The organism is bacterium (assembly GCA_035419245.1).
GTDB lineage: Bacteria > Zhuqueibacterota > Zhuqueibacteria > Residuimicrobiales > Residuimicrobiaceae > JAKPUX01.
Genome location: DAOLSP010000021.1, coordinates 1 through 49195, shown reverse-complemented (window position 1 = coordinate 49195; position 49195 = coordinate 1). Strand labels below are relative to the sequence as shown.

Here is a 49195-nt window from a genome sequence, read left to right as displayed (position 1 = left end):
GGCGACGGTAGTTTTGCCGTAGGACGATCTCCCGTGACTCGGCCGCCCGAACCAGTGCTTCGCGCATCTTGTAGTAGAGCCGGGCATCGGTCGGGAAGGCGATTGCCGTTTCCTGAACCGTGGTATCGACATTCACTTTGTTCAGGTGGCTGCGGGTAAGATGGCCACACCGCTTGTTATAGCCTGCATCGCGGCGCACGGCCGGCAATAGCGCTGACGGCGGGTGTTTTTCAACTCTTTACCAGCCGCAATCCTCTGCATGAGGAGAAGCGGCTGGTGCACCGATCCGCGCACGGCTGACACCGAGGAAAAATCATGACGGGTAAAACCTTCTTCAATCCCGGCTGCGCCTTGAGCCTCTACAAGCCGGATATGGAAATCAGGATTCTCGAACTCCTCAACCGCACTTGGCAGGAAACAAGGCTGCACAACATTTGCTGCCGCCACGAACCGCAGCTCGAAAAGGGATCGGTGATCGTCAACGTCTGCGCCGGCTGCGACCGGCGCTTCAGCACCCTCTATGAGGGCATTTCCACGATCTCGGTGTGGGAAATCATCGACCGGCTCGACGCCTTTGACTTTCCGGATTACTGCGGCCTGCGGCTGTCGGTGCAGGATCCCTGCCCGGTGCGGGAGAAACCCCAGGTTCATCAGGCTGTACGCAACCTGCTTCGAAAAATGAACATCGAGGTGGTTGAAACGCGGTTTCACGGGACGCGCACAGTCTGCTGCGGGGATGATCTCTATCCCCGGTTTCCCATATACAAGATTCGGCAACAGATGATAAAACGTGCGGAGGCCATGCCCTGCGAGGAGGTATGCGTCTATTGTGTCTCCTGCGTCAAAGCCCTGCATATTGGCGGACGCCGGCCCCGTCACCTGCTCGACCTCCTGATGAATGAGTCGACCGATCCGCAGGTTTATGACACCGCTAAATGGCACGAACAGCTGCAGGGCTATATCGATACCCACTGAGAAATGAGTAGCCGGCCCGGCTAAAGCCCATTTTGCAGCGCCCAGGAAGGAAACATGCAATCTCTTGTCGTCCGATGGGCCCTGTTGTTTTTTGCTGCCCGCAGCATGGCGCCCTTCAAGCGCAGCGAAACCAGGCCGGTGCCGCCCGCTCAAGTCCGGGCGTCTGAACTGCATAAAGCGTCATTGGATACGGTCATCCAATTCCTGCTCACCTCAGCCGCCGCAGATTTTTATGCCCATCGCCCGCCGACGCCCGCCCGCTTCTGCAATGTGCGCTTGGGGCCCATGATGGCCTCCGATGACAGGTCTGCTGCCGGCAGTGGGGCAAGTTTCTTCCGGAGCAGGAGGGAGGCAACCAGCAGTGGACTTCCTTTGCCACGATCAAAACCTCGGATTATGAACAATGGATCGGCGTCGCGGGCTATTGCGAGAGTGCCCAGGTCATCTGGGACGAGGTGGGCGATCTGTCACCTTCCTTGCCAAGCCGGTTCGAATCCCTACGGCAAGTTGAGGATACCCTGTGCGTCCCGTATGCTGCAGGATCCCGCCATCCACTGTCAACACGCCGCAAGAATCCGCTGAGGATATCCTGTGCGTCCCATATGCTGCAGGACCCGTATCCCTGCACCGGGATTTGTTGATTATTTTAACAATGCTCTTGCTTTTCAGTCCTATAATAATTATGTTCATTACTAATAGCATCGCCCGGATAAGGTGATCCATACGGAATGGATCTCAAGTACGCTTCTTTTGCCGCCGTCCGGTGAATTCCATCCGCGAAAACACCATGCCCGTCACCATTTCGAATACCTTCCGTATCTTTTTTTGCTCTACTTTCGCTGATTTGCGGGCGGAGCGGTCCGCACTGCATCAGTGGGTTTTCCCCCGCCTGAAAGAACTGTGCACACGGCATGGAGCACGCTTTCAACCCATCGATCTTCGCTGGGGCATCAGCGAAGAGGCCAACTTGTCCCAGGAGACGACGAACATCTGTTTGAACGAGATCCGTCGCTGCCAGGAGGCGAGCCCCCGACTGAATTTCGTCATCCTGCTGGGCGAACGGTACGGCTGGCGCCCGCTGCCCTCGATCATCCCGCTTAAGGAAATGGAGAGCATTGCGGCATCCCTCTCCCCCGCGGAATACGAGCTGTTGCTCTGGCATGAAGATCAGGATCCCCGCGCACCGGGTTGGTACCGTCTGGATGCCAACTCGGTTCCACCGGTTTATTTGCTGCAGCCGCGCCAGGGCCTTTTCGAGGATCAGGCGAACTGGGACCCGCTTGAAAAAAGACTCCACGACCTGTTCACGAAATCCATCGGCAATCTACCCGGCCGCTGCCAGGTCCGCTATACCGCGTCGGTCACCGAGCAGGAAATCCATGCTGGTTTGTTCGATATGCCCGAGGCCACGGATCATGTCACCTGCTATTTCCGCCAGATCGAAGGCATGCCCCATACGGCGCTGGCCCGCGATTACCTCGACCTGGATGACCGAGGTATGCTCGACGAAGAGGCATACCGGCGCCTCACGGCTTTAAAGGAACGCCTGCGTGCGCTGCTGGGCGAGAAATGTGTGGATTTTCATGCCAGCTGGACGGAGGCCGGACCGACACAAGCGCATATCGGCCACTTGCCGGCGTCGCTGAATGACTGTCTGCGCCTGCTGGATACGCCGCCGCACCAGGAGAGCTTGTGTGAAACGGTATGGCGGAGGCTGGCGGCTGCCATTCTAGCCGATCTCAGCCGTGCGACCCGCATCCCTGCCCTGCTCAAAGAAACCAGCATCCATGAAGCGCAGGCCGGTGAGCATATCCGTCATTTCGTCGGCAGAGATTCCCTCCTCGAGCGCCTCGGCGAGTACCTGGCCGATCCCGATGGGCGGATCCTTGTGCTCCACGGCAGACCGGGAACCGGGAAATCCGCTCTGATGGCCATGGCGCGAAAAATCTGTCAAAGCCGCTTCACCTTCATTCGTTTCCTCGGACTGACACCCCGATCGTCACGCAGCAGACAAGTCCTCATTAACGCGTGCGAAACGCTGGCCGATCGGCCGGCAGAGGCCGGCGCCACGGCGGAATGGACACCCGGCGACTATGTAGCCCTGCTGGAAAGATTCCAGGAATGCCTGCGGCAAGCCTCGGAAGAACACCCGCTCGCTATCTTTCTCGATGCGTTGGATCAGTTGAGCGACCCCGAGGGCCGCGACCTAGCCTGGCTGCCCAAATCGCTACCGCCACATGTCGCCATGATCCTTTCGGTCGCTGACGGCGCCATGTTCACCGCGATCCAGGACTACCTGCCGGAAGCCCTCTTTGTGCCGGTTTCGGATTTGTATGAAGCGGAGAGTGTGCAACTGATCGACCGGTTTTTTGCAGAATTGCACCGCACCCTGATGCCGGATCAGCGCGAGGAACTGCTACAGGCGGTAAGGAGGGACGGCTCGCCGCTATTTTTACGTCTTGCCTGCACGGAGACCAGTCAATGGCGGTCCTTTACTCCCGTGAAAAGGCTGGCTGTCACTGTCAGCGAATTGACCCAGGCCATGTTCGCCCGGATTGCAGGGAATGATCAACACGGCCGGCCCATGGTGGACCGCAGCTCGGCCTTTCTGGCCCTGGCACGATACGGCCTAAGTGAAGATGAAATGCTTAACGCGTTGTGGCTGGATGATCAAGTCAGGGAGGATTTCAGACAACGCTACCGGAAATCCCCGCAAAATGTGACGCAATTGCCGGATGTCATCTGGGCGAAGCTCTATTACGATCTAGCGCCTTACCTGGCCGAACGGCCGGGGGATGACGCCAACCGGCTGAGCTTTTATTACACCCAGGTGGCCGATTGTGTGCGCGATGCCTTGAAGGCATCCGGCCAGATTGTATCCTATCATCAAAATCTTGCCCGGTTTTTCAGGGTGCTGAGCCGTTACGATGAGACCGGTGAGTGGAGGGAGGCTTCCGGCAGGGCGTTGAATGAGCTGGCGTTTCATCTGCTGCAGGGCAATGACCTGGCGGGTTTGCAGGCGCTCTATGATGACCCGGTGTATCTTCAGGCCCTGGCGGTTAATTACGGCGGCCCCGGCGAAAAGGAAGTATACCCGGGCATCCAGGAATTGCTGGTGAATTTATCGGAGGCTGTGCGATCCTGTCAGGACCTCTCCCTTGCGCAAAGCTGGAAGACGTTGCACCGCCTGCTTTCCGAGCGCAGCGCCCTGCTGGCGCACTTTCCGTTCGCTCTGGTGCAGGAGGTCGCCAATTACCTGGCGCTGAATCGGCAAGGCACCTACTCCGAAAAATTGCTGCAGGAAGCGAACCGCTATAAAGGCATCGGTTTGACCCTGGAGCAGCCCGTCCGCTTTGGCAGCGGAGATCGGAAGGGGCACTCGGCTCCGATTACGGCCCTGACGGTTTCGCCGGATGAGCACTGTTTTTTAAGCGGTGCGCTGGATGGCGGCATCGGCTACTGGAGTATCGATGACGAAGCGCCCATCTGGCTGATGAATGCCCACGCCTCCTGGGTCAGCGCCGTCGCTTTCTCCAGGGACGGTCGACGCGCTCTGAGCTGCAGCAACGATGCCTCGGTGCTGTTGTGGGATTTGCGGTCCGGCATCCACCGGCTGGTTTGGCGGGTCGATCAGTTCGAGCAGTTTATTGCCTGTTTTTTTCAGGACGAGAACACCGGCATTGTCCTTGGGGCCGCGCATGTGTATAGTATCGATTTGCGCGTCAACAAGACCACTGAAAAACCGTTCAGAAGAGGCAAAATATACCACGCTTTCGAGTTCGGGCGCGATGCCTTTGCGTTCGACGCGCCTGGGCACCGGCTTTATTATGGTGCAGACAGCACCGTGTACTGCTGCAATTATCAGGAAGAGACAGAATCCGCGATCATCCGGCATCAGGGGCAAGTTGACTTTTTGCGCCTGACCCCCGACGGCGGCAGCCTGTTGGTGATCGACGCGCAAAAGTATCTGACGCTGTATGATTTGACGGCGGATCAAACCAGGGCGGCTGCTAGAGTCAGTATCCCGGTTCTCAAGCACCTGTGTCCCGGCCCGGACGGCCGCTGGTTTGCCGCCACCCTGAGCGATCATCTCATTGAGATCAGGGCATCTGAAAATCGTGAGCTTTCGGTGCTGAACAAGCCCGGCGGTACCGCCAAGGCGGACTGGGGATCTCCACACCATGCAACGGTTCTGAGCTGCCTCAGCCAGAGCAACCGGCTGCTGGTGGGTGCAGAGAGCGGGCGCATCCATTTGCAGGAGCCGGTTCCGCAAGCCGGACCGGCGCGGTATTGGGGACCGGGCGGCAATCTGATCGCCGGCGCCGTCGCCCCAGGAGGCCGGCAAGCCCTGGCGATCGCCGGGATGATCGACGAAAGAGGCGACCATTACGGGGGCCGGCTGATGTGGGTGGAGCGGGGCAAGGCACCGATCGAGCTCACCGCCTCACCGCATCGTTATCCGGTCACCGCGATGACCTTTGCCCATGAGCGCGCTTCCGACACGCCTAAGGCTTTTACGGTGGACAAGGGAGGCAAGGCGGTCCGTTGGAAAAACAGCGTGCCGGTATGGACGCGGGATTTTCCCGCAACCTCCTTCTCCGCCTTAAGCTGCAGCAGACCGGAAAACCGGCCCGCCGCCGGGACCAGCCGCGATCAGATTGTGGTGCTGGAGAGCCAGGCCGTCCTGTCACTCGCCGAACTGGATTTCACCAGCGGCGTCCAGGCTATTGCGGCCGGCGATCGGCCTGAGGCCTATTTCGTTTCGCTCCTGGACGGCGAGATCTGCTATATCCAAGGCAAGACCCGCTGGCGAGAGTCCGTTCTCGGACGCCATGGCCATTACGCAACCTGCGTTGCGCTGGATGACACCGGTAAATATGCCGCATGCGGAACCGTGAATGGCGTGCTGGTGGTATGGCATGTCCAAAGCCGGGAACGCATTTTCCAGCGCCTCTCCCATTCAGCTCCCTTGCTCGCCGTTGCGATAGACCATGCAAACCATCTGCTTTGCTCGCTCGGGCAGGACCATCTGCTGCTGATTCACGACCTGCGCACCACCGGAATCGTGATGGGCACAAACATACCCCGCCGTCCAGTGGCGATGCGCATGGAAGAGTATCATCTTTATGTTCTAACGGTCAATGCCGGAATTCTTGCCTATGGTCTTATCGATTCGGCGTCTCTGTCGGCGGAGAAACACGGGTTCGCGGACCGGTTGAGGCTGATTTTCAAAGTGCGTGGCGGAGCGGTTTAATCAACAGGGCTGGTATACGACAAGTTGTTTCACGAAACAGGGTGAGGGAGGTTGCCATGTTCGAACTTTTTGAAAAGAAATTCACCTTGCCGGAAAGACGCACGGCTTCTCTGGAAGACAACCTCCGTTCAGAAACGGCGGAGAACAATTTTGGATCGGCCACCGGGCGCGTTGCGATCATCGCCAGCTGGAATGACAAGTTTGCGACGATTCCTTTGGATATCCTGCATTTTACTGCCTTGAATGGTCGCGGCTGCATTTTGTTGATGCTTTCTGAAGAGCTGGTTCCCGATTCCGGCAGCGTGAAAGAGGTCTTTGCCTCCAAGCGTTCCTGGAATATCCATTTTTCACCCTATCTGCGCGGCAAATATCCCATACTGCGCGCCAACCTGGCCTTTCCGGATAACCTCCAGGACCCTTTATGGCTGGAGGCGCCGCTGGACCTGTGCAACGGCGATATCCAGGATTTTTGCACCGCGGTCATGGCTGATGAGAAGATCGATTTGCTCCTCAAGCATCAAAGCGACGCCGACGGATACTTCGGCGTCTGTTTCGACGCGCCTGGGATTGCCAAATTGCTGAAAAAAGAGATCGCCAACCTGGCCGGTCACTTCAAGGCGGGGCTTTCGCGCCAGGATTTTGACGACGCCTACGATCAGATGCTGCAGGATTATCCCAATTCCTGGGACGGCCTGAACAGTGACCACGTCCTCGTCATTCATTACGAGGGGCGCGCCAAAAATTACTTGCTGGATTTCAAATCAGACGGGCCGGCCAATGCGCAGAATTGAGGGCGGTCACCCCTCCTCAGCTGCCAGACCCACCGGAACCAGACTTTTATCACCACCGGAGTGAGGCTCGATGTAGGGAAGACGGGCGTATTTGCGCCACTTCGCGACATTGTCGACGACGACAATCACCGCCAGGCCTGCCATGACCGCGACCAGGACCGTATCGAGATTCAAGGTGAACCGTTCGATCGGTTTGAGGTTGGGCAGCGTCAGCTGGTGCTGATAATACTTCACCTGCATCACCGAGGTGGTCAGGGTGATCACCAGCATCACGACCATCGGGATCAGCGTGACCCAGATATATCTGAATTTTTTCATCTTGATGAGGATGGTGGTGCAGACGGTCAGTGCCAGTCCGGCCAGCAGCTGGTTGGAGATTCCGAACATCGGCCAGATCGTCGCGATGCTGCCGGTCCAGATCAGATACCCCCAGGCGAAGACCACCAGGGCGCTGGTCAGCAGCATCCCGGGCAACCAGTTGTAGACGCGCAGCGGCTTGTAAAAGGTGCCGAAGAACTCCTGGACGATGAAGCGCGCCACGCGGGTGCCGGCGTCGATCGTCGTGAGAATGAAGAGCGCCTCAAACATCAGCGCAAAATTGTACCAGTAGGCCATCAGCGATTTCATCCCGGGAATGCCGGAGAGGATGTTCGCCATACCGATGGCCAGGGTCACAGCGCCGCCGGTGCGATGGGCCAACTGCACCCCGACCTGCTGTTCGAACCAGTGGATTTTGTCGATGGTGAAGCCCATGGTGGAGAGCACCTGCTCGGGCAGCTGGCTGTTGATGAAAAAGTAGTCACCGGGGGCGAGCGAGGTCGCGGCAATCAGGGCCATCAGCGAGATGAAACCCTCGGTGAGCATCGCCCCATAGCCGATGAAGCGGGTATCCTTTTCACAGCGGATCATCTTGGGGGTTGTGCCTGAAGCGATGAGGGAATGAAATCCCGAGATGGCGCCGCAGGCGATGGTGATAAAGAGGTAGGGGAAGAGGGGCCCCGGGATGACCGGGCCGCCGCCGGCTGCGAAGCGCGAGACTGCCGGAAAGACGATGGTGGGGGCGACGTAGACAATGCCGAGGACCAGCAGCGCGATGGTGCCGATTTTCATATAGGTGGAGAGATAGTCGCGCGGTGCCAGCAGCATCCAGACCGGCAGGATGCTGGCTAAAAAGCCGTAAGCGGCCAGCAGAAGGATGAGGTTCTTTTCACTCAAAGTGAAGATCTGCGCCAGGGCCGGCGTATCGTGCACCATCTTGCCCAGAACCACCGCCAGCAGGAGCAGGATGACGCCGATGGCCGAAACCTCGCCGACCTTTCCGGGGCGCAGCTTGCGCAGGTAAAAGCCCATCAGCAGGGCGATGGGGATCGTGGCGGCGATAGTGAAGGCACCCCAGGCGGAGTCGGCCAGGGCTTTGACCACCACCATGCCCAATCCGGCGAGGGCGACGACGATGATGAAGAGGGTGGCGAGCATGCCGGTGAATCCGGCGACCGGGCCGACCTCAGCCTGGGCTATCTCCGCCAGGGATTTGCCGTTACGCCGCGTCGAGAAGACCAGCATGATGAAGTCATGCACGCCGCCGGCCATGACCGAGCCGATGAGGATCCATAGCATCCCCGGGAGGTATCCGAACTGGGCCGCGAGCACCGGACCGATTAGCGGCCCAGCTCCGGCGATGGCGGCGAAATGGTGGCCGAAGAGCACCCAGCGGTTGGTGGGATCATAGTCGTGGCCGTCATTGAAGAGCGTCGCCGGCGTTTTGTGGCGGTCGTTGAGATCGAGCACTCTGGCGGCGATGAAGGCCGAATAAAAGCGGTAGGCCAGCACATAGATGCAGACCGCCGCGATGAGGATCCAGACGGCATTGACCTGCTCCTGCACCCGCACCAGCTTGGTCGCCACTGCAAACGCAAAAGCCCCCAGCAACGAAACGACTCCCCAGGCGATTTTTTTGCTCAGACTCATATCCTCTCCAGGCTAGATTTTAATCCGCCAATTTATAAAACCGGAAAGAAAATAGCAATCAAAAGCTGCGCAGGATACACCCGCGATTCTGCGTCCCGGCGCTGCTGTTTCCACTTGACTCGCCGTGCGCGAATCTCTATCTTATACAAAAAGGGAGGTCTTCTATGGCAGGTATCGCCGTCTTCGGCGGAATCACGCTGCTCATCCTCGCGTCCATGGCCGGATTGGCCTTTCTGGTCATCAAACTGGCCCGGATGATGGGCGGGATGTTCCGTACGGCCAGCGGCTGGGAAGCCCTGGCCAATCAGTACCCCGGGACGGAGGAGGCGCCGGTCGAAACCCGCACCGGCGCCGTCAAGGTCGGCAGCGTCTATTTACGTTATGGCTCCCGCTTTGGCTCGACGCCGGAGGGTTTGTATCTGGTTTATAAAAGCGTCTACAGCTATCCGCCGCTGCTGATCCCCTGGCATGCCTTGCACAACCCGAAAAAGACGCTGTTGTTCTGGCGTAGCGCCCGGTCCTATGATATCGGCAACCCGGCCGTCACAACCCTCACGCTCTGGGAGGAAGCCTGGAGAGGTTTGAAAAGCGATCTGCCCGCTCCGTCCGCTTGACACTCCGGTCTGCCGACCGGTCTTTCAGCTCAAATGCCGGTCCGATCCCGCGCAGAGCGGTCAGGGGAGCAGTGCGGCTGCCAGCGTGATTTCCGGACCCGCCAGAGCTTTGGAGACCGGGCAGTTGTTTTTGGCATCCCCGGCCAGCTGCGCAAAACGCTCCGTAGTGATCCCGGGCACCTGCGCTTCGCAGCTCAATTCGATGAGGGTGATCGAGGGACCTTCCCCGAGATGCACTTTGGCGGTGGTGCGGATGGAGTCGGGGACAAAGCCCTCCTTGGTCAACAGGGCCGAGAGAAACATCGAAAAACAGCCCGCCTGGGCGGCGCCGATCAACTCCTCGGGATTGGTGCCCGGTCCGCTCTCAAAACGTGACGCAAAGGTGAAGGGGCCCTCCCAGGCGCCGCTTCCAAGACGCAGGATTCCTTCCCCCTCCTTCAGGGTTCCCTTCCATTCCGCAGATGATGAACGAACAGCCATACCATTCCTCCTGGTCACATACAACCGCTTCTTAATTGCCTCAAAGTTACGGTTTTTCAACGCAAATGCAAGGAGAATCTGCGGCTTCCGGATTGTTCTGCAGTTGTAACATTATCATACGCTTTGCAGTATATGATAGAAAGAGAAGCATCCGTGCCGATGGAAACGCCCGCCCGTTTCCGGGCTCAGGTGGCTCTCATTGGGATAAGATGTAGAGCGAGCAGAGGGCAATCATGTCTGCGGTTGCGTTTATACGGGATTTTTCCCTGGCCGGTCTCCTCTCCTGCAGAGTGGGAGCCATGCAGCTTCGGGTTGATGACCTGACCCGGTACTATGCGCAGCTCTGGCGCGAGACGCCGGCGGACGAGCCCGATTGGGGGACCGGCTACAGCGAGGAGCAGAAGCGGGAATTGGCCCGGGAGGCGGAGGTGCAGCTCGATCGCATCGAAAAGAGCCGGCAGCAGGGCGCTCCGGACCCGGAGACCCTGCAGGAAACCATGCAGGCGTCCCGCCCGGGACTAGAAGAGCTGTGCGTTCGCGCCGGACTCTATTTCGACCGCTCCTTCACCGACGGTTTTGCCCAGTCCACCCGGGAATTCCTCGGCCGGATCAGGGCCTTTGACCCCGGGCTCCCGCGGGAGAATGTCTATCAGGCCCTGCGCAACGTCTGGATCGTCAATTCGCTCCAGGTCCTGATGGGGCGGCCGATGGCCTGCCCGGCGCCGGTCTTCGCCTACAGCATGCTCTATCCCTACTCCGACAATGTCATCGACGATCCGGAACGCTCCTTTGCGGATAAATGGGCCACCAATGACCGCTTCCGGAGATGGCTCGAGGGGGAAGAGGCCGTTCCCCGCACCGCCACAGAAGAGAAAATCCGGGCTCTGGTGCGGATGATCGAAGAGGCGTTCTCCCGGGAAACCTGCCCCGGGGTCTTTCAAAGCCTGCTGGGTATTTTCAACGCCCAGATTAAAAGCCTGCAGCAGCACAAGCAGCATCACGCCGGCCGGGAGGTGGACCTCCTCACCATCAGCGTCGAAAAAGGGGGGACCTCGGTGCTCGCGGACGGCTATCTGACCCTGGGCGCCCTGGATCGACCGTGGGCGGACTTTTGCTTTGGCTATGGCGTCTTTCTCCAGTTCGCCGACGACCTGCAGGATCTAGACGAGGATCTGAAAAACGGCCACCAGACCCTCTTCACGCAAGCCGCCGCCAGTGGTCCCCTCGATGCGCTGGCCAACCGGCTCTTTCACTTTATGACCAGGGTCATTGACCTCCATCTGACCGCTCCGGCCGAAGAGCGCTGCCGCGCGCTGATCCTGAAAAACTGCACCTTTATGGTGCAGGAGGCGATCTGCAAGACAGCCTCGCATTACTCGCACGCCTATATCCGCGCGATCGAACGCCATTTCCCCTTGTCTCTGCCCTTCTACCGCCAGGTCAAGATGCGGCTGAAAAAGATGCTGCTGCAGCCCGAGGTTCGCACCGTTGCTCCGGGAATGGCATGACCCGTTGCCGGTTTGCTCCGTTTTTCCCGTTGCTATTTTCCCTGACATTCGGTATATTTTGACCTAATTTGACAGAGCAAGAGCCGAATTGACAGATCAGGATGAAGCATGCAGCTGCAAATCCGGGATATTTGCAAACTCCTCAACGTCTCAGAGCGCACGGTCTACCGTTGGATCAAGAGCGGGGCGATCCCCCATTACAAGCTCAACGAGCAATACCGCTTCAATCGCGTCGAGATTCTCGAGTGGGCGACGGCGCAAAAGATGACGGTATCGCCGGAGATCTTTGCGGAGCCCGAAAGCGGGGACCTGCCTGCGCTTTCCGCCGCCATCGAGGCGGGGGGGATTCATTACCGCGTCAGCGGCAGGGACAAGGAGAGCGTGCTGCGCTCGATCGTCCAACAGATGCGCCTGCCTGAGGGGGTGGATGTCGATTTTCTCCTCCAGGTGCTGCTGGCGCGCGAGTCGCTGGGTTCGACGGCGATCGGTGACGGCATCGCCATCCCCCATCCACGCAGTCCCATCGTCCTGCACGTCTCCCGGCCGATCATCTCGCTCTCTTTCCTCGAAACCCCGATCGATTTTGAGGCCCCCGACGGCAAGCCGGTCGGCATCATCTTCACCATTGTCAGTCCGACCATCCGCGCCCACCTGCATCTGCTTTCGCGCCTCTCCTACGCCCTCAAGGATGAATCGTGGCGGCGGATCCTGGCCGCGCCCGGCGTGCGCGAGGAGATTCTCGACGTTCTCAAGCGGATCGAACCGGGCTTTGGCAGGGCCGCCGGATGAATCCCTTGCTGATCTGTTTTTTCATCGCCCTGCTGCTTCTGTTCTGCGGCGGCGCGGCCGCCTGGCTGATGCGTCACCGGGAGGTTCTGGCGCGTCGGCTCGCGGCGGCTGGCGTGATCGCCGCAGGGGCATTCGGCCTGGTCCCGGCCGTGGGCGTGCTCGCCTCCGGGGAGAGCCTCTTCTTTGCGCGGTCGACTACGATCCCGGCGCTCTCCTTTTCTTTGATGATCGATCCCCTGGCGGCCTTTTTCCTGCTTATCATCTTTTTCATCTCCGCCCTGGCCGCCCTCTATGGCGCCGGCTATCTCTGCGGTGAGGGCCGCGCCGCCGCGTGCGGTCGCTCCTTTTTCTTTTTCAACCTTCTTGTACTTGGCATGGCCCTGGTCGCGGCCGCGGCCAACGGCATGCTCTTCATCATCGTCTGGGAGATCATGTCGATGGCCGCCTTTTTCCTCGTCACCTTTGAGGATGAGCGGCCGCAGACGCGGAGCGCCGGTCTGATCTACCTGATCGCCGCCCACATCGGCGTTGTTCTGCTCTTCTTCATGTTCTGGCTGCTGGCCGGTGCCGGCGCGGGTTCGCTCGATTTCAGCCAATTCGCCAGGGCCGCACTGGCCGGGCCCGGGCTCAAGAGCCTGATCTTTCTGCTCGGCCTGGCCGGATTTGGCGCCAAGGCGGGATTTTTCCCCCTGCACGTCTGGCTGCCCGAGGCCCATCCGGCCGCCCCCAGCCACGTCTCGGCCCTGATGTCCGGGGTGATGATCAAGATGGGCCTGTACGGCATCCTGCGCACCCTCACGTGGCTTGGCGCGCCGCCGTTGTGGTGGGGCGCCCTGCTGGTGGTCATCGGCCTGGTTAGCGGCCTCCTGGGGGTGCTCTACGCCCTGGCCCAGCACGACCTCAAGCGGCTGCTCGCCTACCACAGCGTCGAGAACATCGGTATCATGGCCATCGGCCTGGGACTGGGGCTGCTCGGCCTCCATCTGGGGGAGCAGACCCTCGCCGTATTCGGCTTCGCCGGCTGCCTGCTGCACATCCTCAACCACGCCCTCTTCAAGAGCCTGCTCTTCATGGGGGCCGGAGCGGTGAAGCAGCAATATCACACCTTGGAGATCGACCGCCTCGGCGGAGTCCAGAAGCGCATGCCGGTTACCGCCGCCGCCTTTGTCGTCGGCGCCGCCGCCATCTGCGGGCTGCCTCTCCTCAACGGCTTTGTCAGCGAGTTCATGATCTATTTCGGGGCTTTTGACGCCGTCACATCCATGGTCAAGGGAGTGACCGCCCTGCCCCTGCTCAGCTTGCTCGGGCTGGCTGCGATCGGCGCCCTGGCCGTGGCCTGCTTCACCAAGGCCGCGGGCGTAGTCTTTCTCGGCGAGGCGCGCACGCCGGCCGGGGAGAGTGCCCGGGAGGTCTCCGTGATTATGCTGCTGCCGATGCTCCTGCTTGCCGGCCTCTGTATTGTGGCGGGCGTGGCGCCCCTGCTGCTCCTCCCCCTGCTCCAGCCCGTGATCGCGGCGACGTCCCAGCTGCCGGCGGCCCTCATCGCGGATGAGCTGGCCGGAATGGTCAAGCCCTTCATTGCGGTGACCGGGATCGCCGCCGGGAGCGCTCTGCTCTTCGCCCTGCTCGCTTACGGGCGGCGCCGGATCCTCGCCCGCAGGGGCATCCACCGTGCCGTCACCTGGGACTGCGGTTACAGCGGCCCCACAGCGCGAATGCAGTACACCGCCTCCTCGTTTGTCCAGCCGCTGACCGACCAGAACCGCTGGATCCTCGGCAGCGGGGTGGAGGAGGAGCCGCCGCAGGGCTATTTCCCGGACAGGGCCTCCCTGCATACGCACACCCCGGATCTCTTTCTCGAAAAGCTGTGGCGGCCGCTGCTGGCGGCGATCGCCTGGCTCTTCCATCAGCTGCAGTGGATGCAGCGCGGCCGCATCTCGCTTTATATCCTTTACATCGCCGTGGTCCTGCTCGCCCTGCTTTTCTGGTTCGGAGGTCTGCGATGACGCTGCCTGCCCTGATTTTTGTGCTGGTCTCACTGCTGGCCGCGCCGCTGCTGACCGGATGGATCGTCCGCGTCAAGGCCTTCTTTGGAGGCCGGTGCGGCGCGCCGCTGCTCCAGCCCTACCGCGATCTCTTCCGGCTGCTGCGCAAGGGAGCGGTCTACAGCCGCAGCACCAGCCCGCTCTTCTGGCTGGGGCCGATGGCGACTCTGGCCGCAACGGCCGTGGCGCTCTGCCTGCTGCCCCTGCCCGGTTATACCGCCCTGATCGCTTTTCCCGGCGACCTGGTGCTTTTCGCCTATCTCTTCGCCTTCGGGCGCTTTTTCACCATCCTGGCAGCCCTCGATACCGCCTCGGCCTTTGAGGGGATGGGGGCCAGCCGCGAGGCCTGGTATGCCATCTTCGCCGAGTTGATCCTCTTTCTCGCCCTGGCGAATCTGGCCCGCTTCACCAATTCGCTCAGCCTCTCACAGATCTTCGAGAGCCATGCGGTCTCGATCAACTATGCCGACAGTCCGGCTCTGGCCCTGCTGGTGGTCAGCCTCTTTGTCGCCCTGCTCACCGAGAACTGCCGCATTCCCGTCGACGATCCCACCACCCACCTCGAGCTCACCATGATTCACGAGGTGATGGTGCTGGATCACAGCGGCCCTGATTTTGCCTTTATCCTCTACGGCGCGGCGCTCAAACTGTGGATCTGGGGGATGTTCATCACCCTAGTGATCATCTCCGCCTTCCCATCGCCCAATGCCTTGCGGCCGCTGATCGCAGCGGGTGTCCTTTTTGTCATCGCCACTGCCGTCGGCATAGTCGAATCGGTGATGGCACGCCTGCGTTTGGGGCAGGTGCCGCAAATGCTGATGGGGGCCGGCGCTCTCGGCCTGCTCAGTTACATCATCCTGGGATAACGCATGCAAACCGTGATCGATATATTCCTGCTGCTGGTACTCCTGAGTGATCTCTACCTGCTTAGCCTGACCCGTCTGGGGGCCGCCATCCGGGTGATGGCCTTTCAGGGGGTACTGCTCGCCCTGTTGCCTTTGCTCCCGGCCGGGGGGATCCTCTCCCTACACGGGCTGATTATCGCCGTGAGCAGCCTGGCGATCAAAGCGATCCTCATCCCCCGCTTTCTCTCCCACGCCGCCCGCGAGGTGCACACCGGTCTGGCGATCGACTCCCACATCCCCTACGGGGCGGCCCTGCTCACCGGCATGGGCATGGTGCTGGTCTCCTTCTGGGTGGCGCGCAAGTTCGCTCTGCCGGTGACGGTCACCTCGCGGCTGTGGATTCCGGTTTCCCTTGCCGCGGTGATGATCGGCCTGCTCATGCTCATCATCCGTAAAAAGGCGATCTCGCAGGTGATCGGATATCTGGTGCTGGAGAACGGCATCTATATCCTCGGCCTCTCCCTGGCAGCCCAGATGCCCTTCCTGGTCGAGCTCGGGGTGCTGCTCGACGTCTTCGCCGGGGTTTTCATCATGGGCATCATCATGAATCACATCAAAAACTATTTTGATGACCTCGATGTGGACAATCTGACCATTCTGAAGGATTAGCAGTGATCGCGGCGGTAATCGTCCTACCCATTCTCTTCAGCGCGGCGGCCTGGCTGGTCCGGAATGTTCGCCTGCGCCGGCGCTTGTGGCTGGCCTGTTCCCTCCTTCACGTAGGGATGGTAATCAGCCTGGCGTTTCAGCCGGCGCAGCCGATCCTTGGCGGCTGGCTCGCGGTCGATGCCCTCGGCCTGCTCTTTCTCGGCATCGTCTCGCTGCTTTTTCTCGTCAGCGCCGCGTACGGGCAGGGCTGGCTCGCGCAGGCGCACGCGGGCGCGTCGCAGGGCGGCCGGGACCCGGAGCGGATCTTCATCGCCTGCATGCTGATTTTCCTCAGCACCATGTCCCTGGTCGTGCTCTCGCACCATCTCGGTCTGCTCTGGGTGGCGGTCGAGGCGACCACCCTGGCGAGCGCGCCTCTGATCTTTTTCCACCGCACCGTCCATTCCCTCGAGGCCACCTGGAAATACCTGCTCATCTGCTCGGTCGGTATCGCCCTTGCCCTCTTCGGCACCTTTTTCCTCGGGGCCGCCGCCTCAGCCGGCGGGCGCGAGGGCTCGCTGCTGCTCGACCGGCTGCTGCGCTTGGGGCCGCAGTTGGATGTGCGCCTGACGCGCATCGCCTTCATCTTTTTGCTCGTCGGCTACGGCACCAAGATGGGCCTCGCCCCGATGCACACCTGGCTGCCCGATGCCCACAGCGAGGCCCCTTCGGTGGTCTCCTCGCTGCTTTCCGGCGTCCTGCTCAACTGCGCATTCCTTGCCATCCTGCGCGCCTATCAGATCTGCCAGGCTGCCGGCGACGCCGCCTTCGCCCGTGCTATCCTGCTCATCTTCGGACTGGTCTCGATGCTGCTGGCTGCGGTCTTTATTCTCAACCAGCCCGACTACAAGCGGCTGCTCGCCTACTCGAGTGTCGAGCATATGGGCATCCTCGCCTTCGGCATCGGTCTCGGATCGGCGGGTTATTATTTCGTATTGTTTCACGCCCTTAACCATTCCCTCACTAAGAGCGGGCTTTTTCTGACAGCTGGCAACATCCTCTCCGTCTTCCGGACCAAGGCGATCGGCGAGGTGCACGGGCTGGCCAGAAGCCATCCCGGGATCGGCTGGGCCTGGGTGATCGGTTTTCTCGCCATCACCGGGACGCCCTTTTTCGGCCTCTTCATCAGCGAGTTCAATCTGCTCGGGGTTGCGGTCCTCGGGGACCGCCTCATCGTCGCCGCGATCTATCTTTTCCTGCTGACGGCCGTTTTTATCGGAATGGCCGCGGCCTTTTTCCCGATGGTGCAGGGCGCCGCTGTGAATGAGCCGCAGGAGAAACTCCCGGCCCTTCTCAGGTTGCTGCCGCTGCTGCTTTTCCTGCTCACTTTTAGTCTCGGCGTGCACATCCCGGCCGGGCTGGACGGGCTGCTCAGGCTGGGCGCCGCAGCCCTGGGAGGCGGTCAATGAACCGGCGCGGTTTGGTCCCTTTTCACAATGGTGAGCCGCTTGACTGGTCGGCCTTTGCTGCGCTGCCCATCGGCCGTTTTCGTGATACTGTTGTCGAGGAGGTCGCCGCCGGCCGGCGATTGGCGACCTTTTTCGGTCTCCGGGAGAACCGCCGCCGCGTCCGCCTCATCGCCACGCTTGCCGACGATCAGAACGGGATGCTCTACGCACTACGCGCCGCGGTGGAGGAGTCTTACCCCGCGCTGACGCCCGATTGTCCCCAGGCCCATCTCTTCGAGCGCGAGATCCATGAACAGCTGGGAGTGCGGCCGGAGGGACATCCCTGGCTCAAGCCGCTCCGCTTTACGCCGGCCGATTACCCCGGCGCTGAGCCGCCTGCGCCTCCCCTGATCGGCGAGGCCGATTTCTTCGCCATGAGCGGAGAGGAACTCCACGAGGTGGCGGTCGGACCGGTCCATGCCGGGGTGATCGAGCCGGGCCATTTCCGTTTCCAGTGCCACGGCGAGAAGGTCTATCATCTCGAGATCTCTTTAGGGTATCAGCACCGCGGTATCGAAAAGGCGCTGGCCAAAGGGCCGCATCCGCACATCCCCTATCTGATGGAGACGGTCGCCGGCGACACCGCCATCGGACATGCCCTGGCTTATGCGGCAGCCCTGGAATCTCTCACCGGCACGCGGGTGCCGGCCCGGGCGCAGGTCATCCGCGGCATCGCCCTCGAGCTGGAACGCCTGGCCAACCACATCGGCGACCTCGGCGCCCTGGCCGGGGATGTCGGCTTTCTGCCGACCTCGGCCCAGTGCGGCGCTATCCGCGGCGATTTTCTCAACATGACCGCTTTGCTCTGTGGCAGCCGCCTCGGCCGCGGCCTGGTGAAGAACGGCGGCGTGGCTTTCGACCTCGAACCGGAGCGGATCGCCGAGCTGAAGCGCCGCCTCGAAAAGGGCGCGGCCGAGGCGGCCCGCGCCGTGCAGCTGCTCTGGAATTCCTCCTCGGTGCTGGCGCGCTTCGAGTCCACCGGCATTCTCACCCGCCAGCAGGCCGTCGACCTGGGGTTGGTCGGCCCGGCGGCGCGCGCCGCCGGCCTCTTCCGCGACGTCCGCCACGATTTCCCCGGCGGGATCTATGCCCTGTTTCACATCCCGGTCTCGACCATGGAGGCCGGCGATGTTTACAGCCGCGCCTTTGTGCGCTGGCTGGAGATCGAGCGCTCGATCGATTTTGTTCAGGAGTTGCTCGCCGCCTTGCCGGGGGGCGAGATCCGCAGCGAGCCGGCCCGGCTGCTGGCGGCCAACCGCTTCGTCGTCACCCTCAGTGAGGGCTGGCGCGGCGAGATCTGTCACGCCGCCCTGACCGACGCCCGCGGATGCCTGGCTCGCTACAAGATCGTCGATCCCTCGTTCCACAACTGGCCGGGGCTGGCCCTTTGCTTGCGGGGCCAGGCGATCTCGGATTTCCCCTTGTGCAACAAGAGCTTCAACCTCTCCTACTGCGGTTTTGATTTGTAACGAGGAGCACCATGTCCGGCATTCTCACCGCGCGTTTCAAACAGGACCGGCGGACCATCGCCTTCCCGCCGCCGCAGCGCATCGTCTCCGATCGTTTCCGCGGCGCTCCGCGCCTCTCCCCGGAGCCCTGCCCCGTCGGCTGCCGCGCCTGCATGGAGGCCTGTCCGGTGCAGGCCCTTTCCCATGACCCACAGGGCATTCTGCAGCTCGATCTGGGGCGCTGTATCTTTTGCGGAGCATGCCGTGAGGACTGTCCTAACGGCGCGATCGAATTTACGGAGGATTACCGGCTGGCCGTGTCGCGGAGTGAGGATCTGATGATGCGGGGAGGGGAGATCAGGCTGGCAGCTGCCCTTTCGGATGAGATTCGCAGGATTTTCGAGCGTTCGCTCAAGCTGCGCCAAGTCAGCGCCGGCGGCTGCAATGGTTGCGAGGTGGATATCAATGTGCTGGGCACCACGGTCTACGACCTGGGCCGTTTCGGCATCCAGATCGTCGCCTCGCCGCGCCACGCGGATGCCCTTCTGGTCACCGGACCGGTGAGCGAGAACATGCGCCTTGCCCTGCTCAAAACCTGGGAGGCGACCCCGCCGCCTAAACTGGCTGTGGCGGTGGGGGCCTGCGCCATCAGCGGCGGCCTCTTTCGCGGCCACGCCGCCGTGCATGACGGCGCCGGCGCCTTTCTGCCGCTCGACCTATACATTCCCGGCTGCCCGCCTCATCCCCTGACGATCCTGGACGGGTTGCTGCGGCTGTTGAAAAGGTTATAAATAAATCGCTTAACGAATAGTATCATTCAGCAGTTTTTCAACATAGCCGAGTTCCGGCTCGATTGGTGGGGGAAGCTGGAGCCGGCCGAGGGCCGCGCCGGGATCCTTCAGGCCGTGCCCGGTGACCAGCAAAACGATCTGCGACCCGGGATCGAGACGCGTATCCCCCTTCAGCTTGAGTAATCCCGCCGCCGCTGCGGCCGCCGCCGGCTCGGCGAATATCCCCGTGGTTTCCGCCAGCTTTTTTTGCCCCGACAGAATCTCCTCATCGGAAACCGTCAGTGAAAAGCCCTCCGACTCCAGCACCGCCTGGCGCGCCATGACGGCATTGCTCGGGGCCGCGACCGAGATCGAATCGGCAAAAGTCTGCGGTTTTTCGGCATTACGGTAGTGCCCGGTCGCGATGAAACGATGAAGGGCATCCGACGATTCCGCCTGCACCGCAATCAGCCGCGGTATTTTCTCGATCAGCCCGGATGCCTTGAGATCGTAAAAGGCCTTGTGCACGCCGCTGAGGATGACCCCGTCGCCCACCGGCACGAGGATGACCTCCGGCGCGCGGCCGCCGTTCTGCCGGAAAATCTCCAGGCCCGCCGTTTTTTTGCCCTCGATGGTGAGGGGGTGGTAGGCGGTGTTGCGGTTCAATCCCCCGTACTTTGCCGTGTATTCGAGCGAGAGGCGGAAGGCGTCGTCGTAGGTGCCGTTAATGGGGAGGACCCTGGCCCCGTGGATCAGCATCTGGACCAGCTTGGCCCTGGGGGCAGTGGCCGGGACGAAGATGATGCACGCCAGGCCCGCCGCAGCGCAAACGGCGGCCAGGGAGGAAGCGGCGTTGCCGGTCGAGGCGGCGACCAGGGTGGGGGCGCCGGTGCGCCGGGCCTCGGCCGCGACCAGAACGGAGGCGCGGTCCTTGAGCGAACCGCTGGGGTTGAGACCGTCGTTCTTGGCCCAGACGTTGGCGAACCCGGCAAGAGCGCCGAAGCGGTCGATGCGGGTGAAGGGGGTGTTTCCGACCGCACAGGGGGGAAAATAGTCAGCCTCGACGGCGTTCCAGAGGGCATAATCGACCCGATGCGGATTAAGCGTGCGGCGGATCGCTGCGTAATCGAACTCGGCGCGCAGCACCCCTTTGAGCGGCATCCCAGGCCGGTACGTCGCGGAACAAACCGGGCAGAGATAGGTGACCTGATCACGGGTATAGCGGCGGCCGCATTCGCAGCACTGGTATTCAAAGGTGACGTTCATTTCACCCGGCTTTTTCGTTCAGTTTGGCCACCAGGGCGGCGTAAAAGGCCGCAGCGCCGCTGAGGTGCTCGACCGGGCAGGCCTCGTTGGCCGCATGGGCATAGACCTCGTTCCCCGGCCCGAGCCCAAGACAGGGGATGTTGTTCATCCCGGCAATGGCGACCGCGTTGGTGCTGAAGGTCCATTTGTCGATCAGCGGAGCACGGCCGAAAAGCCCCTCGTAGGCTGCAACCGCCTGCTGCAGCCATGGCGAATTCTCCGCGAGCACCCAGGTGGGGTAATATTTTTCGCTGGGATAGATTTTTCCGGTATAGGCCGGCTCGGCGTATTGCAGCACGGTGGCCTGGGCATCGGGTACCCCGGCTCGCTGCGCGGCGTCGCGGACCTCCGCAAGCGCGCTCTCTTTGCTCTCGCCAAGGGTGAGCCGACGGTCGAGGTGCAGAGCCGCGCCGTCGGGCACGGCGCAAAGGGAGGGGGAGGAGGAGCGCGCCTCCGTGACGGTGACGCTGCCCTTGCCGAGGAAGGGATCGCTGCGCAGACGTTCATTGAGCTTTTCGATCTCGAGGGCGATGCGGGCGGCTTTGTAGATGGCGTTGTCGCCTCGCTCCGGGGCGGAGCCGTGGCAGCTCACACCGCTGACCTCCACCTGCATCTCCATGCGGCCGCGATGGCCGCGGTAAATGTTCATGTTGGTCGGCTCGGTGATCACCACCAGTTCGGGCCGGATCTTCTCCTCGTTGATCAGATATTGCCAGCAGAGGCCGTCGCAGTCCTCTTCCATCACCGTGCCGGTGAAGAGGAGGGTGAATTGGTCATTCAGCCCCAGCTCCCGGATCATCCTGCCGGCGTGTACCATCGCCGCCATCCCGCCTTTCTGGTCGGCGCTGCCGCGGCCCCAGACTTTGCCCTCCCGGACGAAGGGGGCGAAGGGATCGAACTCCCATTGCGCCAAATCCCCGGGATAAACGGTGTCGATATGGGCGTCGAAGGCGATGAGCCGCGGCCCGCTGCCGATGCGGCCGATGATGCTGCCGAGGCCGTCGATGCGCACCTCGTCGAATCCCGCTTTTTCCATTTGATGCTGGATGACCTGGATGACCTTTTCCTCTTTGCCTGAATGGGAGGGGGTGGCCACCAGGGCCAGCAGAGATTCCACAATTTCATTTTCCAGCTCTTTCGCCCTGGAGCCGATTCTCTGATATACCGCATTCATATTCTTGATCTCCTGCTGCCTTTTCGATGGGACCGTACGACCTGCCTTTGACAACCCTATCCTGGCGTCAATTCAGCCCTGAACGGACGTCGCGGAGATTCAATATAGCCTTTTGCAAATTGTCGAGCAAGAGTTTTGTCCTGGAAACTCCGGTGATCGTGATGGCTGAATGGCATTCCTCTGCGTGGATTGCATAGATTACCCTTGTAAATCCAAAAGTGGAATAGTAAATTAACCTTGTATTATTATAGATTTTATTAAATGTTCAACAATATATATTAGTTAGATCGTTATGACTCCATTTCGGGAGAGTGCCATGCTCAACCTGCTACTGCTTGCTGCTGCCCTGATCCTCGCGGGCGACGCGGAGCTGCCGGTCGACCGCCACGCCACACCGGAGACTCGGGCCCTCTATCATAATCTGATCAAGCTCTCCGGCAAAGGTGTCCTTTTCGGCCAGCAGGATGCCCTGGCCTACGGCGTCGGCCGCGCTCACCCCGACAGCGATTTCTGCGACGTCAAGGATGTCTGCGGCTCCTATCCCGCCGTCTACGGCTGGGATATCGGCAACATCTCCGGCTCGGTCAATGTCGACAAGGTCCGCTTTGACAAGATCAAACGGCTGATCAGGGAGGGCCATGCCCGCGGCGGGATCATCACCGTCAGCTGGCACGAGGGCAATCCGGCCACAGGCGGGGGGGTCAACGATACCCGGCCCTGCGGGGCGCAGCTGCTCCCGGGCGGGAAGGCCCACGCCGAGCTCGTCCGCCGGCTTACCCTGGTGGGCACCTTTTTCAGGGAGCTCAAGGACAAGGCCGGCCGGCCGATCCCGGTCATCTTCCGCCCCTATCACGAGCATAACGGCGACTGGTTCTGGTGGGGCACCAAAGGCTGCACCGAAGAGGAGTACCGGGCCCTCTTCCGCTTTACGGTCTCCTTCCTGCGCGATTCCCTCCAGATCCATCAGCTGCTCTACGCCATCTCGCCGGACAAGAGCCGGATGAATCCTGCCGACCTGGAGCGCGGCATGCTCTACGCCTGGCCGGGCGATGACTGCGTCGATATCTTCGGCCTGGACAATTACTGGGATGTGGGCCATGTCGCCGACTATGATCCCTCGGTCTCCCGCGCGCGCCAGGACACCCTCTTTGTCGAGAGCCTGAGAACGCTGATCGAACTCGCCGCCCGCAGAAACAAGATCCCGGCCCTGACCGAGACCGGATGCAACGCCCTCACCGAGGTGAATTGGTATACCGACCGCATCCTCAAGCCGCTTCGCCGCCATCCTGAGCTGCGCCGGATCGCATGGATCCTGGTCTGGCGCAATGCCAATCCCGGTCATTTTTATGCACCCTATCCCGGCCATCCCTCGAGTCAGGATTTCATCAACTTTAAAAATGATGCGCTGATTCTCTTCGAGGATGAGATGCCGTCGATGTACCAATGACGGCAGGATGGGGGTCCCCGGCGGAGTGAGTGCGGAGAATCTGCTTGAATTTCGCCGCCGGGTTGGCTATATTGCCGTTCGAATCCGTCGAATAACGTTAATCCGGAAGAACCACCATGTCGCATCAGGACGCCTCCGTCAAATCCATTTTCTTCGCCTTGCTGGCTAACCTCGGCATCGCCGTTACCAAAACCGCGGCCGCGGTGATCACCGGTTCCGGCGCCATGCTCGCCGAGGCGGTCCACTCCTATGCCGACTGCGGCAACCAGGGGCTCCTGTTCTGGGGGCTCAAGGCCGCGAAAAAGAAGCGCGATTCCGAACATCCCCTCGGCTACGGCAAGGAGATCTATTTCTGGTCCTTCATCGTCGCCCTGATCCTCTTCAGCATGGGCGGACTCTTTTCGATCTATGAGGGGATGCACAAGCTGCATGTGCACGAAGGGTTGACCAGCCCGATCATCGCCATCGTGGTGCTTTGCGTCTCCATCCTCTTCGAAGCCGCCTCGCTCTATGGATGCGTCACCCAGATCAACAAGCAACGGCATCAGGTCAGCCTGTGGACCTGGGCCAGGAAGAGCCGCCAGAGTGAGCTGGTGGTGATCCTGGGTGAGGATACCGCTGCCCTGGCGGGTCTCTCCTTTGCCCTGCTCTCCATTATCCTCGCCGTCGTCACCGGCAATCCCGTCTTCGACGCCATCGGCAGCATCGGCATCGGCGTTTTGCTGATCATCATCTCCTTTTCATTGGGAGCGAAGGTCAAGAGCCTGCTCATCGGTCAGAGCACCGATGAAGAGACGCACGCCCGCATTGAGGGCATACTCGCCGCCATGCCGGAGATCGAGCGCGTCTTCAATCTGATCACCCTGCAGCTCGGTCCCCAGATCATGGTCGCGGTCAAGGCCAGGATGAAAGCAGTCGATTCCGTGGATCAATTGATCGAAAACATCAACCGGTGTGAGGCGCGGTTACGCCAGGAGAATGCGGAGATTCAATGGGTCTTCTTTGAGCCGGATATCCGCGAATAACCCTGGAGCCTTTCAACACGTAAATGCAAGGGCCCGGATCGCGGGCTTCGCGCTGCAGACGGGACACTCCTGATTTCAAAACTCATACTCCAGTCCGATGATCGGCAGCGCGGTATATTGATAGATGACATCGGTCTTCCGTTTGGCCTCGTTCCAGAAATAGGCGGCGACGTTCTTGCGGTTATAGGCATTCCAGACGCTCAGATAGGCCACAAGGTTGGAGCGTGAAAAGGTGAAACGGCGGTCGATGCGCAAATTCAGGGAATGATAGGCCGGGTAGCGGGCGCCGTTGAACCGTCCCGCATCCAATACCGTCTCTCCGGCCGCCGCAGAGGCGGCTGCATCCACCGGGGTGTAGGGTGCCCCTCCAGCGTAAATCCAGCGTGCGCTCATCTCCAGCGCATGCGCCGGTTTATAGCCTCCCTCCACAGTAAAAATAAAACGATTATCGAAAACACGATCCCGCCACAGTCCGGTCGCATCACGGTAACGCGTGCGGAAGCATGTCGCGCTGGCCAGACCATAGATGTTTTGCGCGAGTTTTTTCTGGATCATCGCTTCCACACCGCGGCTGCGGGCCTGGCCCGTGGCGGTGAGGCGCTGGTGCGCGGTAAAAAAGCCGTTGCCGTAATACAGTTCATCGACGACAAAGAGGCCTGGCTGGCCAGGATCGAGCGGGAATCCGTCGTACTCCTTTTGATAGAATTCGAGCGTGGCGCGGGTGGTTGCGGTGAGCAGCCGCTCCAGACCTACAACATAATGCACCGCGCGCGGATCCTGCAAAGCGCGGTTCTCCGGTCTCTGCGCCAGCAGCAGCATCGGCAGGTTCTGCCTGTACATACCCGCGGATGCGCTGATGCTGGTCAGCGCATCGATCTGCCAGGACAACGCCGCACGCGGCGACCAGCTCCGCTTGTGGTTGATGGAAAAATCGTCGCTGCGCAGTCCCAGGATAGCGCGCCAACGCGGCACTGGCGCGATCACAAGATTTGCAAAGGCCCCGATTTTGCAGCCTGCCAGGTCATTGGTTACGGTCAGGCTGGTGGTGGTCTTGCCGAAAAGATCCAAAGCCGCGGCATACCGATTGGCGTAGCGGCTGTCCAGACGATGGGCCTGGATACCGAACTGCAGGGAATGATGCCCGTTCAAGCGCAGATAGGTGCTGTGATCAAAGGTAAAATCGTATTCGTCCGAGCGGTTGTGAAACAAGGGTTGGCCGCTGTTGGTGTTGAACATGTTCTCTCTGAAGCGGGAACGCGAGCCGGAGAGCACGGTGCGCGAATAGCCGCGTTTTCCCCACAGGGCGCGCCAGCTCAATCCCGCCGTCCCCTGATAGAGATCCTGTTTGCCATAATAGGTCATTTTATTGTCGACGGCGGCCTGATGATCGGGATCGTTATGATCGTCGGCGAGGAGAAACAGGCCGCTGAGGCGGTGGTTCGGAGAAAGATCCCAGACGATTTTGCCTTGATAATCGCCCCACCACGGCGTTGCCGAGGTACCTACATCAAAGCTCTTCACCACCAGATCGAGGTAGCTGCGCCGGGCCGCAAACAACCACGAGCCCTTCCCTTCAGCCAGGGGTCCTTCGATAGCGCTGCCGAATCCGACAAAGCTTAAATCCAATTGCGCATCCATTTCCTGGCGGTTCCCTTCGCGAAAGCTGATATCGAGGACGGAAGAGAGGCGATCGCCATACTCGGCAGAGAAACCGCCGGCGTGGAACCGGGCCTCCTCGATGAAGTCCACCTGCACCATGCCGATAGGGCCGCTCGAGGCACCCTGTACCGGAAAGTGGTTGATGTTGGGCACCTGGATATGATCGATGTAGAAGGCATTTTCCAGCGGACTACCGCCGCGGACGATGAGGCCGTTGGACTGGTCATTGACCTTTGCCAGGCTCGGCAGGCTCTGGAGAATGCGGCTGATATCGCCGCCGGCACCAGGCGCGCGGCGGATTTCCTCGAACGAGAACGAGGCCAGACTGAGCGGGTGCTCTTCTTCCGTGGGAAAACTGCCGGCCTGGACCGTCACCGCGCCACCGGTGAGCGCAGCGACTTTCAGTGCGAGGGTGATTTCGGTTTGGCGCTGCGGCCGCACGATGACGTCGGTCACGATCTGGCTTTCGTAGCCGAGGTAGCGGCACTCCAGGACATAGGTGCCGACTGGGACCTGGGGAATGCTGAACCGCCCGGCGGTGTCGCTGATCCCGCCCAGGGGGGTGCTCTTGATGATGATGTTGGCGCCGATCAACGGCGTCTGGGTCTCCTGGTCGATGACCAGACCCTGGATAGTACCGGGCTTGATGCGGTCTTGCCCCGCTGCCGGTATCACAAGCATCATCCATAAAAGCAGTGTAACCCTTCTCATTTTTCCTCCTCCAATATCTCACGCCTGCAAGTCTACGGTGTCCACGGATCCACACCGCTTCGACAGGGGTATTTTACGGAAAATTTTCCTGTGAATCGTTCATGCCCGTTGGGATGAACCGGTATGGAGGTGTGTGCCAGCGGGATGGGACCTCATTTCAGATGGCTTGAGGGAGAAACCGGGCGCGGTACTCGGATGGCGTCATGTGGGTGGATTGCTTGAACAGGGTATTGAAGGCGGTCTTTGAGTTGAAGCCCGCATCATAAGCAAGGGCAAGAATCTTGAGATGACGCTTGGCGGGATCCGCCAGATCCCGTTTGGCTTTTTCGATGCGATACTGGTTGATGAAATCGTAAAAATTTTTCTGCAGATGGGTGTTGAGGATCTCGGACAGGTTATGGGGGGTAATTTGAACTACCTCCGCGAGATCAGCGAGGGTGAGTTCGTTGTTGGTGTAGGGCTCTTTTTCGTCCATCACTGCGAGCAGGATGCGCGTCAAGTCCTGAGCCCGTTCCGGACTCAGGCCGGATTTTTCATAGCGATTGGACTTGGCCAGAGCTTCTTCGGCGTCCATGGATTCAAGCAAATGCATGGGTTCTGTCAGGGCGGGCTGGCTGAAGATTTCCGATTTGAGCAGCGCCATATATCCCATGAGATAGATGTACACGCCGATCAGGAGGCTGGAGAGGTCGAAACTGGTCAGATTGATCCCCAGCATCAGCAGGAACTCCTCCAGCGCAAAGATCATCCAGGCGGAGATCAGCAAAAAGGTGATTTGCTGCAGCCAGGTCAATTTCAGCCTTTCGAGTGAAGCGAACATGAGCCGTAATCGCTGGTGAAATCTCCGAATCAGGGCCATCGTCAATCCCAGATAAACCATGGCTTGCAGGACGAGGACCAGATTGAAGATCAGGAAACGCGGCGACATGGTCTCGGCGGCGATGCTGAGCCGGGCATTTAATTCCTGCGTCGATTCGGCGAAATCGGGCAAAATAGCGAGCCAATAGAGGAGAGCCGGGATGGCGTGCAAGGCATCCCGGCGGCGAAAGCGGGCTTCGGGATGAGTCAGCATTCTGGCGTAAAAATAGTGCAGCGGTGCGACCAGCAGAGTGAATCCGAGCGGCACCAGAAGCAGATGCGGAAACCGGCTGAAATAGCCCAGCTCCACCGCCAGATTGTGACCCACGATGACGGCATAAAGCAGCATCATGATGCCGAGGATGCGATTTGCCGGCAGGCCGGGATATTTATGCAGGATAAGGATACCGAGAAAAGCGGCTTGTGAGGCCGCCAGGAACAGGACCAGGTCGAGGGTGTTCAAGGTCATTGCTGCGTCCTTTTTCAGGGTAAATGCTGGCAAAGCCTGCCGCCACGGACTTATGGAGGGGCCGGCAACGGCATCCGGCCAAAGCCCCGGTCGGGCCGGCAGTTGGTCTTTGCTGCAAATGCGAAGCGGGCTGCCCGGTACTCCAGCGGATCTTCTGATCCATCATGGTCTCCGCCAGACGATCGCAGCGACCGTGCCATCGAGCGCGGTCACCACGATACGCCGCTTCCCGGCCGGGCAGATTCCGGTGATCAGGGCTTCGGACAGTTGGTGGACCCAGGCCACCTTCCCTGTTTTATTATCGATGGCATAAACCCTTCCCGATGTCGTCGGCATCAGCACCATGCCGTCCTGTTCCACGATCGGGGTCGGCGCGATCTCATAACCGGCGCCGGTAACCGCACGCCAGGCCAGCTGCTGCGTCAGCGCGCGGCTCGGAAAAGCGCAAAGATCCCCCTCTTGCATCGTTTTAATATAAACGAGTTCGCCGTCCGCGGAGATTCCGATCGATTCGCGGCAGCTATACGCCCCGGAATCCCAAATCTCCGCGCCGGTCATCGCATCGAGCGCGGTCATGCGGCGGTCCGGTGCGACGATAAAGATTCTGCCATGGGCGGCCACGGGCTGGACGGCCGCGGGCGAAAGCATGCGATTGACGTATTTCTGCCGCTTCCAGGCCAGCCTGCCGGAGGAGGCCTCCAGGGCATAAAAGGTGTTGCCCCAGGAGCCGAAATAGAGTCGCTGCTGATACCAGAGCGGCCGGGTTTCGACAAAACCGTCGATCCCGTCATACTGCCATATCAGGCGGCCGGCGGCCAGGTCGATGCAGCGCAAGATCCCCTCGGACGAGCCGATATAAATCCGGCCGGCCCACACCAGCGGCGAGGCCACGATCGCTTTGCCTGTGTGCATGCGCCATTTGACCCGGCCGGATTTGAGATCGAGGGCGTAAATGGCGCTGTCCGTGCTGGCACAGACCACGGTGCGTCCACTTATGGCCGGCGTAGCCCAGCACTTGCCGCGTGTGGCCAGGCGCCAGCGCACACTGCCGTCCCCGGGATCGATGCAGACGATTTCACCACGGGCATTGGCGTAAACCGCGCGATCACCGGCACAGACGATGCCCGAGCCGATATCGCTGTTATCGATGAAGTGCCAGCGTTCCTGCGCATTCCTGTAAACCTGGTTCACCGGATACGCCTCACCGGCGGCCCCCAGGGTGTCCGGTTCGAACCGGCGATGGAAGACCGGCACGCGCGCCCAGGGCGGCCCGGTCGCTCCACCGGGTGTCCGTTCCGCAAAAAGCAGCTGCAGCGAATCGGCGGTGATGAGCGTATAGCCGGCCGGCTGATCGCCGGTGCGCAGATTGGCGCGCCCCATCACGCCGGGGATGCCGGAGAAATCGAACAGGCGGTTGGTGTGACCGTGCCCGAGCAGGGAGAGCTGGATATTGCTCTGTTTTAGCCGGCGGATGACCGCGGCGTGGTTGGCCAGCTCGTCGTTGAGCGGATAGTGGTTGACAAAGAGGACGGGGCGATCGCCGGCGGCGGTCAACGCAGAATCGAGAAAGGCCAGATGTTCACGCGGGACAAGCCCGGGCGCCATGCGCATGTTGGGCCCGGAGGCGGTGCCGATGAAGCAAAAGCCGTTTATAACGAACGCAAAGCATTCGCCGCCCAGAATGCACGCAAAGCTGGTGCAGCCGCTCTCCGACCATTTCGAGTCGTGGTTACCCGGAACGAGATAGAGGGGTTTGTTGAGCCGGCCGAGGATTTTCTTCGCCAGCGTCAGCTCCGCATCGGACCCGAATTCGCTGACATCGCCCGCCAGGATGACAAAACAGATCCCGGCTTGCTGGTTGATGTCCGCTACCGTGAGCGCCAGATCCTCCGCGCCGGTAGCACCACCGACATGGGGGTCGGTAATGAGGGCGAACTGAAAGGTCTGGGCCGGACCACCGGCCGCGAGGAACAGCAGTATTAAAGCGGCCGCGATATACTTTATCATAGTCTACTCAATTTCCCGCCGATTACTCCAAGATACTCAGCCCGTCCCGATCGGTCCCGGATCGATACCCATCTGCACAGGGGAATCCGCGTGTCCGCGCCTGTTAAAGAGACGCTGTAGAGTATTTCGATTGCATTCTGATAATCCTGAGACGTATCCGGATCTTCTTTACAGATGATCATTAAAAAATTCATTTGGGGGACATCACCGATTTCCGGTTTATCGTGCGACGGCTAGTACAAATAAACAATCTCTTTTTTAAATCAATCTTTATCATGGTTTGGCTTGCCGACGTTTATCTCTGATGCGTATGGCCGACCGGCGAAAAGCGGGCGCGGGCGGGACCAGCCGGCCTGGCGAATCTTTCACGGGAGCAACGGCTTTTACGCACCAGGTCGAGCCCGATCTCCAGTGCGGGCGAGGGTCAACTCGCCGCTGCTGCTTTCTTGATCAGCACGGCCGACCAGCTCAGCAGCAGGCTGGGCCCCAGCGTGCTGACAAATCCCGCCGCTTCGGCACGATGAAGGGTTTCGCGAAACTGCTTCCGCGACACATGGTACATTCTAGGCTCGACCAGGAGAATTTTCCCTGTTTCGCGCAGCCAGGGGTACAGCTGGCGGAAGAAGGCCGCCTGATCCGGCACTTCATGCACCATGTAGAAGGTCAGGATGAAATCAACCGGTTCCGAAAGGTTGAGGTTGGAGGTATCACACTTGAGCAGATGGATGCGCGTCGCCAGGTCCGTTCCCCTGATTTTGGCAGCCAGCTTGTCGAGCATACCCTGTTGCAGATCAGCCGCTATAACTCTCCCGCCAGGGCCCACCAGCCGCGCAAGCTCGATCGAGAAGAACCCAGGGCCGCAGCCGACATCCAATGCGCACATGCCCTCGGATAGATAGGGTGCAAGTATCTTGTGTGGATTTTGCAGCCACCGCCTCAGTTTGTTGTCCAGAGAATCAGCAAGCTCGACTGGACACACTCTTGGATGGACTGTTGTCATGGGATTACCTTTAATGGAATGACTTGATTTGCCATTTGGAGATTATCCTCTATATCATACCCGGCCTGGCGACGCGATTTCGGCCTGTACGACAGGGCGCTGCAGGATTGTTACCGTCTGGTCACGCGCCACCCCGTTCAGCCAAAATAGCATGAAGCCGCTTGATGTGATGGAAAACGTGGTCCGCTTGCATTTGCACCACAAATCCAACAGGAACCCGCTCCATTCACCCTTCGGTGTACGCAATGTGACCGAACGCTCCCATACCTCCGGCGCACTCTCGAGCAGTTGCACCACATGCGCCCTTTCCGCCCTGAAGAGAGCGAGGGAAACATCCGGTGAGCGTTTGGCGTAGGCCCATCGCTCCGCCCATGTCTGCTGAGGCAGCGCCCAGTACCATTCCAGGGCAAACTCCCCGTCTTCATTTCCCATCGCCATCTTTATGCACAGCTTCCAGATGTCGTCTCCATCGACGATGAGGTGGACGATCTGGCGGATGGTCCAGCCGCCCTGGGAAGGCCTGGCGTCCAGGTCAGCCTCCGCCAGGAACACAGCTGCGATGAGCAGCCGGCCGGCGATCAGCCAGGGGGATCGGATCGGTTGCAGGCTGTGGTGTGGTCTACTTGTCGTCATTCTGTCTTTCGCTGTAAAAGATGCCCATGGGTGGATCATGCCGCCGGCAAAAACTCCAAAAAGCTGCCTTGCCGGCAGCATGGAAAACGGTTATCGGCTTTGCCCTACATGGTGCTCCGCCCGCTCTTTTATCCCTAACATACACTTCCGCATCATGATGATATCGCCAAAATCATAGAGCAGATAGTAGATGATCCAGGGAAAGGAAAAATCATATCGCGTCCTTAACCTGGTGAACAATCGTGTTTGACCCTCTTCCGGTTGCCGTAAATACCATCCCCACGTTCCATGGTCTTTTCTGTCCCACCTCGTCTTTCGTTGCGCCCCAGGTCAGAATTCCTGGCCGGTTGCCCTAAAAGTGTAGTGGAAAATTCGCAAGGCGTTTGCCAGGAATGGGATATGGCGGATCCATCGAACACGGGCTAGCCGCGGCTCGGGGTGGCTGAAGAGAGACCACTCGTCCAGCAGGATGATGCCCTCAGCCCAGTGTTCGAGCTCCTGGCCGCGTTTTACCGACCAGTGAGAACGGGCGCCGATCCTGGTGCGGCTGATACGCCGGTTGTCTCTGCGCACTACGCTCTGTTCGACGCCTAGACCAGGATCTATTTCTTGCCGTAGAGGAGGCCTACTTTGCCAAATATTTTTGGATGCCGTAACAGGAATGGCATCTCGATCAACTCTTTGATCGGTTTATACTCCAGCTGCGATAAATTGAAATGTTTTTTAAAGTCATCCGGACTCCCGTAGCGTTTCGTATCGTAAAAGTAATCAACAAAGGCGAACCTTCCGGCAGGCTTCAAAACCCGCAGCGCTTCCAGAACTACTTCACGTTTATCCTTAACGGATCGCACTTCATGAAAGGTCAGGTTGCTGACTACGGCATCGAACATGTCATCATCAAACTCCAGCTTTGCCGCGTCTCCCTTTTGAAAGCGGACGCGGTTTTTGACCTTGCCGATCAGCGCATTCCTTTCACATGCATTCTTGGAATACTCCCAATCCTTTCCCCAATAATCAATACCGGTAACCCGAGCTTCCGGATAGATCTGGGCAAGCTTTACGGCCAACACGCCGTTGCCAGCGCCAATATCGAGAATTTGGCCCGTAACTCCATCGCCAAGACTTTGAGTGATCAGCTGATAGACTTTGTCCTGGTATTTCCCGCCACGTTGCGAGAACATAATATAAGCATACAACGGGAACAGAAAGCTGACGGCGGCGAATATGAAGCCGCCAGTCATGAAGATACGATAGAGAAATCCAAAGGGCAGAAAGATGAGAGCGAAAAAAACAAGCGTGCATACGCCCAGGATAAAGAGAATCTTTTTGCGGATCCAGTTCCCATACTCTAATTGGTTTCTCATGATTTTCTCTCGAGTGAAAAGCCGCGTCTATCGACAGCGCCGAGAGCGCTCAGCGCGAGCCGGGTGCATGCCGTGATGAGACACGTCGATGAAACCCGGATGCCCCAGATTCCCCGGCTGTCGCTCCCAGCTCCGATGCCCATACGGCGAAAAGCTCATCGGAATCGCGATACAATAGCCCAATGTGATACAGCAGCGTCCAGCGTTCAGGTCCGATTCAGGTTCCATGCTCAAGCTTTGGCACCAGCGATGTTATGCCAGTCCTTTCAGAATTCTTCTGAACAGCACCGCCAAAGAAATCTTCGCGCCTGGCAGCGTCACCGGCCACAACGCGGCACCCCAAATCAAAGGATGATAGAAGGTTTGCAGAGCGATAAAGGGCATGATAAGGCCATTGGCGATGAGAAACCACCGAACCGTCTTGTGCAGCCCCGGCCCCGGGAATACGAATGCAGCAAAAAGTGTCGACATACTCATAAAGCTATATCCCAGTAGGTCGACTGAATAGGTGAAGGAGTTGAAAACATTGAACAGAAAAGGCCGGACGCTTTCGCTGACCGTGCCACGATAGAGGGCCGGGGCGACAAGGGTGAGTTGAACGAAATAGTTCATGCAAATCAGGGTGCCGTACATCGTCGCAAACATGAATCCCATCTGACTCCATATCTTCCTATCTGCAGGTGCCAGACGGTGGACACATCCCATCATGACGACGAAGGAGATCCCCAGAAACAGGGAGGGTACAAGGAGCACCACAAGGCCGTACCATGTACTGTCGTTTTCGGGGCCGCCGCCGCAAGGCATGTGCATGAGGGACCGCCGCCACTTTCGGTCCGCGGTCTCTGAGCGCAGGGGGGAGGATGGCGAAATAGCTCTTATCCAAGTAGCCCTGGTAGAGACCGGAGACCACATGATCTCCATACTTGTTCGCGAAATGCGTGCGCAACCGCATGATGTAGAAGAGAAGGGCTCCGTATGCCCGCTGGATGGATCCCTTCCCGAGCTGCCTCTGCAATTCTTTCAGATCTTCCGTCATCAAGCTCATACCTGATTCCATTCACATTGATTACGTATCCTAAGCAGGCTGTGTCTCATGCCCCCTGAGCGTGTTCATGCTTGACAGCGTGGCCGCAGTATTGTGGGGATTGACCGCTTCTACCGTTTTCAGATAAAGCTGATCCGCCAGTTTCGTCATTTCATAGCGCATCGCCAGGCGATCCAGCCAATGTTCGGGAATCCCGCTTTCGCCGTAGTAGGCGCCGGCAACCTGGCCGCATACGGCCGCTGTGGTATCCGCGTCGTCTCCAAGATTCGCCGCCGCCAAAATTGCATCTTTAAAAGTATCGGTATGCGCGAAAGCCCACAGCGCCGCTTCCAGACTCTCGCCGACATAGCCGGATCCTCGTATCTGTTCGTCCGGCTTTGTTCGATAAGACGCAAGAGCAATCGCCGAAATGCGCTCGCTCGAGAAGACCAGGCCGGCATCGCCTGAGAGCACTTCCTCCTTGGACTCTCCCAGGAGGGCGCGGCAAATGATCCTGGAGAAGAGCCGGCATGCGTCGATACACTCCCCGGCGCCATGCGTTGTGCGTGAACTCAGGATCGCAAATCGTTCGACCATATCAAGATGGGGAAAGAAACGCATCGCAACGGGGGCGAGCCTCATGATGCAGCCGTTGCCTGCGGTATGGGGATCGATGGATCCGGCATACGGATTACCATCGCGCTGATACCTTCGCAGTGCCGACGCGACGGTGTTGCCGATGTCGAAGCAATGCCCGGTACTGCTCAGGTAGCCTGTATCGGCCCAGCGGCAGTAACGGTCCATTTGATCCCGGGCATCGAACGCATCTTGCTCGATGAGACTGGTAGCCAGACAAAGCGCCATTGACGTGTCGTCCGTCCATTGACCAGGCGCAAGCCGGAACGGGCCTCCTCCGACCATATCGGTCAGAGGCTCGAAGGTTCCCCGGCTTTGAAACTCTACCGTTGTCCCAACGGCGTCACCCACCGCGAGTCCAAGCAGGCTTCCGTGAAATCTCTCCATCGTGTTCATCTCGTGCTCCACGATCTGACAGCTCAAAGGTGAATTTACGAACGTGCTCCTTGATAAAAGTCGACCTCGACAAAGGATGGGCGTTAAGGCCTTGTCATCCTATCCAATCGAAGGGTGTTGATGAGAATTCCTGTTTGAGCACTCCTTTTCTGGATGAATAGCCTTGCGCCATCGGCGGTATTTCGGGCTGATCTTGTTTCATTGTTCAGCTGATAATCCGATTCACCAGCGAATACCGCCTGAGAGGATCGTGACTTCCAGCATCATTCCCTGGTCTGGAGCTATGCCGTAGCCCAATTCCAGGGCAGAAGCATATCCGTAAGAGCCATTGAATCGTAATGGAGTCGCGCGCATTCCAATTGCCCATACCGGCGTCGCCGGACGGCGACCTGCTGCTGTGAGCACTTCTGTTCGCTGACCCCAAAGCAGATCAAAGGTTCCGAAAACGGCTGGCTGCCAGCAACCCTCGCGGTGTACACCCAACGCGAACCGGGTGGAAAATGCATTTCCGTTTGCCCAGAGGATATTGGCATCTGTTTGAGCCACAAGGTTTTTTCCATAGACCATTTGAACTCCGCCGCCAAAGCCCATCCCTGCCACGGTAACACAGCTTGAAGAATAATAGGCAGCTGTTTGATGCATGACCGGCGTTACTCTCAGTTGCGGTCCGGCATTGACCATCGCGCAAGAGAGGACAAGTGCGAGGGTTGATATTCTTATCATTTCTGCACCTCTGCGAAAATGGCGACAGCTGCTGCCAATGCTCGTGTATTGCTGGCGAGGAAGTCGGGATCAAGAGTTGCTGGTATATCGGTCGTTTTGTGATAATTCGGATTTCTAAAGTTTGCGGTGTCAGTGAGAAAAAGCGCCGGAATGCCGTTGTACCAGAGCAAACCGTGATCGCTGCGCATGAAGGCCATTGAAAGAAAATAACCGCCATCTCCGGGAGCAATGATGCCGACAAGTTTAGCCAGATCGAACGTATTGCCCATAGCGACCATACGCTGCGTCATGGTTGCTGAAGCTTCATTTCCGATAACGAGCAAAAAATCTCCTTTATCCGGAAGCTTGATGCCCATGATACTTTTCTGGCTGTTGGATTTATACGAGGCATAACCTATCATATCCATTACGATCGCTGCAACGACATCATGTCCATGGCCTGCTTCAAAATAACGCGTACTGCCTAAACAGCCGAATTCCTCCAAATCAAAAGCCATGAAGCGGATGGTTCGTGCGAAACTATGTTTGCGCACCGCTCGGGCTGTTTCAAGCGTGGCCGCTACGGCAGACGAATTGTCGTCCGCTCCGGTATAATAGGCATCCAGGTGACTGGCTACCAGGAGGACCTCATCGGGACGTGTTGTCCCAGGGTATTCAGCTGTGATATTATACGCGGTCTGGGGACCTTCGCCCAGAGCTATGGTGTCCGCCTTAAAGCCCATCGAAGTGAATGCCTCAGTGACCAGTTTGACAGCCGCATCCCGGTTCAAATCACAGGCGGGAAACAACTCCTCCTCTTTAAAGCCTTCACAATTCACATGTGTATCCATCATTCGCACTGCCGCCAGCTTCTCGATCCAGGGCATCAGGTTGGCAGTGACAACATCGTCGGCGACCTCGACCGCAACGCCGGCCCCGTTGATATCAGGCGCACTGGGTGAACAGCAGAGTATGAAAAATGGGACGATTGCTCCAATGTGTAAAAGTTTCATTTTATGTTCCTTGACAACCGATCCGAGTACTATTTCATCCACTTCGATAATACGGTCATAAAAAGAGTGGAGATTACCATGTTCTTCCCAGCGAGATCACTCCCAACTGAACCCGCGTCGTGCGCCCGGTATGCCCGAGATGGCTGCCGAACTGTATTCCCAATACATTCAACCGCCACCGCGCACTGATTTCAAAAGAGAGGGGCGCAGCGTATCCGGCACAATAAATATGGGAAATATTTCGTTCCATAGCCTGGCGCGTTTCGCGTAACAGTTTGGCGCCTTCATCAAAACGGGCGCTGCTGGTCAGGCCCACTTCACCACCGACCATGGGCCGCCAGGCGCCGAATTTTTGCACTGTCAGAATGCGCAGGAATCCTTCAGGATGAACGGGGCTCGAACCAAAACGCATGCCAGCTTGCCAGCTCAGTGCCTTGACGATTTGTCTCCTTACAGCGACTTCTAACCCATAACCCCCTTGCATGGAAAAAATGGATTGGTAAATCAGAAACGAGTAACCCGCTGACAACTCGATTTTTTTCTGATTTTCCAGATCACCTGAGGACACGGGGCTTGAAACAGCGAGAAGGAGGATTACAGATACCGGCAATTTCATGAGAACCTTCCTTCAGAGCAGGGCTTCCTGTTTATAACTTTTCCTTACATCCATCCTCAGCCAGGTTGCTCGAATGAATGGTCAATGCAAATTTTTAAGCAGGATAATTGAAGCCGCCAAAAAGCTGACACCCATGAGCGCCCACAAGGGAACCATCATCCAGGCGTTGGGGACGCCTGCTGCTGCCTGGAATGGCGCCGCAACGACCAGTACTGTGGTTATCAAGGTGCTCTGAATGAGCATGATGGCTGATACCACATATCCCCACGGACGTGATCGCCACAGCCAGATTCCTCCCAAAATATAAAGCGGGACGATCATCGAAAGATCATAGACCGCTACCATATTGGTGACGCCACCCGTGTCGCCGATGAGCTGGGGAAGTTCTCCGCTTGTGATATAGTGAAGGCTCTGCCCGATCCACATTACGCCGAGTACCGCAGCGTTCAGGAATAATACGGTTGCGATCGATTTGCGAGGCATATGGGCACAAAAGGACTCGCCTATTCGCCGGGCATCGATATTGAGCAAAACCGCCACGATCGCAAATGAAGAGAGGACAAAAAGTGCCACATAAACCAGAAAAAACCGATTAAAAGCCGATCCCAGAAAATACATATTGTTATAGAATGCATAATACATGGTTCCGGTCCAGATTAATTGCGCTCTGGCTGAACCTCGTTTGCCTAACATCAGCGCCGCTATCAGGACCGGTACGACGAGTACCAGGGTAATGAGGTCGGTGCCATAGTATATCGACACAACCCAGTTATTATCCCGATACAGCCCTTTAATGAACAATCCTCCCGCTGACTGTACGATCAGGGTCACGATGAGCAGGATAGAAAAGATAACCGCTGGATGAGAATTGGCAATCGATTCAAGGTTTTTGCTTTCGTTGTTTTTTGCCATGTTATTCTCCGCATGCCTTCCGGAAAAGGTGTTAAGCAGCGAATCACCATGCTTCAGCAGACACGGCCGGCACAGCCCCCTGGATGCCCTGAAACAGAAAAAGCGCCATCCAGCCCGGCTCGTGACTCGACTGCGCTTCTACTGCCATGCGATCCCTCCCCGGGAATTCTGTTTTATTGATGATACAAAATAAAACCATTCAAGGCAAGGGAAATGCAGGCACAGGAAGAGTTTTCTTTTTGGCAGGAGTCCTCTCCTGAAAGCTTATCCTTTCCTCCCCGGATGGATGGCACTGACAAAGTTCTGCTGCCGGCCGGCATGAGCGCCGGCACATTTTACAGCCTCTGCCACAACGCCTCCGCCTGTTCCCGCGCCCGGGCCTGGACCTCCCTTTCGTCGATGTCCAGCCGCAGCTGCCGGTGTTCCATGAGCACCTTGCCCGCGACTATAGTGGTATCCACCGGCGCCTCCGCGATGCCATAGATAAAATGGCCCAGTCCATTTTCCTCTCTCAGGGGGGTGGGCGGATCGTAGTCGATGAGGATGAGGTCAGCCGGGGCGCCTGCCGATAGCTCGCCCAATCGCAGGCCGAAGAGGTTGCCGGCGATTTTCGGATTGTTGACGAGCAGGGCGGAGGAGGCTGCCTGAAAGCCCACCGCGGCATCCCGGTGTAGGAGGTGCTGGCACCAGAGGGCGGTGCGCACCTCCGCCCCCATGCGGGTGGTCATGGCGTCGGTACCCAATCCCGTCAACACCCCTTTCTCGTGGAGGGTGGTGAGATCGGCGATGCCCACCGCATTGTTGAGATTGGACTGGGGATTGTGGACCAGCGCGGCGCCGGTATCGGCCAGTAACTCCATCTCCCGCTCATCGAGGTGGACGCCATGCGCGGCGATCGATCCGGGTCCGAGGAGGCCATGGCTGTGCAGCCGCTCGACCACGCGCTGTCCGTACTGGCGCAGGGTATATTCCTGATCCAAAGCGGCCTCTGCGGCGTGGATATGAAAGCCGCAGTCGAGATCATGGCCGAGGGCAGCCGCAGCCGCCAAAGTCTTGTCGCTGAGGGTGAAGGAGGCGTGCAGCCCGAACATCGCCACGATGCGCGGATCGCGGCGCTCCCGGCAGGCGCGGATGAAGGCGGCGTTTTCCTCCAGCCCTGCTCGAGCCGCTGCGGCGCCGTCGCGGTCGGAGACTTCATAACAGAGGCAGCCGCGCAGGCCGCACTCCGCAAAGGCGCGGGCAACGGCCTCGAGCGAACCACGGATCGCGCAGGGGCTGGCGTGATGATCGATCAGGGTTGTGGTGCCGCTGCGGATCGACTCCATCAGGGCGGAGAGGGCGCTCCAGTAGCAGTCCTCGAGGGTGAGGGCCTTGTCGAGCCGCCACCAGAGATTCTTCAGGACCGCCTCGAACGACTCCGCCGACACGGTCTTGGTCAACCCGCGCGCGAAGGTGCTGTAGCAGTGGGTATGGGCGTTAATAAAGCCGGGCATGAGGATCCGGCCGGCCGCGTCAATGATCCGAACGCCGGGCGGGCTGCCGGGAGCGACAGCCCGCTCCGGGCCATTGGAACTTGCGGCGTGGAGGTCAGCGGAGGGTGCGACGGCCTTGATCGCTCCCGCTTCGATGAGGAGGGCGTGATTGTGCAGTACCCTGAAGGGGGCACCGGGAACGATGATTGTAGCGTGGTCGATGAGCAGGGGGGGTTCCACTCTGCCTCCTTATTTTTCCTGGAATGCGGCCGCCTCCGCCGCGGTGCGCTCCCGCATGGAGATGGCCCCGGCGAAGCACTTTTGCGCGCAGAGCGAGCAGCCGATGCAACGCGCGGCATCGAAGCGCGGCACCCGTTTACGGTCCAGAACGATCGCCTGATAGGGGCAGCGCGTACAGTTGCCGCAGTGCTCGCAGAGAACGGCATCAACCTGTGGGATCATCTTGTGGCTGCTCAGGGCCTCGAAGGGGGTGATGGGATCGGGCAGGGCGGAACCAATCAACTCCGCCACCGAGCGGAATCCGCGCGCCTGCAGGAGGAAGCTGAGCCCGGAATGGAGTTCGTCGACGATGCCATAGCCGTACTTCATCACGATGGTGCAGAATTGCACGCTGCGGGCGCCGAGGGCGAGAAAGTCGGCCGCTGCCTTGTAGTTCATCGGACCGCCGTTGCCCGAGACCGCTAGGCCCATGCCGGCGACACGGGCGAGGGTGTAATTGCTGATCGGCAGCACGCCCTCCCCGGAGAGGCCGATGACGACGCCTTCCTCCCAGCACCGGCCGGGGGCTTTGCGGAAGGCCATAGCCGGAAAACTGTTGGCCAGGGTGATCCCCGCCTTTTTGCCGGGATGGCGGCTGAACACCGCCGCGATGGCGGCTGCGATCGGGCCGATGGCGGTGACAGCGGCGGTGAGTTTGAAGAGCTTGGGGATCTCCGCCGAGCCTCTTTCCAGAACCCAGTCGATGATCCTGGCGGTCAGCTCTGCGTCCTGCGAGACCACGTCGCCTTTGGTGCCGTCGCCGCCCTGGGGGCAGGATAGGCTGTATTCGATGCCCATCGCCCCGGCCGCCTCGAGCTTGCGGGTGTTGGACTGCCAAACCGCCCGGTCGGCGTCGTCTTCGCCGGTAACCGGTCCCCCGGTCGAGGCCAGGGTGAGGCGGTCGGGGAATTCCCGGACGAGAGCTTCGACCTCTCGGCAAACCTGGTCGAGGGGATGGCCGGAGACGTTGTCGCAGTTGCCATAGGTCGAAGGCCCGAGCACGAACATGTAGCTGCCGGGGATGTGGACGGGAACGTTGTCGAAGGCGGTCTTGACCACCGCGCCAGACCAGCCCTTTTCATAGGCGGTGCGCAACTGCAGCAGGCCGTCGGTGTGCGGGGCCGCGGAGAGGAGGAAAGGGGAGAGGAGAGGGCGGCCGAAAAAGTCGTAGTCGAGCGCCACCGGACGCAGGTTCCGGCCGGTCAGGATGGCATGCGACTTGGCTGGAGATGGTACCAGGCTCCGGCCGGTCTGGATGGCATGGCTCTTGGCCAGCTTTTTGAGCGCGCCAGGCTTTCCGCTGCGGATAAAGGCGTCGGCGGCGAGGGCGGCGTTCTTGCCCGAGGCCACCGACTCGACCACGGTCGAGGAGCCCAGGACGAGATCACCGGCGTAAAAGAGGCCGGGGATTTCGCGCGCCGGCGCCGCGCTGCGGCTGCCGATCGCAGCGATGACCCGATCGAAGCGGCGGAAGTGTGGGGGCTCCTGCGGATCGGGGACGAAATGGCGCGGCTCAGGAGAAGCACCGGCGGGGAGCATCAGTTTTTCAATGCGCAGGCCGGCAATCCGGGATTCCTGCCGCATTCCAGCTTTACCGGCTTGCGGCCCGGCGCCATTGCCGGCGGCGGGTACCACCTCCACGACGCGCGCGCAGGTGGTGAGTTCGATCCCCTCGCGCAGGATCAGCTCCCGCTCATAGGCGGTGAGAGGCATGTTCTCGGCCTTGCGTCGGTAGATGAGCTCGACGTGGCCGGCGCCGCGGCGGCGGGCGGTGACGGCGGCATCGACGGCCACGGCCCCCCCGCCGATCACCGCCACCCGCTCGCCCTGCAGGCGGGTACGGCTCTCGAGAAAGGACGGCCAGCTGAGGGCGGCCTCTCCACCCGGGACCTCGAGCGGGACCGGGCGCTCGAGCCCGGTGCAGACGATCACGACGGCGCAGGGGCCGAGGAGCGCGGCCGGATCGTCGATCCGTTTGCGGCGCAACGTGATCCTGCCCAGCGAGAGCATAAAATCGATATCCGCCTGCAGGACCTTATGGTCGAGGCGGAAGCCAGGTATCAGCCGCGCCATCCCTCCGGGTTTTCGCCCCTGTTCGTAGAGATCGACGGCATAGCCCAACTGCGCCAGCACCGCCGCCGCCCCGATCCCCGCCGGTCCGGCGCCGATGATCGCGACGGTTTTGCCGGCGGCCGGGGCCTGGGAAAAGGGCGGCAGGCCGGCCTGATGGGCCTTGTGGATCAAGGTCGCCTGCACGGCCGGGATCTCGATCGGAGTCGAAAAACCGGCGTGCACACAGGCCGCCATGCAAAAGCTGTCCGGGCAGACCAGGCCACAGACCCCGCCGAGGGGATTGGCCCCGAGGATCAGGGCGGCGGCGCGACGGTAATCGGCGGGTTCGCCGCTGCGCGCCGCCATGATGAAATCGGCCGGCGAGCAGTGCGCTGGGCAGGCCTCCCGGCAGGGTTTCTCCTCGCAGTATTCGCAGCGGTTCAACTCAGCCCTGAGTTGGGCATCGCTCAGTAGTCCTTCGTGTCTCACGCTATCGCTCCCGTGCGTCGCCCGGACGCAGAATTCGTCTCTATGGCGCGGGCACCCCGGTTCAGGACGCCCAGGCCCCGGGCATCCTACCTCCGAGCATTCCGGTTCCAGCCGTTCCGGCTCCGGGCATCTCACCTCCGGGCGTCCCGCCTCCGGCCGTCACGAACCCCTACCCCTGCCTCTAGACCTGGCTGCCTGCGCTGTTCCGTGATGATCAACCGAATCGGATCAAATATAGCTTTTTATGGCGTGGCGAGCAAGCCCTTTATCGCTCCACAGGGCTGCGGTTTGTACCGGACCGGCTCCCGGCTGCCCCGCAAGAATCGCTTGATTTTGGAGCGCCGAATGGGTATTTTTAAACTTATGATGCATAGGCTAATCACTGATGGCAGGCAGGCAGGGAAGAGGAGAAAAGCCATTCCTGGCCGGCTGCACTGCGGACCGCTTTGGATATTCCCCGACCGGGAGGCAGCATGGTAACTTCCCTTCCCCTTCGCCCCTTCGGAAGCACCGGTATCATGGTCACTCCGCTTGGACTCTCGGCTTCTTACCGGCCGGGCAAGCATGCGGTGCACACCGCCGCCGAGGAGGGCATCAATCTCTTTTTCGCTTTCGGCATCGATACCCAGATGACCGCCGGGCTGCGCGAGATCCTGCCCGCGCAGCGCGAGCAGCTGGTCCTCGCCACCGGGGCCTACAACTATATCTGGTGGGCCCAGGATGTGCGCAAAACCTTCGAGAAGCGGCTGCGTCAGTTCGACACCGATTATATCGACATCTTTCTGTTTCTGGGCGTGATGAAGCCGGCTGAATTTTCGCAAAAGGTGCGTGATGAGCTGCTCAAGTTGAAGGAGGAGGGCAAGGTGCGCGCGATCGGCCTCTCCTGCCACAACCGCCGCTTTTTGGGCGAGCTGGCGGAGAGCGGCGAGATGAATGCCCTGATGCTGCGCTACAACGCCGCCCATCGCGGCGCTGAGCAGGATATCTTTCCGCACCTTGCGGCCCATGATCCCGGTGTGATCTGCTACACCGCCACCCGCTGGAGCTACCTGGTGCGCCGCCCCAAATCGCTGCCTAAAGACGCGCGCGTGCCAACCGCCGGCGAATGCTACCGTTTTGTGCTCACCAATCCCCACGTTCACACTGTGCTGACGGCCCCGCGCAACGAGCGCGAGCTGCGCGAGAACATCGCCGCTGTGCGCCAGGGCCCACTGGGCGAGGAGGATATGGCCTTCATGCGCGGTTTCGGCGATGTCGTCCACAGCCGTAAAAAGTGGTTCATGTAAGCGGATAGGACCTCCACCGCAGATCCGTTGTTCTGTTCCCTTTTTCCCGGAGGCAAGATGCGAGGAACCGTTTTTCTCGTGACCGGCATGATCGCAATTCTTGGCGCCGCCGCACAGGAATCCCAGGGCCTTCGTCCGGTGCGGGATGAGATCGGTTTTTGCTGGGATGCCGCCCAGATGGCGCGGCTCGACGCCTTTCTGGCTATGGAGGCGGGAGGGACTCTGGACGGGAGCGCCCGATCCCCACAGCCCCTTTACGCCGCCATCTCGCCGCACGACGACTATCTTTACGCCGGCCGGACCTATTACCCCCTCTTCAGCAGGCTGCGCTGCCGCGAGGCGCTGATCATCGGTCTCACCCACGGCACGGTACGCAAGGAGATCGGCGACCCCGAGGGGGTGCTGATCCTGGAGAACCACCGCGCCTGGCGCGGCCTGAGCGGCAGCGAAGTGGCGATTTCGTCGCTGCGCGAGCATCTCAAAAGCGCCCTGGCGGAATCGGCGCTGCTGGTCAGCGACCGGGCGCATCAGCTCGAACACTCCATCGAAGCCCTGGTGCCGTGGCTGCAGCATTATAATCCGGGTGTCCAAATCACCCCGGTCATGGTCACCGCTATGCCGGAGGCGCGGATGGACTCGGTGGCAGCGGTGCTGGCCGGTGCGGTCGCCGCCTACCTGAGGCAGGAAAACTTGCAATGGGGCCGCGACTTTATCGTGTTGATCTCCTCGGACGCCAACCACTACGGCGTTGATTTCAACAACACCCCCTTCGGGATCGACTCGAGCGCCCATGCGCGTGCTATCGCCCAGGATCAGCGCCTGGTCGATACCTGGCTGACCGGCACTCTGCAGCCTGAAAAGATCGGCGGCCTCATCGGTGAGATCACCGCCAGCGACTATCATCAATCCAGAAATGTTCTCTGGTGCGGCCGCTACTCGATCCCCTTCGGCTTGAAGGTCGTCGCGCAGCTGGCGATGCAGACGGGACGACCGCCGCTGCAGGGCCGGCTGCTGCGCTATGACGATACCTGGAGCGGCGGCGTGCTGCCCCTGACGCAGACCGGCATGGGGCTGACCGCCCCCTTTTCCCTGCAGCACTGGGTGGGCTTCTTTTCGGTGGGGTATTACTAGACCATGACGGTTCCCGGGTATGCGGACGAGATCCGCTGGGGCATCGTCGGCTGCGGGGATGTGACCGAGGTCAAGAGCGGCCCGGCGTTACAGCAGGTTCCCCACTCGCAGTTGGTGGCGGTGATGCGCCGTGATGCCGCGCGCGCCGCCGACTATGCCCGGCGCCATCAGGTGCCGCGCTGGTATGCCGATGCGGACCAGCTGATCGGCGATCCCGAGGTCAACGCGGTCTATGTCGCCACGCCACCGGCCGGCCACGCGGAGTACGCCATCCGCGCCCTGCGTGCCGGCAAGGCGGTCTATGTCGAAAAGCCCATGGCCCGCACCTATGCCGAATGTTGCGAGATGCTGCGCGTGCAGCAAAAGACCGGAGTGCCGCTCTTTGTCGCCTATTACCGCCGCGCCCTGCCGGGATTCCGGCAGGTAAAGGAACTGGTTGAAACGGGCGCCATCGGATTGGTGCGGTTGGTGCAAGTGCGCTTTCTCCGGCCGCTCGACGATGTCAGCGGCGGCCTCCCCTGGCGGCTGCGGCCGGAGATCAGCGGCGGCGGCCTCTTTTTCGACCTTGCCAGTCACACCCTCGATTATCTCGATTTTCTTCTCGGCCCGATCGGCTCGATCCGGACCAACGCCTGCAATCTGGGCGGCGCCTATGCGGCTGAGGATACGGTCCTAGCGAGCTGGCGCCATGCTGGCGGGACTGCGGGCTGCGGCAGCTGGTGCTATGCCGCACCGCAGGGCCACGCCCGCGACGAGATCGAGATCATCGGCAGCGAGGGTCTCATCCGCCTCTCCACCTTCGAATTCGTACCGGTCATTCTGGAGAACCACTATGGCCGGCAGGAGTATCCTCACCCCAAGCCGCAGCACGTCCAGTACCCTCTGATCGCAAATCTCGTCGCCGCCCTGCGCGGCGAAACAGAGCCCCTCTCCACCGGCGTGAGCGCGGCGCGCACCAGCTGGGTGATGGAGCAAATGGTTGCACGATAATATTCATCAGCGAAGGAACAGACCGATTCATGGCCAAAACGCTTGTCATCGTCGAATCGCCGGCCAAGGCGAAAACCATCAACAAATATATCGGGAGCGACTATATCGTCAAATCCTCGGTCGGCCATATCCGCGACCTGCCGACCAGCGCCGCCCAGGCCGGCGCAGCGGCCAAAGAGGAGGGCGGGGCGAAGCTCTCGGCCGAGGTGCGCAAGCAGCGCAACCTGGTGCGGGTGATGGGCATCGATCCCGAGAACGGCTGGAAAGCCCATTATGTCATCCTGCCGGGCAAGACCAAAGTGCTGCGCGAACTCAGGCAGGCCGCCGCGGCCGCCGATGCCATATTTCTGGCCACCGACCTCGACCGCGAGGGCGAGGCGATCGCCTGGCACCTGCGGGAATCCATCGGCGGCGATCCCGCCCGCTACCGCCGTGTCACCTTCAGCGAGATCACCAAATCGGCCCTGCAAAAGGCCTTCAGCACGCCCGGCGAGATCAACATGGATCGCGTCAACGCCCAGCAGGCGCGTCGCTTTCTCGACCGCGTGGTCGGCTATATGGTCTCGCCGCTGTTGTGGCAAAAGATCGCCCGCGGTCTCTCGGCCGGACGGGTGCAGTCGGTGGCGGTACGCCTTATCGTCGAGCGCGAGCGCGAGATCCGCGCCTTTGTGCCGGAGGAATACTGGGAACTCTGGGCTGACCTCCTCGGCAAGAACCCGGTGCGCGCCCAGGTGGTCAAGCACCAGGGCAGGACTTTCAAACCGGTGAACAAAATCCAGACTGATGCCGCCATGGCCGAACTGGAGAAGGCGGTCTATACCATCACCGAGCGCAAGGATGCCCCGACGGTCTCACGGCCCTATCCCCCCTTCATCACCACGACCCTGCAGCAGGCGGCGAGCGTCCGCCTCGGCTTCGGGGTGAAAAAGACCATGCTCCTCGCGCAGCGCCTCTATGAGGCCGGACACATCACCTACATGCGCACCGACTCCTTCCATCTGGCGCCCGAGGCGATCGGCGCGGTCCGCCATTTCATCGCAAAGGAGTTCGGCGCCGCCTATCTGCCCGAAAAGCCCAACTACTTCGCCAGCAAGGCGGGCGCCCAGGAGGCCCATGAGGCGATCCGCCCTACGCGCACCGAGGCCGAGCCGGGCGCCATCCCCGGACTCGAGCGCGATGCCGAGCGACTCTATGACCTGATCTGGCGCCAGTTCATCGCCTGCCAGATGAAACCGGCCGAGTTTGACACCACCGCTATCACCATCCAGGCGGGCGACTATGAGTTGCGCGCCCGCGGCCGGGTGATGCGCTTCGACGGCTGGATGCGGGTGCTGCCTCCGGCCAAAAAGGAGGACGAGACCGAAATGCCCGACCTGCGGGTGGGCGATGTGCTCATGCTGAAAAAACTCGATCCGACCCAGCACTTCACCAAACCACCCGCCCGCTACAGCGAGGCCAGCCTGGTGCGCGAACTCGAGAAGCGCGGCATCGGCCGCCCCTCCACCTACGCCTCGATCATCACCACCATCCAGGAGCGCGGCTACGTCAAGCTCGTCAGCCGGCGTTTCTATGCCCTGAAGATCGGCGATATCGTCACCGACCGCCTCGTCGAGAGCTTTGATGACCTGATGGATTATGGCTTTACAGCGGCGATGGAGGAAAAACTCGACGCCATCGCCACCGGCGAGGCGGAGTGGAAGCAGACCCTCGACGCCTTCTATGCCGGATTCAAACAGCAGCTCGGCGCCGCCGGCGAGAAGATGCGCCGCAACGAGCCGGTGCCGACCGATATCCCCTGCGCTGCGTGCGGCCGGCCGATGGTGATCCGGACCGCCGGGACCGGCGTCTTCCTCAGCTGCTCCGGTTACGAGCTGCCGCCTAAGGAGCGCTGCAAGAGTACGATCAACCTCGTTCCAGGCGACGAAGCCGCTGCGGTCAAGCCGGCCCGGGAGTCCCTGGAAGGGGAGGAGGAGGGCAACGCGGAGGAACTGCTCGCACGGCGCCGCTGCGACCAGTGCGGCGCGGCGATGGACAGCTATTTCATCGACGCCCGTCGCAAGTTGCACGTCTGCGGCAACAGTCCCGACTGCAGCGGCTGGGTGATCGAGGAGGGGGTCTTCAAGCTCAAGGGGTACGACGGCCCGACCCTGGTCTGCGACAAGTGTGGGGCGGAGATGCAACTCAAGACCGGACGCTTCGGCAAATACTTCGGCTGCAGCCGCTATCCCGAGTGCAAGAACACCCGCAAGCTGCTGCGCGGGGGGCAGGCGGCCCCGCCCAAGTCCGATCCCGTGCCCATGCCCGAACTGAAGTGCAAAAAATCCGATGCCTATTTCCTGCTTCGCGACGGCGCTGCCGGGCTGTTTCTCGCCGCCCATACCTTTCCGCGCTCGCGCGAGACCGCCTCGCCTCGGGTGGCCGATCTGGCGCGCCACCGCGCCGAACTCGATCCCAAATTCCACTACCTTGCCGACGCGCCGCAGAGCGACCCGGGCGGCAATACCTTTGAGATTCGTTGGAAGCGCAAGGAGGCCAGGCAGTATCTGGTCGGCGTCGATGCGGCGGGCGAGCCTTCGGGGTGGGTAGCCTACTATGAGGAGGGGCAGTGGCAGAGCAAGCGGGAAAAGATCAGCGCGCCGCGGCGACGCTGAGGGAACAGGTCAGACCGCCCATGGGTGCGGATTCGGGCCCACTCTCAACGCCAGTGCTGAAACTTGCATGACGCTGGTAAGGCCCGGCAACACCATTGCTGAAATTGTTGCATGTATCCTTCAAATGTGTGCCTGCATTCACTGTGAATTCCCATCGGATCCTTGCAACCCTCCGAGCTCTTTCCGTCATGCCTTGTTAATTGGTTCTAGTCAGTATCGTGCGAGTGAAGCAAGCTTGCCCGCCACCAAAC

At 60.3% G+C, this 49195-nt stretch carries 36 protein-coding genes and 1 pseudogene; 18 read left to right on the top strand and 19 right to left on the bottom strand.

What is annotated here, in order from left to right; translation table 11 throughout:
• Window positions 1-145 (bottom strand): annotated as a pseudogene (locus PLH32_16265) (IS5/IS1182 family transposase).
• Window positions 146-315: 170 nt separating this feature from the next.
• Here PLH32_16265 and PLH32_16260 point away from each other — a divergent pair.
• The 3 genes from PLH32_16260 (at window position 316) to PLH32_16250 (ending at window position 7020) form a co-directional block, all read left to right on the top strand.
• The gene (locus PLH32_16260; protein HQJ66162.1) at window positions 316-975 is read left to right on the top strand and encodes a (Fe-S)-binding protein; all 660 of its coding nucleotides are present in this window, start codon (window positions 316-318) and stop codon (window positions 973-975) included.
• Between the two features lie 787 nt (window positions 976-1762).
• On the top strand, window positions 1763-6229 hold the full coding sequence (locus PLH32_16255) for an AAA family ATPase (protein HQJ66161.1): 4467 nt from the start codon (window positions 1763-1765) through the stop codon (window positions 6227-6229).
• A gap of 56 nt (window positions 6230-6285) precedes the next feature.
• Window positions 6286-7020 (top strand): hypothetical protein, encoded by a 735-nt coding sequence (locus tag PLH32_16250; GenBank protein ID HQJ66160.1) that lies wholly within the window; start codon window positions 6286-6288, stop codon window positions 7018-7020.
• Window positions 7021-7026: 6 nt separating this feature from the next.
• Here the strand turns inward: PLH32_16250 and PLH32_16245 are convergent, their stop codons facing one another.
• Window positions 7027-8988: a carbon starvation CstA family protein gene (locus tag PLH32_16245; GenBank protein HQJ66159.1), complete on the bottom strand. Its 1962-nt coding sequence runs from the start codon at window positions 8986-8988 to the stop codon at window positions 7027-7029.
• A 164-nt stretch (window positions 8989-9152) separates the two neighbouring features.
• On the opposite strand from PLH32_16245, the gene PLH32_16240 reads away from it, so the two are divergent.
• Complete coding sequence (locus PLH32_16240; protein HQJ66158.1) at window positions 9153-9602, top strand: hypothetical protein; 450 nt, start codon at window positions 9153-9155, stop codon at window positions 9600-9602.
• A gap of 60 nt (window positions 9603-9662) precedes the next feature.
• Here the strand turns inward: PLH32_16240 and PLH32_16235 are convergent, their stop codons facing one another.
• Entirely contained in the window at window positions 9663-10082 is a 420-nt protein-coding gene (locus PLH32_16235; GenBank protein ID HQJ66157.1) for an OsmC family protein, read from the bottom strand.
• Between the two features lie 299 nt (window positions 10083-10381).
• Here PLH32_16235 and PLH32_16230 point away from each other — a divergent pair, with 299 nt between their 5' ends.
• The 8 genes from PLH32_16230 to PLH32_16195 all read left to right on the top strand — a co-directional run bounded on the left by PLH32_16230 (window position 10382) and on the right by PLH32_16195 (window position 19664).
• Window positions 10382-11590: a hypothetical protein gene (locus tag PLH32_16230; protein ID HQJ66156.1), complete on the top strand. Its 1209-nt coding sequence runs from the start codon at window positions 10382-10384 to the stop codon at window positions 11588-11590.
• Window positions 11591-11698: 108 nt separating this feature from the next.
• The gene (locus PLH32_16225) at window positions 11699-12379 is read left to right on the top strand and encodes a PTS sugar transporter subunit IIA (GenBank protein HQJ66155.1); all 681 of its coding nucleotides are present in this window, start codon (window positions 11699-11701) and stop codon (window positions 12377-12379) included.
• On the top strand, window positions 12376-14385 hold the full coding sequence (locus PLH32_16220; protein HQJ66154.1) for a proton-conducting transporter membrane subunit: 2010 nt from the start codon (window positions 12376-12378) through the stop codon (window positions 14383-14385). The genes PLH32_16225 and PLH32_16220 overlap by 4 nt, the downstream gene beginning before the upstream one ends.
• Window positions 14382-15290, top strand: a complete 909-nt coding sequence (locus PLH32_16215) for an NADH-quinone oxidoreductase subunit H (GenBank protein ID HQJ66153.1) — start codon at window positions 14382-14384, stop codon at window positions 15288-15290. Before PLH32_16220 ends, PLH32_16215 begins: the two co-directional genes overlap by 4 nt.
• A gap of 3 nt (window positions 15291-15293) precedes the next feature.
• Complete coding sequence (locus tag PLH32_16210; GenBank protein ID HQJ66152.1) at window positions 15294-15938, top strand: hydrogenase; 645 nt, start codon at window positions 15294-15296, stop codon at window positions 15936-15938.
• Window positions 15939-15940: 2 nt separating this feature from the next.
• Window positions 15941-17386, top strand: a complete 1446-nt coding sequence (locus PLH32_16205) for a proton-conducting transporter membrane subunit (protein HQJ66151.1) — start codon at window positions 15941-15943, stop codon at window positions 17384-17386.
• Window positions 17383-18894 carry an NADH-quinone oxidoreductase subunit C gene (locus PLH32_16200; GenBank protein HQJ66150.1) on the top strand — a complete coding sequence of 504 codons (1512 nt, stop codon included), beginning with the start codon at window positions 17383-17385 and terminating at the stop codon, window positions 18892-18894. Before PLH32_16205 ends, PLH32_16200 begins: the two co-directional genes overlap by 4 nt.
• 11 nt (window positions 18895-18905) lie before the next feature.
• Window positions 18906-19664: a 4Fe-4S binding protein gene (locus PLH32_16195; protein HQJ66149.1), complete on the top strand. Its 759-nt coding sequence runs from the start codon at window positions 18906-18908 to the stop codon at window positions 19662-19664.
• A 9-nt stretch (window positions 19665-19673) separates the two neighbouring features.
• Here PLH32_16195 and thrC read toward each other — a convergent pair whose 3' ends face one another.
• A complete protein-coding gene (thrC, locus tag PLH32_16190) occupies window positions 19674-20909 on the bottom strand; it encodes a threonine synthase (GenBank protein ID HQJ66148.1) in 1236 nt (411 codons plus the stop codon).
• Between the two features lies 1 nt (window position 20910).
• A complete protein-coding gene (locus tag PLH32_16185) occupies window positions 20911-22122 on the bottom strand; it encodes a YgeY family selenium metabolism-linked hydrolase (protein HQJ66147.1) in 1212 nt (403 codons plus the stop codon).
• A gap of 316 nt (window positions 22123-22438) precedes the next feature.
• Here PLH32_16185 and PLH32_16180 point away from each other — a divergent pair, with 316 nt between their 5' ends.
• Entirely contained in the window at window positions 22439-23569 is a 1131-nt protein-coding gene (locus PLH32_16180; protein ID HQJ66146.1) for a glycosyl hydrolase, read from the top strand.
• 116 nt (window positions 23570-23685) lie between these two features.
• Entirely contained in the window at window positions 23686-24594 is a 909-nt protein-coding gene (locus PLH32_16175) for a cation diffusion facilitator family transporter (GenBank protein HQJ66145.1), read from the top strand.
• Between the two features lie 75 nt (window positions 24595-24669).
• Here PLH32_16175 and PLH32_16170 read toward each other — a convergent pair whose 3' ends face one another.
• The 14 genes from PLH32_16170 to PLH32_16105 form a co-directional block, all read right to left on the bottom strand.
• Window positions 24670-26964 (bottom strand): TonB-dependent receptor, encoded by a 2295-nt coding sequence (locus tag PLH32_16170; GenBank protein HQJ66144.1) that lies wholly within the window; start codon window positions 26962-26964, stop codon window positions 24670-24672.
• A gap of 157 nt (window positions 26965-27121) precedes the next feature.
• Window positions 27122-28291, bottom strand: a complete 1170-nt coding sequence (locus PLH32_16165; protein ID HQJ66143.1) for a helix-turn-helix transcriptional regulator — start codon at window positions 28289-28291, stop codon at window positions 27122-27124.
• 162 nt (window positions 28292-28453) lie between these two features.
• The gene (locus PLH32_16160) at window positions 28454-30298 is read right to left on the bottom strand and encodes a PQQ-binding-like beta-propeller repeat protein (GenBank protein HQJ66142.1); all 1845 of its coding nucleotides are present in this window, start codon (window positions 30296-30298) and stop codon (window positions 28454-28456) included.
• Between the two features lie 424 nt (window positions 30299-30722).
• Window positions 30723-31298 carry a class I SAM-dependent methyltransferase gene (locus PLH32_16155; GenBank protein HQJ66141.1) on the bottom strand — a complete coding sequence of 192 codons (576 nt, stop codon included), beginning with the start codon at window positions 31296-31298 and terminating at the stop codon, window positions 30723-30725.
• Window positions 31299-31352: 54 nt separating this feature from the next.
• Window positions 31353-31931 carry a DinB family protein gene (locus PLH32_16150; GenBank protein HQJ66140.1) on the bottom strand — a complete coding sequence of 193 codons (579 nt, stop codon included), beginning with the start codon at window positions 31929-31931 and terminating at the stop codon, window positions 31353-31355.
• 602 nt (window positions 31932-32533) lie between these two features.
• Window positions 32534-33295: a class I SAM-dependent methyltransferase gene (locus PLH32_16145; protein ID HQJ66139.1), complete on the bottom strand. Its 762-nt coding sequence runs from the start codon at window positions 33293-33295 to the stop codon at window positions 32534-32536.
• A 252-nt stretch (window positions 33296-33547) separates the two neighbouring features.
• Window positions 33548-34105: a hypothetical protein gene (locus PLH32_16140; protein HQJ66138.1), complete on the bottom strand. Its 558-nt coding sequence runs from the start codon at window positions 34103-34105 to the stop codon at window positions 33548-33550.
• 265 nt (window positions 34106-34370) lie between these two features.
• Window positions 34371-35351, bottom strand: coding sequence for an ADP-ribosylglycohydrolase family protein (locus PLH32_16135; GenBank protein HQJ66137.1), 981 nt, complete (start codon window positions 35349-35351; stop codon window positions 34371-34373).
• Between the two features lie 222 nt (window positions 35352-35573).
• Window positions 35574-36074 carry a hypothetical protein gene (locus PLH32_16130; GenBank protein HQJ66136.1) on the bottom strand — a complete coding sequence of 167 codons (501 nt, stop codon included), beginning with the start codon at window positions 36072-36074 and terminating at the stop codon, window positions 35574-35576.
• The gene (locus tag PLH32_16125) at window positions 36071-37066 is read right to left on the bottom strand and encodes a M28 family peptidase (protein HQJ66135.1); all 996 of its coding nucleotides are present in this window, start codon (window positions 37064-37066) and stop codon (window positions 36071-36073) included. The genes PLH32_16130 and PLH32_16125 overlap by 4 nt, the downstream gene beginning before the upstream one ends.
• A gap of 73 nt (window positions 37067-37139) precedes the next feature.
• Window positions 37140-37682: a hypothetical protein gene (locus PLH32_16120; protein ID HQJ66134.1), complete on the bottom strand. Its 543-nt coding sequence runs from the start codon at window positions 37680-37682 to the stop codon at window positions 37140-37142.
• Window positions 37683-37763: 81 nt separating this feature from the next.
• Window positions 37764-38594, bottom strand: coding sequence for a hypothetical protein (locus tag PLH32_16115; GenBank protein ID HQJ66133.1), 831 nt, complete (start codon window positions 38592-38594; stop codon window positions 37764-37766).
• A 335-nt stretch (window positions 38595-38929) separates the two neighbouring features.
• Window positions 38930-40306 carry a putative aminohydrolase SsnA gene (ssnA, locus tag PLH32_16110; GenBank protein ID HQJ66132.1) on the bottom strand — a complete coding sequence of 459 codons (1377 nt, stop codon included), beginning with the start codon at window positions 40304-40306 and terminating at the stop codon, window positions 38930-38932.
• 9 nt (window positions 40307-40315) lie between these two features.
• Window positions 40316-42886, bottom strand: a complete 2571-nt coding sequence (locus PLH32_16105; protein ID HQJ66131.1) for an FAD-dependent oxidoreductase — start codon at window positions 42884-42886, stop codon at window positions 40316-40318.
• Window positions 42887-43359: 473 nt separating this feature from the next.
• Between PLH32_16105 and PLH32_16100 the strand changes: the two genes are divergently transcribed.
• Genes PLH32_16100 through topA form a run of 4 tightly spaced genes read left to right on the top strand, consistent with a single transcriptional unit; the run spans window position 43360 to window position 48944 of the window.
• A complete protein-coding gene (locus PLH32_16100) occupies window positions 43360-44172 on the top strand; it encodes an aldo/keto reductase (protein ID HQJ66130.1) in 813 nt (270 codons plus the stop codon).
• A 57-nt stretch (window positions 44173-44229) separates the two neighbouring features.
• Window positions 44230-45303, top strand: coding sequence for an AmmeMemoRadiSam system protein B (amrB, locus tag PLH32_16095; GenBank protein ID HQJ66129.1), 1074 nt, complete (start codon window positions 44230-44232; stop codon window positions 45301-45303).
• 3 nt (window positions 45304-45306) lie between these two features.
• A complete protein-coding gene (locus PLH32_16090) occupies window positions 45307-46293 on the top strand; it encodes a Gfo/Idh/MocA family oxidoreductase (protein ID HQJ66128.1) in 987 nt (328 codons plus the stop codon).
• Between the two features lie 29 nt (window positions 46294-46322).
• Window positions 46323-48944, top strand: a complete 2622-nt coding sequence (gene topA, locus PLH32_16085) for a type I DNA topoisomerase (GenBank protein ID HQJ66127.1) — start codon at window positions 46323-46325, stop codon at window positions 48942-48944.
• Window positions 48945-49195: the final 251 nt, after the last annotated feature.

Excerpts from the sequence above, each read along its gene's own strand:
- PLH32_16175 (HQJ66145.1), top strand. The coding sequence starts at position 23,686 with ATGTCGCATCAGGACGCCTCCGTCAAATCCATTTTCTTCGCCTTGCTG.
- PLH32_16255 (HQJ66161.1), top strand. The coding sequence starts at position 1,763 with ATGCCCGTCACCATTTCGAATACCTTCCGTATCTTTTTTTGCTCTACT.
- PLH32_16180 (HQJ66146.1), top strand. The coding sequence starts at position 22,439 with ATGCTCAACCTGCTACTGCTTGCTGCTGCCCTGATCCTCGCGGGCGAC.
- PLH32_16120 (HQJ66134.1), bottom strand. The coding sequence starts at position 37,682 with ATGAAATTGCCGGTATCTGTAATCCTCCTTCTCGCTGTTTCAAGCCCC.
- PLH32_16185 (HQJ66147.1), bottom strand. The coding sequence starts at position 22,122 with ATGAATGCGGTATATCAGAGAATCGGCTCCAGGGCGAAAGAGCTGGAA.
- PLH32_16150 (HQJ66140.1), bottom strand. The coding sequence starts at position 31,931 with ATGACGACAAGTAGACCACACCACAGCCTGCAACCGATCCGATCCCCC.
- PLH32_16155 (HQJ66141.1), bottom strand. The coding sequence starts at position 31,298 with ATGACAACAGTCCATCCAAGAGTGTGTCCAGTCGAGCTTGCTGATTCT.
- PLH32_16200 (HQJ66150.1), top strand. The coding sequence starts at position 17,383 with ATGAACCGGCGCGGTTTGGTCCCTTTTCACAATGGTGAGCCGCTTGAC.
- PLH32_16245 (HQJ66159.1), bottom strand. The coding sequence starts at position 8,988 with ATGAGTCTGAGCAAAAAAATCGCCTGGGGAGTCGTTTCGTTGCTGGGG.
- PLH32_16250 (HQJ66160.1), top strand. The coding sequence starts at position 6,286 with ATGTTCGAACTTTTTGAAAAGAAATTCACCTTGCCGGAAAGACGCACG.
- PLH32_16235 (HQJ66157.1), bottom strand. The coding sequence starts at position 10,082 with ATGGCTGTTCGTTCATCATCTGCGGAATGGAAGGGAACCCTGAAGGAG.
- PLH32_16145 (HQJ66139.1), bottom strand. The coding sequence starts at position 33,295 with ATGAGAAACCAATTAGAGTATGGGAACTGGATCCGCAAAAAGATTCTC.
- PLH32_16225 (HQJ66155.1), top strand. The coding sequence starts at position 11,699 with ATGCAGCTGCAAATCCGGGATATTTGCAAACTCCTCAACGTCTCAGAG.
- PLH32_16090 (HQJ66128.1), top strand. The coding sequence starts at position 45,307 with ATGACGGTTCCCGGGTATGCGGACGAGATCCGCTGGGGCATCGTCGGC.
- PLH32_16115 (HQJ66133.1), bottom strand. The coding sequence starts at position 38,594 with ATGGCAAAAAACAACGAAAGCAAAAACCTTGAATCGATTGCCAATTCT.
- PLH32_16260 (HQJ66162.1), top strand. The coding sequence starts at position 316 with ATGACGGGTAAAACCTTCTTCAATCCCGGCTGCGCCTTGAGCCTCTAC.
- PLH32_16210 (HQJ66152.1), top strand. The coding sequence starts at position 15,294 with ATGCAAACCGTGATCGATATATTCCTGCTGCTGGTACTCCTGAGTGAT.
- PLH32_16240 (HQJ66158.1), top strand. The coding sequence starts at position 9,153 with ATGGCAGGTATCGCCGTCTTCGGCGGAATCACGCTGCTCATCCTCGCG.
- PLH32_16165 (HQJ66143.1), bottom strand. The coding sequence starts at position 28,291 with ATGACCTTGAACACCCTCGACCTGGTCCTGTTCCTGGCGGCCTCACAA.
- PLH32_16140 (HQJ66138.1), bottom strand. The coding sequence starts at position 34,105 with ATGCACATGCCTTGCGGCGGCGGCCCCGAAAACGACAGTACATGGTAC.
- PLH32_16170 (HQJ66144.1), bottom strand. The coding sequence starts at position 26,964 with ATGAGAAGGGTTACACTGCTTTTATGGATGATGCTTGTGATACCGGCA.
- PLH32_16130 (HQJ66136.1), bottom strand. The coding sequence starts at position 36,074 with ATGATAAGAATATCAACCCTCGCACTTGTCCTCTCTTGCGCGATGGTC.
- PLH32_16195 (HQJ66149.1), top strand. The coding sequence starts at position 18,906 with ATGTCCGGCATTCTCACCGCGCGTTTCAAACAGGACCGGCGGACCATC.
- PLH32_16160 (HQJ66142.1), bottom strand. The coding sequence starts at position 30,298 with ATGATAAAGTATATCGCGGCCGCTTTAATACTGCTGTTCCTCGCGGCC.
- PLH32_16230 (HQJ66156.1), top strand. The coding sequence starts at position 10,382 with ATGCAGCTTCGGGTTGATGACCTGACCCGGTACTATGCGCAGCTCTGG.
- PLH32_16215 (HQJ66153.1), top strand. The coding sequence starts at position 14,382 with ATGACGCTGCCTGCCCTGATTTTTGTGCTGGTCTCACTGCTGGCCGCG.
- amrB (HQJ66129.1), top strand. The coding sequence starts at position 44,230 with ATGCGAGGAACCGTTTTTCTCGTGACCGGCATGATCGCAATTCTTGGC.
- PLH32_16100 (HQJ66130.1), top strand. The coding sequence starts at position 43,360 with ATGGTAACTTCCCTTCCCCTTCGCCCCTTCGGAAGCACCGGTATCATG.
- thrC (HQJ66148.1), bottom strand. The coding sequence starts at position 20,909 with ATGAACGTCACCTTTGAATACCAGTGCTGCGAATGCGGCCGCCGCTAT.
- topA (HQJ66127.1), top strand. The coding sequence starts at position 46,323 with ATGGCCAAAACGCTTGTCATCGTCGAATCGCCGGCCAAGGCGAAAACC.
- PLH32_16125 (HQJ66135.1), bottom strand. The coding sequence starts at position 37,066 with ATGAAACTTTTACACATTGGAGCAATCGTCCCATTTTTCATACTCTGC.
- PLH32_16135 (HQJ66137.1), bottom strand. The coding sequence starts at position 35,351 with ATGAACACGATGGAGAGATTTCACGGAAGCCTGCTTGGACTCGCGGTG.
- PLH32_16220 (HQJ66154.1), top strand. The coding sequence starts at position 12,376 with ATGAATCCCTTGCTGATCTGTTTTTTCATCGCCCTGCTGCTTCTGTTC.